Annotated in this window: 47 protein-coding genes and 1 riboswitch (2 of these 48 only partly in view); of the genes, 19 read left to right on the top strand and 28 right to left on the bottom strand. The window is 64.2% G+C overall.

The features are described from left to right. Positions 1-204: the start of an OmpA family protein gene (locus NJH59_RS11525; protein WP_043864368.1), read on the bottom strand. 489 nt of this gene lie to the left of the window's left edge; 204 of the gene's 693 nt are visible here — the first part of the coding sequence; its start codon is at positions 202-204; its stop codon lies beyond the left edge, outside the window. A gap of 377 nt (positions 205-581) precedes the next feature. Between NJH59_RS11525 and NJH59_RS11520 the strand changes: the two genes are divergently transcribed. From NJH59_RS11520 to NJH59_RS25585, 4 genes are all read left to right on the top strand, one after another. Next, positions 582-2,276, top strand: coding sequence for a ShlB/FhaC/HecB family hemolysin secretion/activation protein (locus NJH59_RS11520; RefSeq protein ID WP_078479897.1), 1,695 nt, complete (start codon positions 582-584; stop codon positions 2,274-2,276). Positions 2,277-2,337: 61 nt separating this feature from the next. Continuing rightward, a complete protein-coding gene (locus NJH59_RS25505; RefSeq protein WP_290445887.1) occupies positions 2,338-13,116 on the top strand; it encodes a DUF637 domain-containing protein in 10,779 nt (3,592 codons plus the stop codon). Further along, on the top strand, positions 13,113-13,421 hold the full coding sequence (locus NJH59_RS11505; protein ID WP_253086812.1) for a DUF3630 family protein: 309 nt from the start codon (positions 13,113-13,115) through the stop codon (positions 13,419-13,421). Before NJH59_RS25505 ends, NJH59_RS11505 begins: the two co-directional genes overlap by 4 nt. 354 nt (positions 13,422-13,775) lie before the next feature. After that, complete coding sequence (locus NJH59_RS25585; protein WP_353229557.1) at positions 13,776-14,045, top strand: toxin glutamine deamidase domain-containing protein; 270 nt, start codon at positions 13,776-13,778, stop codon at positions 14,043-14,045. 490 nt (positions 14,046-14,535) lie between these two features. Here NJH59_RS25585 and NJH59_RS11500 read toward each other — a convergent pair whose 3' ends face one another. The 10 genes from NJH59_RS11500 to NJH59_RS11455 form a co-directional block, all read right to left on the bottom strand. Continuing rightward, positions 14,536-15,042, bottom strand: a complete 507-nt coding sequence (locus tag NJH59_RS11500) for a GNAT family N-acetyltransferase (RefSeq protein WP_054916224.1) — start codon at positions 15,040-15,042, stop codon at positions 14,536-14,538. A gap of 52 nt (positions 15,043-15,094) precedes the next feature. Further along, on the bottom strand, positions 15,095-15,544 hold the full coding sequence (locus tag NJH59_RS11495) for a hypothetical protein (protein WP_253086811.1): 450 nt from the start codon (positions 15,542-15,544) through the stop codon (positions 15,095-15,097). 86 nt (positions 15,545-15,630) lie between these two features. After that, complete coding sequence (locus NJH59_RS11490) at positions 15,631-16,938, bottom strand: carbohydrate porin (RefSeq protein WP_253086810.1); 1,308 nt, start codon at positions 16,936-16,938, stop codon at positions 15,631-15,633. A gap of 156 nt (positions 16,939-17,094) precedes the next feature. After that, positions 17,095-17,787 carry a sensor histidine kinase KdpD gene (locus NJH59_RS11485; protein ID WP_054916226.1) on the bottom strand — a complete coding sequence of 231 codons (693 nt, stop codon included), beginning with the start codon at positions 17,785-17,787 and terminating at the stop codon, positions 17,095-17,097. Further along, positions 17,784-19,391 carry a tetratricopeptide repeat-containing response regulator gene (locus NJH59_RS11480; RefSeq protein WP_043864364.1) on the bottom strand — a complete coding sequence of 536 codons (1,608 nt, stop codon included), beginning with the start codon at positions 19,389-19,391 and terminating at the stop codon, positions 17,784-17,786. The genes NJH59_RS11485 and NJH59_RS11480 overlap by 4 nt, the downstream gene beginning before the upstream one ends. 251 nt (positions 19,392-19,642) lie before the next feature. After that, on the bottom strand, positions 19,643-22,363 hold the full coding sequence (locus tag NJH59_RS11475; RefSeq protein WP_253086809.1) for a LuxR C-terminal-related transcriptional regulator: 2,721 nt from the start codon (positions 22,361-22,363) through the stop codon (positions 19,643-19,645). Positions 22,364-22,615: 252 nt separating this feature from the next. Further along, positions 22,616-23,980, bottom strand: a complete 1,365-nt coding sequence (locus tag NJH59_RS11470) for a DUF1329 domain-containing protein (protein ID WP_043864362.1) — start codon at positions 23,978-23,980, stop codon at positions 22,616-22,618. A gap of 25 nt (positions 23,981-24,005) precedes the next feature. After that, entirely contained in the window at positions 24,006-25,889 is a 1,884-nt protein-coding gene (locus NJH59_RS11465) for a DUF1302 domain-containing protein (protein WP_043864361.1), read from the bottom strand. Positions 25,890-26,226: 337 nt separating this feature from the next. After that, complete coding sequence (locus NJH59_RS11460) at positions 26,227-27,909, bottom strand: fatty acid--CoA ligase (protein WP_253086808.1); 1,683 nt, start codon at positions 27,907-27,909, stop codon at positions 26,227-26,229. 132 nt (positions 27,910-28,041) lie between these two features. Continuing rightward, the gene (locus NJH59_RS11455) at positions 28,042-28,671 is read right to left on the bottom strand and encodes a LysE family transporter (protein WP_043864359.1); all 630 of its coding nucleotides are present in this window, start codon (positions 28,669-28,671) and stop codon (positions 28,042-28,044) included. Positions 28,672-28,859: 188 nt separating this feature from the next. Between NJH59_RS11455 and NJH59_RS11450 the strand changes: the two genes are divergently transcribed. The 3 genes from NJH59_RS11450 to NJH59_RS11440 all read left to right on the top strand — a co-directional run bounded on the left by NJH59_RS11450 (position 28,860) and on the right by NJH59_RS11440 (position 31,698). Continuing rightward, positions 28,860-29,822, top strand: coding sequence for a 2-hydroxyacid dehydrogenase (locus tag NJH59_RS11450; protein ID WP_054916229.1), 963 nt, complete (start codon positions 28,860-28,862; stop codon positions 29,820-29,822). 42 nt (positions 29,823-29,864) lie between these two features. Beyond that, positions 29,865-30,863, top strand: a complete 999-nt coding sequence (locus tag NJH59_RS11445; RefSeq protein ID WP_043864357.1) for a class I SAM-dependent methyltransferase — start codon at positions 29,865-29,867, stop codon at positions 30,861-30,863. A 39-nt stretch (positions 30,864-30,902) separates the two neighbouring features. Beyond that, a riboswitch (yybP-ykoY riboswitch) is annotated at positions 30,903-31,022 on the top strand. A gap of 88 nt (positions 31,023-31,110) precedes the next feature. Continuing rightward, entirely contained in the window at positions 31,111-31,698 is a 588-nt protein-coding gene (locus tag NJH59_RS11440) for a TMEM165/GDT1 family protein (RefSeq protein WP_043864356.1), read from the top strand. A gap of 87 nt (positions 31,699-31,785) precedes the next feature. On the opposite strand, the gene NJH59_RS11435 is transcribed toward NJH59_RS11440, so the two are convergent. Further along, complete coding sequence (locus tag NJH59_RS11435) at positions 31,786-32,601, bottom strand: M48 family metallopeptidase (protein ID WP_043864476.1); 816 nt, start codon at positions 32,599-32,601, stop codon at positions 31,786-31,788. Between the two features lie 154 nt (positions 32,602-32,755). Between NJH59_RS11435 and NJH59_RS11430 the strand changes: the two genes are divergently transcribed. Further along, positions 32,756-34,897 (top strand): methyl-accepting chemotaxis protein, encoded by a 2,142-nt coding sequence (locus NJH59_RS11430; protein ID WP_043864355.1) that lies wholly within the window; start codon positions 32,756-32,758, stop codon positions 34,895-34,897. Between the two features lie 85 nt (positions 34,898-34,982). On the opposite strand, the gene NJH59_RS11425 is transcribed toward NJH59_RS11430, so the two are convergent. From NJH59_RS11425 to NJH59_RS11415, 3 genes are read right to left on the bottom strand one after another with little or no spacing between them, the layout of a single operon-like run. Beyond that, a complete protein-coding gene (locus tag NJH59_RS11425) occupies positions 34,983-35,603 on the bottom strand; it encodes an SOS response-associated peptidase (RefSeq protein WP_043864354.1) in 621 nt (206 codons plus the stop codon). Positions 35,604-35,612: 9 nt separating this feature from the next. Continuing rightward, a complete protein-coding gene (locus tag NJH59_RS11420; protein WP_043864353.1) occupies positions 35,613-35,873 on the bottom strand; it encodes a DUF2007 domain-containing protein in 261 nt (86 codons plus the stop codon). Further along, positions 35,873-36,055, bottom strand: a complete 183-nt coding sequence (locus tag NJH59_RS11415) for a CPXCG motif-containing cysteine-rich protein (protein WP_054916232.1) — start codon at positions 36,053-36,055, stop codon at positions 35,873-35,875. Before NJH59_RS11415 ends, NJH59_RS11420 begins: the two co-directional genes overlap by 1 nt. Positions 36,056-36,178: 123 nt before the next feature. Here NJH59_RS11415 and NJH59_RS11410 point away from each other — a divergent pair, with 123 nt between their 5' ends. Continuing rightward, the gene (locus NJH59_RS11410; protein ID WP_043864351.1) at positions 36,179-37,342 is read left to right on the top strand and encodes a 1-acyl-sn-glycerol-3-phosphate acyltransferase; all 1,164 of its coding nucleotides are present in this window, start codon (positions 36,179-36,181) and stop codon (positions 37,340-37,342) included. 107 nt (positions 37,343-37,449) lie between these two features. Here the strand turns inward: NJH59_RS11410 and NJH59_RS11405 are convergent, their stop codons facing one another. Continuing rightward, positions 37,450-37,710 (bottom strand): hypothetical protein, encoded by a 261-nt coding sequence (locus NJH59_RS11405; protein ID WP_054916233.1) that lies wholly within the window; start codon positions 37,708-37,710, stop codon positions 37,450-37,452. 163 nt (positions 37,711-37,873) lie between these two features. Here NJH59_RS11405 and NJH59_RS11400 point away from each other — a divergent pair, with 163 nt between their 5' ends. Then, positions 37,874-38,080, top strand: a complete 207-nt coding sequence (locus NJH59_RS11400) for a hypothetical protein (protein ID WP_043864349.1) — start codon at positions 37,874-37,876, stop codon at positions 38,078-38,080. A gap of 72 nt (positions 38,081-38,152) precedes the next feature. On the opposite strand, the gene NJH59_RS11395 is transcribed toward NJH59_RS11400, so the two are convergent. Continuing rightward, on the bottom strand, positions 38,153-38,737 hold the full coding sequence (locus NJH59_RS11395) for a YajG family lipoprotein (RefSeq protein WP_043864348.1): 585 nt from the start codon (positions 38,735-38,737) through the stop codon (positions 38,153-38,155). A gap of 791 nt (positions 38,738-39,528) precedes the next feature. Here NJH59_RS11395 and mqo point away from each other — a divergent pair. Continuing rightward, entirely contained in the window at positions 39,529-41,034 is a 1,506-nt protein-coding gene (mqo, locus tag NJH59_RS11390) for a malate dehydrogenase (quinone) (protein ID WP_043864347.1), read from the top strand. 54 nt (positions 41,035-41,088) lie between these two features. Here the strand turns inward: mqo and NJH59_RS11385 are convergent, their stop codons facing one another. The 3 genes from NJH59_RS11385 to NJH59_RS11375 all read right to left on the bottom strand — a co-directional run bounded on the left by NJH59_RS11385 (position 41,089) and on the right by NJH59_RS11375 (position 42,627). Beyond that, complete coding sequence (locus tag NJH59_RS11385; RefSeq protein ID WP_054916234.1) at positions 41,089-41,376, bottom strand: PA4642 family protein; 288 nt, start codon at positions 41,374-41,376, stop codon at positions 41,089-41,091. Between the two features lie 71 nt (positions 41,377-41,447). Beyond that, positions 41,448-41,915 (bottom strand): hypothetical protein, encoded by a 468-nt coding sequence (locus NJH59_RS11380; RefSeq protein WP_054916235.1) that lies wholly within the window; start codon positions 41,913-41,915, stop codon positions 41,448-41,450. Between the two features lie 154 nt (positions 41,916-42,069). Continuing rightward, entirely contained in the window at positions 42,070-42,627 is a 558-nt protein-coding gene (locus NJH59_RS11375; protein WP_043864344.1) for a hypoxanthine-guanine phosphoribosyltransferase, read from the bottom strand. A 165-nt stretch (positions 42,628-42,792) separates the two neighbouring features. Here NJH59_RS11375 and upp point away from each other — a divergent pair, with 165 nt between their 5' ends. Further along, positions 42,793-43,431 carry a uracil phosphoribosyltransferase gene (gene upp, locus NJH59_RS11370; RefSeq protein WP_043864343.1) on the top strand — a complete coding sequence of 213 codons (639 nt, stop codon included), beginning with the start codon at positions 42,793-42,795 and terminating at the stop codon, positions 43,429-43,431. Positions 43,432-43,433: 2 nt separating this feature from the next. Continuing rightward, complete coding sequence (locus NJH59_RS11365; protein WP_043864342.1) at positions 43,434-44,708, top strand: uracil-xanthine permease family protein; 1,275 nt, start codon at positions 43,434-43,436, stop codon at positions 44,706-44,708. Between the two features lie 87 nt (positions 44,709-44,795). Here the strand turns inward: NJH59_RS11365 and hemH are convergent, their stop codons facing one another. Together hemH and NJH59_RS11355 are read right to left on the bottom strand one after the other, a co-directional pair. Continuing rightward, positions 44,796-45,812 carry a ferrochelatase gene (hemH, locus tag NJH59_RS11360; protein WP_043864341.1) on the bottom strand — a complete coding sequence of 339 codons (1,017 nt, stop codon included), beginning with the start codon at positions 45,810-45,812 and terminating at the stop codon, positions 44,796-44,798. Between the two features lie 12 nt (positions 45,813-45,824). Continuing rightward, positions 45,825-46,727 (bottom strand): TIGR01777 family oxidoreductase, encoded by a 903-nt coding sequence (locus tag NJH59_RS11355; RefSeq protein WP_116052806.1) that lies wholly within the window; start codon positions 46,725-46,727, stop codon positions 45,825-45,827. Positions 46,728-46,912: 185 nt separating this feature from the next. Between NJH59_RS11355 and NJH59_RS11350 the strand changes: the two genes are divergently transcribed. From NJH59_RS11350 to NJH59_RS11330, 5 genes are all read left to right on the top strand, one after another. Continuing rightward, the gene (locus NJH59_RS11350; protein ID WP_043864339.1) at positions 46,913-47,899 is read left to right on the top strand and encodes an NAD(P)/FAD-dependent oxidoreductase; all 987 of its coding nucleotides are present in this window, start codon (positions 46,913-46,915) and stop codon (positions 47,897-47,899) included. A gap of 112 nt (positions 47,900-48,011) precedes the next feature. Further along, entirely contained in the window at positions 48,012-48,968 is a 957-nt protein-coding gene (locus tag NJH59_RS11345) for a DUF523 and DUF1722 domain-containing protein (protein ID WP_054916238.1), read from the top strand. Next, positions 48,958-49,848, top strand: a complete 891-nt coding sequence (locus NJH59_RS11340; RefSeq protein WP_043864337.1) for a MerR family transcriptional regulator — start codon at positions 48,958-48,960, stop codon at positions 49,846-49,848. Before NJH59_RS11345 ends, NJH59_RS11340 begins: the two co-directional genes overlap by 11 nt. A gap of 28 nt (positions 49,849-49,876) precedes the next feature. Continuing rightward, on the top strand, positions 49,877-51,304 hold the full coding sequence (phrB, locus tag NJH59_RS11335; RefSeq protein ID WP_253086807.1) for a deoxyribodipyrimidine photo-lyase: 1,428 nt from the start codon (positions 49,877-49,879) through the stop codon (positions 51,302-51,304). 10 nt (positions 51,305-51,314) lie between these two features. Continuing rightward, entirely contained in the window at positions 51,315-52,016 is a 702-nt protein-coding gene (locus NJH59_RS11330) for an SDR family oxidoreductase (RefSeq protein ID WP_253086806.1), read from the top strand. Between the two features lie 57 nt (positions 52,017-52,073). On the opposite strand, the gene NJH59_RS11325 is transcribed toward NJH59_RS11330, so the two are convergent. From NJH59_RS11325 to hemA, 6 genes are all read right to left on the bottom strand, one after another. Next, on the bottom strand, positions 52,074-52,592 hold the full coding sequence (locus tag NJH59_RS11325; protein ID WP_043864335.1) for an acyloxyacyl hydrolase: 519 nt from the start codon (positions 52,590-52,592) through the stop codon (positions 52,074-52,076). Between the two features lie 114 nt (positions 52,593-52,706). Further along, positions 52,707-53,498: a glutamate racemase gene (murI, locus tag NJH59_RS11320; protein WP_043864474.1), complete on the bottom strand. Its 792-nt coding sequence runs from the start codon at positions 53,496-53,498 to the stop codon at positions 52,707-52,709. Then, a complete protein-coding gene (locus tag NJH59_RS11315; RefSeq protein ID WP_043864334.1) occupies positions 53,491-54,246 on the bottom strand; it encodes a molybdopterin-synthase adenylyltransferase MoeB in 756 nt (251 codons plus the stop codon). Before NJH59_RS11315 ends, murI begins: the two co-directional genes overlap by 8 nt. After that, positions 54,240-55,070: a peptide chain release factor N(5)-glutamine methyltransferase gene (prmC, locus tag NJH59_RS11310; RefSeq protein ID WP_123752284.1), complete on the bottom strand. Its 831-nt coding sequence runs from the start codon at positions 55,068-55,070 to the stop codon at positions 54,240-54,242. Before prmC ends, NJH59_RS11315 begins: the two co-directional genes overlap by 7 nt. After that, positions 55,071-56,153 (bottom strand): peptide chain release factor 1, encoded by a 1,083-nt coding sequence (gene prfA, locus NJH59_RS11305; protein WP_054916244.1) that lies wholly within the window; start codon positions 56,151-56,153, stop codon positions 55,071-55,073. Next, complete coding sequence (gene hemA / locus NJH59_RS11300) at positions 56,150-57,427, bottom strand: glutamyl-tRNA reductase (RefSeq protein WP_043864331.1); 1,278 nt, start codon at positions 57,425-57,427, stop codon at positions 56,150-56,152. The genes prfA and hemA overlap by 4 nt, the downstream gene beginning before the upstream one ends. Positions 57,428-57,604: 177 nt before the next feature. Here hemA and NJH59_RS11295 point away from each other — a divergent pair, with 177 nt between their 5' ends. Then, a protein-coding gene (locus tag NJH59_RS11295; RefSeq protein WP_054916245.1) for a tetratricopeptide repeat protein crosses the window boundary here: on the top strand, positions 57,605-57,671 show its start. 1,664 nt of this gene lie beyond the right edge of the window; 67 of the gene's 1,731 nt are visible here — the first part of the coding sequence; it begins with the start codon at positions 57,605-57,607; its stop codon lies beyond the right edge, outside the window.

Below are 57,671 nucleotides of genomic sequence, written 5' to 3'. Positions count from 1 at the left end.
CGCACCCTTGCCACGGTTGTTGTGGTCGATGGCGGCACCGGCAACGGCACCGGCCAATGCGCCCAGGCCGCCGTACTTGGCGGTCTTGCTCATCCCGGTGGAGCCTTGCGCCTGGCCCTGGTTGTCATAGGGGTTCTGACTGGCGCAGCCAGTCATCAGGGCAGCAGCAGTAGCGACGATAATCAGACGACGCATGGTGAACATGGACAAGCTCCTACAGAATTCGTGTATGCAGCGGACCGACGGCGGTTCCCTGCCAGGCTTGGAACGCGAGCTGCGATAAAAATTCCCTCGGGACAAACTGTAGTCTACTGGCTGCCACGGTAAACCCGAAAAGTGCGAAGCCGGCGGCCCCCCCAAACAAACAGGATGTTCATCACGCGCACCGGTCAGAACCGAGTGCACGTCTGCGCCCTGCAAATTCGACGCTGTTCACCCCATGCGCTGCAACCGGAAACCTCCTACACCCGTTACAAAAATGACGTCAATTAGCCATCACCTCGACGCTTTTTTGCAGTATCCTGCGCCGCGTTTGTAGGAAACAGACGTTCTTTTTGCATAACGAGTGATGGATCACCCTCATGCTCTACCTCTTCCGTCGCCTGGCTTTCGGCCTGGCGCTGCTGCCGTTTTTCGCCTCGGCCGACCCGCTGCAAACCCCAGGCGACCGCGACCTGATCCGCGACCGCCAGGAGCGGCTGCTGCAAGAACAGCGCAAACGCCTGCAGGAGCTGCAAAGCCTCCCAGGCAGGGCTGCGCCCCAGGTGCCAGCCAGCACACCTGAAGACACCCGTTGCTTTACCATCCGTCACATAGTGCTCGAGGGCGCCGAGCACCTGGGCGAGCGCGAGCAGCGCCGTCTGCTCGAACCCTACGAAGGCCAGTGCCTGGGTGTCGGCCAGCTCAATGCGCTGCTCAAGGTGGTCACCGATCACTACCTCAACCGTGGCTACATCACAACCCGCGCCTACCTGCCCCAGCAGGACCTGTCCTCCGGCACCCTGCAGATCACTGTCGTCGAAGGGCGCCTGGACGGCCTGGACAGCTCCAGCCTGGCCAGCCCGCGCGAGCTGGCCATGGCCTTCCCCGGCACCACCGGCGAGGTACTGAACCTGCGCGAACTGGAGCAACTGGTCGACCAGCTGACCCGCCTGCCCTCGCGCCAGGCGCAACTGGAACTGGTGCCGGGCGACGAGGTGGGCAGCAGCCGGGTGCAGTTGCAGGGGCAGCGCGACAAGCCCTGGCGCGTGTCGGCCACGCGCAACAATGACGGCGACCGCAGCAGCGGTGAACAGCAGATGGGCCTGGGCCTGGACTGGGACAGCCCACTGGGCCTGGCCGATCAGTTCAGCCTGAGGGCCAATCAGGACGCGGTCAGCGACCACTGGCGCCACTCCGACAGCCAGTACCTGAACTACAGCGTGCCATGGGGCTGGTGGACCTTCACCTACAGCTACAACCAGAGCTACTACCGTACCCGCGACGATTCCAGCGGCTTTCCCTTCAAGCTCGATGGCGACAGCCAGATGCACCAACTGCGCGTCGAGCGCGTGATACACCGCGATGCCCTGAGCAAGACGGCGGTCAACCTCGGCATCAGCCACCTGCGTACCAACAACTACCTGGACGACAGCCTGATCGACGTGTCGAGCACGCGCCTGAGCGAAAGCCAGCTGGGCGTGAACCATGGACGGCGCATCGGCACCGCCTTCCTCAACCTCGACGCCGGCTGGCAGCAAGGCATCGGCGCCTTCGACGCCCAGGGCGCGGGCGACCCGCACGGCACCGAACCGGTTGCCCGCTACAACAAATACAGCCTGACCCTGAGCTACCTGCAGCCGTTCACCCTGTGGGGCGAAGCCTTCAGCTTCGACAGCCTGGCCACCGGCCAGCGCAGCGAAGACCCGCTCTACAGCCCGCAGCGCATCAGCGTGGGCGGGCTCAACTCGGTACGCGGGTTCAAGCAGCAGACCCTCACCGGCAACAGCGGCGGCTACTGGCGCAACCAGTTGCGCTGGCGTCGCCCGGTGAGCTGGGCGCCCTTGCAGCCCTTCGTGCAGGAGTACGGCGCGGCACTGGCCTACGACGTGGGCGTGATAAAGGGCGACCACAACAACCCCGACACCCATGGCCGCCTGAGCGGCAACGCCGTGGAACTGAACCTGCGCGGGCAGTACTTCGCCGCCAGCGTCAGTTTTGCCCGCTCGTTGCAGCGGCCCGACAGCCTCGAACGTCGTGAACACCCGATCTACGTGCGCATGGACGCGTTCTTCTGACCGGCCCCCCAGCCGATTAACGTGCCCTGATGGAGGGGCACCGATTTTCCGGAGTTTTGACATGGACGCCCGCAGCCCGTTGAACCAGTACCTGGCCCTGATCGTTGCCGGGGTCATGTTCCTCAACCCGATCGTCGCCACCGCCGCGCAGGTTACCGTGGATGCGGCGGCCAAGGCCGGCACCACGGTGGGCGCAGCCGGCAACGGGGTGCCCATCGTCAACATCGCCCGCCCCAACGGCAGCGGTCTGTCGAGCAACACCTTTCGCGACTACAACGTCGGCAAGCAGGGGCTGATCCTCAACAATGCCACCAACAAGACCCAGAGCACCCAGCTGGGCGGCATCATCGTGGGCAACCCCAACCTCAAGGGCCAGGCGGCCAAGGTCATCCTCAACCAGGTGACCGGGGGCAACCGCAGCACCCTGGCGGGCTACACCGAAGTGGCCGGCTCCGCTGCGCGGGTGATCGTGGCCAACCCCCACGGCATCACCTGCAACGGTTGCGGCTTCATCAATACCCCGCGCGCCACGCTGACCACCGGCAAACCGATCATGGACGGCGAACGCCTGGACCGCTTTCAGGTCGATGGCGGCGACATCGCGCTCGAAGGCGCCGGGCTCAACGCCAGCAATGTCGAACAGTTCGACCTGATCACCCGCAGCGCCAAGCTCAACGCCACGTTGCACGCCCAGCAACTGAACATCGTCACCGGACGCAACGACGTCAAGGCCGACAGCCTGCAGGTCACGCCACGGGCGGACGACGGCAGCGGCAAACCCTTGCTGGCCATCGACAGTTCCGCACTGGGTGGCATGTACGCCGGCGCCATCCGCCTGGTGGGCACCGAAAAGGGCGTGGGGGTGAAACTGGCCGGCAACATGGCCTCCACCGCCAGTGACGTGCAGATCGACGTGAACGGCAAGCTGAGCCTGGGCAATGTCACCGCCGAGCGCGACCTGAAAATCGCCGCCCACCAGGTGGAGCTCGAAGGCAAGACCTACGCAGCGCGCAACGCCGAGATTCGCAGCGCCGAGCAACTGGTCAACCGGCAAAGCCTGGCTGCTCGCGAACGCATCGACGTGGCAGCCAGGCAGATCGACAACCGCGGCGTGATCGAAGCCGGTGTCGAAGCCAACAACACCCGCAACAACCGCGGCGACCTGCACCTGGCCAGCCAGGACCTGCGCAACAGCGCCAGCGTGGTTGCCAGCCGCCAGCTCGAAGTGACCGCCCGCGCCAACCTGGACAACCAGGGTGGCAGCCTGAAGGGCGCTACCACCACGGTGACCGCCGGCAAGCTGGACAACCGCCAGGGCCAGGTACTGGCCAGCCACACCCTCACGCTCAAGGCCGACACGCTGGACAACCGCGACAAGGGCCTGCTGCATAGCCAGCGCAGCACCGTGGTGCAGGCCAACTCCGGCCTGAACAACCAGGGTGGTCGAGTGATCGGCCTCGACAGCCTGGCCATTGACGCACCGCAGCTGGACAACAGCAACGCAGGATTGCTGGCCAGCAACCGGCAGGTGGTGATTCAAAGCCACGCGCTGAACAACCAGGCCGGCGAGGTTTCCGGCGCACGCAACGAAGTGCGCAGCGCCAGCGTGAACAACCAGGGCGGCAAACTGCTTGGAGGCGACGTGCTGCTGATCGCCAGCGCTGCCATCGACAACCGCCTGGGCCTGATCTCGGCCAGTCAGCACCTGGACATCCAGGGCCTTGGCCTGAACAACAGCAACAAGGGCGCCCTGCTCAGTCAGGGCACGCTGAACACCCGCATCAGCGGCCTGCTGGACAACCGCAACCAGGGCAACGTGGTGAGCGAAGGCGCGCTGCAGGTCACGGCCGGCCAATTGAACAACAGTGGCAGCGGCCTGCTGTCGAGCAAGGCCACACTGACGCTTTCGGGTGAGCGGCTGGACAATCGAGGCGGTGTACTGGTTGCCGATCAGGGGCTGACGGTGGTCGGCGACACCCTCGACAACAGTGGCGGCGGCAAAGCCAGCACCCAGGCCGACCTGGTCGTTGACGTGGGCACGCTGCGCAACCATGACGCCGGCAAGCTGCTCGGCCAGGGCCGCGTGACCCTCGACGCCAAGCACATCGACAACCAGCGCGCCGGGCAGATCGTCGGCAACGATGCGGTGACTATCACCACCCACGACCTGCTCAACCAGCAAGGTGTGGTGTCGAGCATCGGCACGGTGGGCATCACAGCTACCGGGCAACTGGACAACACCAGCGGCAAGGTCATCGGCGACAGCGGCCTGACCCTCACCGTGCAGCGTCTGCTCAACCAGAGCAAGGGCCTGCTGGCTGGACGCGATGGGGTAGTACTGCGCGGCGCCGAGTTGCTCAACAGCGATGCCGGCCGGGTCAGCAGCCTGGCTTCGGTCGATATCGAACTCAGCGGCACGCTGGACAACAGCGTGGGCGGCGAGCTGGTCAGCGAGGGCCGCCTGAGCCTGAGTGCAGCTCAGTTGGACAACCACAACAAGGGCCTGGTATCGGCCATCGATACCTTGAATGTGGTCAGCCACGGCGCCCTGAACAACCAGGGCGGGACCCTGGTGACCGACGCCGCGTTGTCGATCCGCAGCGCGAACCTGGACAACCGTCATGGTGGCGCAATCAGCGCGGTGGGCGCACTCGAGCTGCGCAGTGGCGGGCTCGACAACCGCGACAAGGGCCGCATCGGCAGCGACACCGGCATAACCCTGCATGGCGCCCAGTTGTACAACGGCGAACAGGGCCGCATCACCTCCAGGGGCAAGATCGAGGCCACCCTCAGCGGGCTGGACCAGCGCGATGGCGGCTACCTGTTCAGCGCAACCGGCATCAGCCTGGACCTGCAGGGCGGCACACTGATCAACCGCGACAAGGGCGTGATCGCCAGCCCCGGCCAACTACTGCTGCGCCAGATCGGCGCGCTGGACAACAGCGCCGGTGGCGAGATATCCAGTGACCTCGGCTACAGCCTGCACACCGATCGCCTGGACAACCAGGGCGGGCGCCTGATCAGCGTCGATAGCCTCATCCTGCGCATCGCCAACGCCCTGGACAACAGCCGCAACGGCGTACTGTCGGCGGGCGCCGGGCTGGATATCGAAGCCGGCAGCCTGAGCAACACCCATGGCGGCACCCTGGCCAGCCGTGGCGACATCGGGCTGACCCTCGAAGGCCTGCTGGCCAACCAGCATCAGGGCACCCTGTCGGCAGGCGGCAATCTGCGCCTGCACAGCGGCGTTTTCGACAACAGCGACCAGGGGCTGGTATCCGCCAACCTGGGCTTGCACATCGACACCGGCACCCTGGACAACAGCCAGGGCGGCCAGTTGATCAGCCAGGGCGATGCACGCATCGACAGCACTACGCTGGATAACCGCAGCGGCGCCATCACCAGCGCCAAAGCCTTGCTGTTGAACAGCACCGACCTGCGCAACGGCGCCTACGCCAACGCCCTGCCCGGTGGCCGCATCAGCAGTGACGCCAACCTCACGATCACTGCCCGCCACCTGGACAATGGCCCGCGCGGCGAACTCTCGGCCAAGGGCGACCTGCGCCTGAGCGTACAGCGACTGATCCAGCAGCAAGGCCGCCTGATCGGCGAACAGGCCGTGCACCTGAACCTGCAAGGCGGCACGCTGGACAACCAGGGCGGGCTGATTCACGCCCGCGGCCCGCTGACCTTCGAGCGCCTGGGGCTGGTCGACAACAGCAATGGCGGTGAGATATCCAGCGAGCAGGCATTCAGCCTGCTCGCCACGCAACTCGACAACCAGCACAAGGGCCGCCTCATCAGCGCCGGCACATTGCAGGTCGAGGCCACCAGCATCGACAACAGCAACGCGGGGCTTGTCTCGGGCCTGCAGGGCCTTGAGGTCAGGGGCACTACGCTGGACAACCGCGGCGCCGGCACCCTCTCCAGCCAACATGGCCGCCTCGACGTGCACCTTGAAGACACCCTGGACAACCGCGACCAGGGCGCACTGGTCAGCCTTGGCAGGCAGCAGATCACTGCCACGCGCCTGGATAACCGACACGGCATCATCGCCGGCGAAGCCGATGTGACCCTGAGCATCGACGGCCGGCTCGACAACAGCCAGGGTGGCCTGATCGCGGCCACCCAAACCCTGAGCCTGAACCGTACCAGCAGCGTGATCGACAACAGCGGCGGCCAGCTCAATGGCCAGCGCCTGGAAATCGACGGCAAGCAGCTGAACAACCAGAACGGCCAGGTGACCAGCCAGGGCGCACTGCGCGTCACCCTGCTCGGCGCGCTGCTCAACACCCAGGGCGCACGCCTGGCCAGTGGCGGCGACCTGCTGCTAAACAGCGCCAACCTCGACAATCGCGGCGGCAGGCTGGTCAGCCAGGCCTTGCTGCGCATCGACGCCGACAGCCTGAACAACAGCGCTGGCGGCACACTGGCCAGCCAGCAGAACCTGGTATTACGTCTGAAGGGCGACCTGCTCAACCAGCAGGACGGCCTGGTATTCAGCGAACGCGGCAGCCTCGACATCCAGGCCCAGGCCCTCGACAACCAGGCGGCGAGCCTCAAGGCCCAGGGCAATATCCTGCTGCGCCTGGGCGACGACCTGCGCAATCAGGGCGGGCGCGTGGACAGCGTGGCCGGCAACCTCGATATCCACAGCACCCACCTGAACAACAGCGCCGGCGGCATGCTCAATAGCAGCCAGGGCCGGCTCACGCTGGTCAGCGGCCTGCTCGACAACAATGCTGGCACCCTCCAGGCCCAGACGCTGGACCTCGAGGCCCGCGACGGCCTGCACAACCGCAAGGGTTTCATCTCTGCCTTGTCCGGCGACAACCGCATCGCCACCGCCACGTTCGACAACCAGGGCGGCGGGCTGTATGCCGCAGGATGGCTGGGTGTGAACGCCGGGCAGTTCCTCAACCAGGCCGGCAAGGTGGGTGCCGGGCGCATCGACTTCGACCTGTCGGGCCTGCTCGACAACCAACTGGGCCAGCTCGAGAGCGAGGCTGACCTGGCCCTGCGCAGCCAGACGCTGAACAACGCCAATGGCAGCCTGCGCGCGCTGGGGCGCAGCGGCACCACCCTGATCAGCACCCGCGAGACGTTCAACAACAACGCTGGCCTGCTGGAAACCGCCAACCAGCACCTGGACCTGCAAGTCGCCGGCCTGAGCAACAACAGCGGGCAGTTGCTGCACACCGGTAGCGGCAACTTCGGCCTGGCCGCCGACAAGGTGATGCGTGCGGGCGGCCTGCTGTACACCAACGGCCTGCTCGACATCAAGGCCGCCAACTGGACCAACAGCAGCGTATTGCAGGCCGCGCGCCTGAACCTGGATATCGGCCAGTTCACCCAGACCGCGAGCGGCAAGCTGCTGGCGGCGCAGAGTTTCACCGGCAAGGGGGTCAATTGGCGCAACGACGGCCTGCTGGCCAGCGACGGCAGTTTGCGGCTCGACCTCACCGGCACCTACAACGGCACCGGGCGCACCACCAGCCTGGGCAACCTGACCCTGAACGCGGCCAGCATCGACCTTGCCAGCACCAGCACCCTTACCGGGGGCGCCACCAGCGTGGTGAGCGCCACCAACACCTTGACCAACCGCGGGCGGATCACCTCGGCGGGCAATCTGACCGCCACGGCCGGCACGCTCGACAACTACGCCACCCTGGGCAGCGCCACGGCCTTGCGCATCAATGCCGACACCCTGCGCAACGACCGCGGGCTGATCTTCAGCGGCAACGATATGACGCTGCGGGTAGGCACCTTCACCAACACCTATGCCGACCTGTACAGCCTCGGCGGGCTGAGCATCGCCCGTGATGACCGAGGTACCCGTGCCACGCACGTGGAGAACATTTCCGGCAGCCTGGAAAGCGCCGGCAACATGAGCCTGCTGGCCGACACCCTGATCAATCGCAAGGACAAGCTCACGGTCCGGACCGAACGGGTATCGGGGAGCATCAACACCTATGCCGACGACCATTGCAAGGGCAAGGGCTGCGAGTTCCAGTTCACCGCCGTCGAGATCTCCCACGATGTCATCGACCAGGACAGCCAGGCCGCATCGATCACCACAGGTGGCAGCCTGACGTTCAGCGGCAACGAGTTCAGCAACCGCTACAGCAGCGTCTCTGCCGCCCGCAACATCAGCATCGACACTGCCGTACTCAACAACATTGGCGTGAGCGGTGGCGAGCAGCGCAACTTGAACGGCAGTTTCTACAGCCGTAACCGGTCGCACTATTCCGGCTTCATGCAAAAGAAGAACGCGTTCAACCAGTCCGGCGTACCCGGCATGGAAACCCTGGACCAATTCCTGGCCGCCGGCGGCTACCCCGGCAAAGGCGTATACAGGTTGAGCGACAACCGCACGCCCATCGCTGGCGCCGTGGTCTCCCCTGCCGTCATCCAGGCTGCGGGCGCCGTCACCATCAACGCCACCGAGCGCATCGACAACAGTGTGGTGCGCGCCAATGCCAGCGGGGTCGGCAGCATCGGCCAACGCGGTGCCAATGCCGACAAGGCCACCGCGCAAACCTCGGTACGTGCCATTACCTCGCAGTTGCCGCCCGACCTGGCACAGCGCCAGGTCAACCCGGTCACGCTGCCAAGCTTCAGCCTGCCGCAGGGCGAGCATGGCCTGTTCCGCCTTAGCGGGCAGACCGGCCAGACAGCCCAGGCCAGCGGTGCACTGGCCGCAGGTGCCGACCTGACTCAGCACGGGCAAGCCGGCACGCTGGGCAGCCTGGCCAACACTGCCACCGGCAACGCCGGCCAGGGTCACTGGGCAGGCCCTGACGCACAGGCTGCCAGCGTTGCCGGGCAAACCGGTACGGGCCTGGACGGCCTGCCGGCAGGCGTGAAGCTGGTACAGGGCGTGCCAACCCCGGCAACTGCCAGCCAGCCGCACAAGTACCTGGTGGAAACCAACCCGGTGCTCACCGACCTGAAGAAATTCCTCAGTTCCGACTACCTGCTGGGCAGCCTCGACATCGACCCCGACGCCACCAAGAAGCGCCTGGGCGACGGCCTGTACGAACAGCGCCTGATCCGCGAAGCGGTAGTGGAGCGCACCGGGCAGCGCTTGATCGCCGGGCTGGACAGCGACGAGGCGATGTTCCGCTACCTGATGGACAACGCCATTGCCAGCAAGGATGCGCTGAGCCTGAGCGTAGGCGTGTCGCTGAGTGCCGAGCAGGTGGCCGCCCTCACCCACGACATCGTGTGGATGGAAACCATCGAGGTCAACGGCGAGCAGGTGCTGGCCCCGGTGCTCTACCTGGCCCAGTCCGAAGGACGCCTGGCGCCCAACGGCGCGTTGATCCAGGGGCGCGATGTCAGCCTGATCAGCGGCGGCGAGCTGAACAACGTCGGCACCCTGCGCGCCAGCAACAACCTTTCCGTCACCGCCGGCAACATCGACAACAGCGGCCTGATGGAAGCCGGCCAGCGCCTCGACCTGCTGGCCACCGATTCCATCCGCAACAGCGCCGGCGGCATCCTCAAGGGCCGCGACGTGAGCCTGTTGGCCCTGACCGGCGATGTCATCAACGAGCGCAGCGTCACCCGCCTGGACGATCGTGTCGGCGGCGAGCACGTGGTGCAGAACATCGTCAACAATGCGGCGCGCATCGAGGCTGCCAACGACCTGACCCTCTCGGCCGGTCGCGACATCGGCTTTGTCGGTGGCGTGGCCACCGCCGGCGGCAACATTGCGCTGAGCGCCGAGCGCGACCTCTACATCGCCAGCCAGCAAGTCACCGACAGCCACGAGTACCAGCGTCGCCGCGTCAGCGGCTACGACAGCACCACCACCCAGTACGTCAGCCAAGTGCAGGCTGGCGGCAGCTTCAGTGCCTCGGCCGGGCAAGACCTGTCGGTCATCGCCAGCGAGATCGAGGCACGTCGCGACATCGCCCTGGATGCTGGGCGCGACGTGTTCATCGCTGCTGCGGCAGACGAAGACCATGCCTATTCCAAAGGCAGAAAAGGCAACACCAAAACCGAGAAACAGCACGACAGCGTGCGCCAGCAGGCGGCCGAACTGACTGCCGGCGGCTCGCTCAGCATCGAGGCCGGCGACAACCTGCTGATGGTTGCCAGCAAGGCCACGGCGGGCGGCGAGGCCTACATCTCCGCCGGCAATACCCTGCAGCTACTGGCCGCCAACGACAGCGAGTACTCGCTGTACGACATGAACAAGAAAGGCAACTGGGGCAGCAAGAAGACCCAGCGTGACGAAGTCACCGATGTTAAGGCGGTGGGCAGCGTGGTCACCAGCGGGGGTGACCTGACCCTGGTGAGCGGCGGTGACCAGTTGTACCAGGGCGCCGCCCTGGAGTCAGGCCGCGACCTCACAATAGAAAGCGGCGGTGCGGTGACGTTCGAAGCCGTCAAGGACATGCATCAGGAGAGTCACGAAAAGAGTAAGGGCGACCTGGCGTGGACCAGTGCCAAGGGCAAGGGGCAGACGGATGAGACGCTGCGCCAGACGCAGATGGTGGCCAACGGGGAGCTGATGATCAAGGCCGTCGATGGCCTGAAAATCGATATCAGGGATGTCGACCAGAAGACCGTCAGCCAAACCATCGATGCCATGGTGCAGGCCGACCCCAAGATGGCCTGGCTCAAGACGGCCGAACAACAGGGTGACGTGGATTGGCGCAAGGTCAAAGAGCTGCATGACAGCTGGGATTACAAACATTCCGGCATGGGTGTGGCGTCCCAGCTGATCGTCGCAATTCTGGTGACGTACATTACGGCCGGTGCCGCCAGCGGCGCCATTGCTGCCGCCGGCACCGGCACGTCCATGGCCGGTGCCACGGCAGCAGCGACCGCAGGCGCCTCGGCCGGCTGGGCCAACGTCGCGGGCACCGCCATCCTGAGTGGCATGGCCAGCAATGCGGCCATCAGCACCATCAACAACCGCGGCAACCTGGGGCTGGTGTTCAAGGACGTCACCTCTTCCGACGCACTCAAGGGCTACGCAGTCAGCGGCATCACCGCCGGGTTTACCGCAGGCGTGCTGGACGATGCATTCGGGGTGACCGGCGACAACGTCAACAAGGTCACCAAAGGCTTTGACCTCGGTAAGCTGGATGAGTTAGCCAAGTTCGGCACCTACCTGGGTGCGCAAGGCGTGGTGCAGGCCGGCGCACAGACAGCCGTCGGTGGCGGCAGCTTCAGCGACAACCTGAACGGCGCCTTGACCGCCCAGGGCCAGCACCTGTTGCAGGCTGGGGTGTTCAACTGGGTTGGCGACACCTCCAGCCACTTCGGCTGGAAAGACGGCAGCCCGGAAAAGGTCATATTCCACGCCTTGGTCGGAGGCGCGCTGAGCAAAGCCACTGGCGGTGATTTCGCAACCGGTGCGGCGGCGGCCGGTGCCAGTGAAGCGTTGATCGCACAGCTGTCGGAAAGGGTTCGCCAGGACCAGAAGCTGGAACTGATGATTTCCCAGCTCATCGGTGTTGGCGCTGCCGCAGCGGTCAATGGTGACGTGAACAAGGGCGCCGAAATCGCCAAGAACGCGACCGCCTACAACCGCCAACTGCACCCGGAAGAACGCAAGCTCATCTCCGAGCAGGCCAAGGCGCTGGCGCAAGAGCAGAACATCAGCGTGGCCGAAGCCGAGCGGCGCATGGCCGAGGCATTTGCCTACTACACCGACAAGGACTGGCAGACCACGATCAGCGCTGCGGGCGTGAAGTTCGACGACAGCACCCTCGCCCACCTCGGGCAGGCGCTGGCGCCGCTGGGGGCGAACTATGCGACCACGGACAAAGGGGATGTGCCGAGCATCAGCGACCCGCACAAGGTGTATACCGCCTCGGAAACGTTGGCGTTGCTCAAGAACTACGAGATCAACCACGCAAATTTCTATGATCCGAAGGTGAATCAGGAATACCTGATCAACGACAGATTCCTTCAGAACTGGGAACAACTCGCCTATTACGACCGCAACCTCAATTACGGCAAAACCGATCTGCTGGGTGGTGGGATTGGTGTAGGGCAAGGCATTGCGGCGGCAGTGGCAGAGTCAGCCAAAAACATCTACGGCTTGGGTGAAGGGCTGGTCACGGACTTTAGTGGCACCAGTTCTCGTATCACCAACGGACTGATTCAGAAGGCCAGCAATCCATACGAAGTCGCACAAGCCTTTGAGAGCGCCAAGCAGGACGCGAAAGTCCAGGCGTTTGTTTTGCGCCTGCAAGGCCAGGAACAGGCTGCCCTGCGGGTGGAAATGCAGTGGGAGACCGAGTTCGCCCTGAGCTTTGCGGTGATCAACAAAGCAGGGAAGCTGGGGCAGGTTGCGAAATCGCTTGGGGAGCGGGAGACGGCGTGGAAGGCGTCGAGCCTGGCTGACAACGCTGGTGGTAAAAATGGGCCACCTGGAAAGAATCCGAATTCGACAAGTGGTATAACGGATGCGGAGGCAGGGATGCCTTATGCGCATTCGGTGGGGGGTGCAAAAGGTACTCCTGCTTGGGACAACGCTATATCTAAAGCTGACGGAGACTTCGGGTATCTCCCACCTGTCCGACAAAACTATGTTAAAGATGTTTACGACTTGCAAGGTGCTGTGGACAAAATGCGTGCCGGCGGCGCTAGCGCAGAAGAAGTCGCAAAATATGCATATGGCGCAAGAAACGAGTTGAAAGTAAAGTATAGGGAGTATACGCCTCCGGATATGCTTGACGTAATCGATGCAAGAAATTTGGAGCGATATGGTAACAAGATCGGCCCTGCATTTGATGATTTAGTTAAAAAGGGAAAAACTTTTGATCAGATAATTGAGAGCTCTACGCGAGCTGGTGGTGGAGATCTTTTTCAATGAAAAAATTTATTGATGAAAAAGTGTTTTCTCTTGGCCGCATGAGGTCTGGGAGACTGTATGCGGAGCTGACTTCTGATGTGGGCTGGGAAGGCTTCCCTAATTATGCCGAAGAATTCGTTAAGTTATTTTCTGGAAAGATTATTAGCAGAAGTGATTCTGTTGATACTAGAGTGTGGGGGGTGATTATAAAAGACCGGCCCCTGCGATTGGTTTATGAAGACTTTCCTGTGATGATTAGTTTGGAGTCGCAAAGTGAGGAGGGGGATCGACTTATCGAGGAATTAAAAGAAATTTCTATTAAGTAGAAATAGTCCTTCGGTGCAAAAGGCGCAGGTGAGGTTGCCTCTATAGGCGGAAAGGCCTGTGTTTATAACTGCGTTATTGATGGCGTGACTCGTTACGTTGGAAACCGACGACATAGTTAAACGCAGTCAAGCTCACCTCAGACAAAAAGGTATAGTGGTTTCCGAAATCAGAGGGCTTGAGAATATTTCTCGTGCTGACGCTCGGGCAGTTGAGCAAACACTGATCGATTACGATGGCCTTGGTAAAGATGGCGGCACGTTAATCAATACTAACTCTACATAGTCCATCAAAAAACCGACCAAGTATGGTTTGTTTTGCGCCTGCAAGGCCAGGCGAAAGGTGTCCCGCTGAGTGTGTTTCAAAAACAATTTGGCTCTAAATTTGGCCCTATAACGGCGCCTGACAATATTGCGCAGCAAATGGCAAGCTCCGGAAATGGCGCTCGGGGAGTTGTGTTTGGTTCTTATGGGCTGGGTCAGCCAGGGCATGTTTTCAATGTGTTTAATCAGAATGGTGTTGTTAGATTCCTTGATGGGCAGACCGGGAAGCCAGCAAATCTCAGTAATTTCAAAATACTACGCAGTCTGGTGCGCTTCATGTTCTTGGAACAGCAAAGCCCTTAGAAAGTTATTTGGAGGACTACATAAAAGAGAAGGCCGTGAAATCTAGGTGATTTAACGGTGCAAAAGCAACTGGTGGCGCTGCCAGAAAGGTAGATGATCTAGCTACTAGTGGCTTAAGCTCAGCGTCAAACCTTCCAAGTGGAACAGGTCTTGGGCCACGCTTACGCACAGTGGTTTCCTGCTGCTGACCAAACAGCTCTTCGAGTTTGGTCGAAAGCAGTCGGGCCAGCTCTCATCGCTGGAATAATTGTCAATGCACGGCGGTATGGATCTCTGACATTCCGCACAAGGGCGGGTGGGCCGGGTGGCTCGCTCTGGCTGTGGGACGGTGACGAAGAGTATCGACTGGACAGGGCATTCAGCTCGCAAGAGCAGAAGTACCCCACCCGAGGATTAATCAGCGCGCCCTTGCTGGTCTAGCGCATCGAAAAAAACTACAGGGCCCAGCCCCATGAAGTCTGGTGAGGCTTGCCGCTGGTAGCCGGCCCTTTCAATGCATGACCGCCCGCGTAATCAAAAAGCTCAGCAACTCGCCCTCATCATCCAGTTCGATGGCCTGCACCGGCCGGGGCAGGTTGTCGAGCACGCTGCGCCAGAACGCCTGTGAGGTTTCATCCTGGTCATAGAAGCGCACCAGCCAGTCCCCTTCCCCACTCATCAGCACCTGGGTAGCCAATGCCTGGCCGATGCCCTTGCGCCGGTAGCGCTTGAGAATGAACAGGTCGGCCAGCTCCTGTGCGTCCAGCCCTGCCAGTTCGCTGCGCTCGACCAGCAGGAAGCCGGCGATGTAGCCATCGACCAGGATCAGGTTGGCGCTCCACTGCGGCTCCTGCCAGTAGCGGGCCAGGTGTTCGTCGTGGATGTAGAAACGGCCGTCCACCTCGACGTCTTCCTGCTCCCAGTCCGAGGACTCGTAGGCATAGAACTGGTAGAGGTTGCGGATCAGCTCGATGTGTTCAGGGCCGGTCGGGATCAGTTCGACGGTGAGTTCACTCATGGCTACGGCAGGGGCTCGATGAAAAAGAGCGCGCAGTCAGCCACGATTCGCGTCACAACTCAACCCATTCGCCCTGCGAGTAGACGCTGAACCGGTTCGACTCGGAAAGCCGCATGGTGTAGGACGATTGCACGTGGTGGGTCTGCCCGCCGTCGCCGAGCAGGCGTACTTCGGCACCGCAGATGAAGTTCGCATCGCGGTCCGGGCCCATCGATGCGCAAGAGACGGTGGAGACTTCTATGCGGCCCAGCACCTTGATCGGCGACGTCATCCGGCCACTGGCGTGAAGCTTGCGGGTGAAGTCAGCCATGGCGTCTTGCACCTGGCCCTGGGTCGGCATCCAGTCGGGGCAGACATAATCGTCACCGCTGCAACTCTTGTCCGAGGCCGCAGGGGCGGCGTAGGTGAAAACCGGGAAGAAGAACAGAGCGAGGGCAAGCAGTGCAGTGCGAAGCATGAAGGCGAGGCCATCCTGGGCGATCTGGGCGCGGGATGATGTCATGCAGCCCTCTTCGCCAGCAAGGCTGGCTCCTACAGTCCTGTGCAGGGGTCAGCCTCCAGGCGAACAAGCGCATCGCGCTCACTCCATCAGAACTGCACCTTCACCTGTACGCCGGCCAGCAACGCGTCCTGGGTGTCCTTGCCGGAAAATGCACCCGGCTCCATCACGTACTGCACGCTCGGGCGCACCGTCAGCCAGCGGGTTACCTGGGCGGTGTAGCTCAGTTCCAGCAACTGCTCGCCCATGTCCAGGTTGCTGACACTCTGCGCCTGGGCCAGGTCGCCACCGCGCTCCAGGTTGGCGATCTGGACATCGCGGCTGCGCAAGTTGAACACCGCACGGCCGTATGCCAACCCCACGTTGTCATGCTCGCGCGAAGCGAACGGTCGGCTCAGCACCGCTCCGGCCGCGTACCAGTGCGAGAACGGCGAAGTGGCCGTGTCGGTGTCGGTGGCCTGCGCGAACAGGCGTACGCTGCGCCCCCGGGTCGAATCCGAACGCCATACCATCTGGTCGACCAGGACATAGGCACCGTGACGCCCCGCCGCCTTGCTGTCGGGCTGGCCGATGCGCGCAGTGTCGGAGGTGTCGTAATACCAGCCGAACTTGTACTGCCCATCATAGGTAGCCAGGTTGTTGTAAATCAGCTCCACCGGCAGGATGGCCCCGGTGGTGCCGCTGGAGGTCAGGTCGAAGGCCTTGGACGAGGCGCTGTTGGTCTCGGGGTTCACGTTGAACCAGGCGGTCTGCACCGTCCACTCGGGGCTGATGCGGTATTTCAGCTCCATGCCCCAGTGCGCCGTGGGGTAGTTGCCCCAGCCACTGCCACCGGACATGCTCAGCGGGTGCGCGCAGAAACCTGCGTTGACGAAGTTGGTGAGGATGCCCATGCCGCCGAAGTCATTGCCCATGGCCATCCAGCCGAGCTTGACGTTCAGGTCGTCGGTGAACAGGCTGCGCGCATAGCTCAGTTCGCTCAGGCGCGTGTACAGCCCGCCATAGATCTCCTGCACCGGCAGCCGGTTGCCCACCAGGTCTTGCGAGGCGCTGTTGCCGCGCCGGTCATTGATCGTCAGCTGGACCGTGCCTGCATCCGCCTCGTCCAGCAATGTCTCGAGGTCGAAGGTGGCGCCCAGGCGGACCTGCTGCGCATAGCGCGCACCGTGCTTGAGGCCACCGCTGACCAGGCCCATGGTTTCCGACACATACTCGCCGGTGAGCTTGACGCCGCTCGCCTCCAGGCGTGAGCGGCTGCCGCCCCAGTCGCCGGTCAGGGTCGGGCTGTCGACAAGGGTGTCGAATGCATCGGCCTGCACCGCACACGCCAGCAAGCTGGAAGAAAGGCCCACGGCAAACGCGAGGGGGCTGAACGGAAAACGCGAAAAGAGGCTCAAACGGCCCTCCCGAAAGACAATAGATCACCACCCGGTCAGCGACGAAGACGCGAACCGGGACACAAGAAATGCAGGTGGCCTATATTACGGGATTTTATGTACTAACCGTTTAATTTGTAGACTTTGGTGCAACGCCCTGGCCGACCGGCGACTGGCTCAGGGCAGGTACAGCTGGAACAGGCCGCCGCCCAGGGCACCGCCATTGGCGATCTCGATGCGCCCGCGCACACCGTTGCGCTCGTGCAGCGCAGCAATGCGTTCAGCGAAGTACAGGCCCAACCCGGTGCTGCCGGTGTGCAGGTTGATGCCCTGCACGTAGTCGGCCTGACGGTCGATCATGCCCTGTGGATAACCCGGGCCGTCGTCATTGATGCTCAGCACCAGTTGCTCGCCCTGCTCGGCCACCGTGACCAGCAAGGCGTGCCCGGCATAGCGGATGGCGTTGTTGATCACGTTGGAGATCACCGAACCGACCAGCTCGCGGTCGAAGAAGCCCAGCGGGTTGAAGGCATCGATCTCGTAGCGCGCAATGATCTCGCGGCTGTCGATGATCGGCTGATTGGAGGCCAGCAGGCCGCCGATGAAGTCGTCCAGGTCATGGTAGTCGGGGCACATGGGCAACTGATTGACCCCGAGTTTGTACAACCCCAGCAGCTGCACGAGCATGCCGTTGAGGTGCGCGAACTCGTGCTCCACCACCGCCTGCTCCGGGCCTTGCGCCTGGGCGGCCGGCAGGCGCGACAGCCACTGGCTGTGCGCCTGCATCAGCATCGCCAGGGAGTTCTTCATGTCGTGTACGGTGGAGGCGATCACCGTGGAAAAATCCAGCCCCTGGGAATCGTTGCTCATGAGCCCACCGCCCGGATACGCAGTTTTCGATAGCGCTCGTAGCGCGGATCGGTATTGGGAATGCCCGCCACCTTGGCCAGGCACGCGCGGCATTCCTCCAGCGCGGCGCTCGAGGGGTTTTCCCCGGCCATGCGCAGCAGCGCCTGGGCAGTGTTCAGTGCAATGCTGATGTTCTTGGGCTGCAACGCCAGCGCGCGCCGGAACTGCTCCAGCGCCTCGCCGACCTTGCCGGCCTGATAGCTGCGCACGCCCTGGCGGTTGAGGTCGACGGCTTCGTTGCCGGCGCCCAGAATCGTCGGGTCGTCGGTCAGCTTGGCGATGCTCTGCATCACGCTCGCGTCGTCACCGTAGACTTCCACGCAGTTCTTGAGGATGGCCGTGCCCGCCGCCTCCTGACCCAGTTGCTGCAACTGCGCAGCCACTGCCAGGGCGGTTTCGGCCGAGAAGAACTGGTCCATGTTCTCCAGCCGCGCAACCGCCGCCTCGGTGAGCTTGGCGGCCGTCTCGGCATCGCCCGCCTGCGCCAGGCCGGTGGCCTTGATCAAGCGCGCACGTACCTGCAGGCCCTGGTCGTCGGTGTACTCCTTGGCCACATCGCCCAGCACCTGGTTCAGCTCCACCCGTGTGCGTGCATCCAGGCCGTTGCCCACGTTCTTCTGGATCAGCGCCTGAGCCAGGCCCAGGTTGCTTTCAGGGTCTTTGAAACGCGAATTCTGGCCCTGGCTCACGGCCTGGCGATAGGCCCGCGACGAGGTGTCGAAGTCGGCGTTGCCCAGGGCCAGCTTGCCCAGCTGCATCTGCCGGCGGACCGCCAGCGGCGACAGGCGTACGGCCTCTTCGAGCACCGACTGGGCACGGCGGGTTTCACCTGCGGCAGCCAGCACGTCGGCCAAGCCGTCGTACAGGCCGGGCATCATCGAAAACGCCTTGATCGCCTGTTCGTAGATTTCCTTGGCCTGGACGGCCTGGCCGCGCTTGAACAGCAGCTTGCCCAACGCCGCGTATGCCCATGGCGTAGGGCGGTTGGCCAGGATCGCCTTGAGAAAGCGCTCCAGCTCTTCATGCCGGTTGAGGGCGCCCAGGGCGTCGGCACGGTAGCGCAGGCACAGCGGCGCGAAGCGCGGGTCCTGCTTGCACAGGTTGTCGCAGGCCAGCAGCACTTCGGCCGGTCGGCCACGGTCCAGCGCCTGCAAGATAGGCTTGAGCAGGGTCTTGCGCTGTACCAGCTTGTCCAGGCGCTGGGTCAGCCCCAGGCGGTTGAAGGGCTTGGTCAGGTAGGCGTCCGGCTCGTGCTCCAGGGCACTGAGCACCACCGCCTGGCTGCTCTCGGCCGTCACCATGACAAAGATCGCCTCGTGGCTGATCAGCTTGTCGATCATCAGGTCTTCCAGCACCTGCTGGCCGTTCTTCTTGCCGTCGCCCAGGTGGAAGTCGTGCAGGATGAAGTCATAGCGCTTCTGCCCGCACATGCGAATCGCCGTCTCGCCGCTCTCGGCGGTATCGACGTCGCGGATACCCATTTCCCGCAACATCGAACGCACGGACGTGCGGAAGTCGGTGAAGTCATCGACGATCAGAAAACTTTTTTGGCTATACACCAACATCCACAAAACCTGACTTGGAAGAAAGAAGAGCGGCGCCAAGGCGCCTACAGGGACAGGCTCGGCTTCAGGACGCAAGCAGCGCGACGATCATCGCCAGCGCATGCTGCTTGGCAAGCAACGTCAACGGCTGCAGGCCTCGGAAAGGCTATCGGCAGCACGTGCACTTTGCTTGAGGCGCCGCAAGCATGCGGCACGAAGCCAACGCGCCAAGCGTGATGGCGCGATGCCATCATACTTGGCCGACTGCCGTGCTACAACAGGCCCAGCGCCTTGGCCCGGGCGACCGCCTGGGTGCGGCGCTCGACGCCGAGCTTGCTGTTGATGTGGCTGGCGTGGGTCTTGACGGTGTGCAACGAAATGAACAGTTGCTCGCTGATCTGCTGGTTGGAACACCCCAGCGCGATCAGCTTGAGCACCGACATCTCTCGCGCACTCAGGGCCTCGGTGCCCGCCCCGGGGGCCGGCGGGGTATCAACCACCGGCAACAGCGACAGCAGGCGCGCCTGCACCGGCCCCGCCGGCTGGGCCAGCAACTGCTCGCGTGCCCACTCGGGGTGATCTTCCAGCAGCCGCTGGAAGGGTTGCAGCACGCCCCCCTGCGCGGCCTCCAGGGCCTGGGGCAGCAACACCACGGCCGCCTCTGCAGCACCGCTCGCCAGCAACAGGCCGATATGCTGACACACCGCGGTGGTGCCGAGCAGCTGGCCGCCATTGCTGCGCCCGTGCTCGGTCAGCGCCTGCAGGCGTTGTGCGGCCTGTGCGGTACGCCCCTGGGCCTGTTCCAGCAGGGCCTGCTGCAGTTCGATGTGCAAAGGCAGCAGCGGATGGAACTCCGGTGCGGCGGCGGCACGTTCGCCACCGTAGGTCTGGCCCAGACGCAGCAGCCAGGATTCGGCCAGGTCCATGCGCCCCTGGGCCAGCCACAGCTCGCATTTGACCAGGGTGATCATGGCCAGGTAGAACACCGGCGGCACGTCCCAGATATGCATCAGGCGCTCGGCCTCGGCCAGCTCGCAGAAGGCCTCGGTAAAACGCCCCTCGCGTCCGTCCAGGGTGGCCAGCACACAATGCCCGATCAGCACGCTGATGTCGCGACAGGCACGCGCTTCCACCAGCCCGGCGCGCAAGCGCGCACGCCCTTCCTGGGGCTGCAGCCCGGCGACCAGCAGGTAGCCTTCGTACAGCGCCAGGCGCGCACGCGCCGCGTACAGGCGCTGGGCCGACAGCCCTTGCAGGCGTTGCAGGCCGTGGCGCACCTCCTCCATCGAACGCAGGACCTCGCCACGGGCATGCAGCACCCGCGCGCGATCGTAGTGGGCCAGGGCCTCGAACAACGGGTTGCCGACCCGCCGTGCCAGCTCCAGCGCCTCGCGGTTCCAGCCACGGGCGTGCCAGAAATCGCCCTCGGCGATGGCCAGGTTGGACAACGTGGACAGGCACATCAGGCGCTGGCCGTAGCGCTTGGTGGGCAGGCTGCGCAGCGCCTGCTGGCAGTACGAGCGGGTTTTCAGACGGTCGCCGCGACCGCGGGCGATGATTCCGCTCAGGGCCAGCCATTGCGCCAGCATGGACTTCTGCGCCGTGGCCGAAGGCGCCGGCAGGAACCGGCTGAGGTGGCTGACCAGTTCCTCGGCCGCATCCAGCTGGCAGGCCAGCCCCAGCGCCCAGCTGTACAGCACGATCAGGCGCGGGGTGCTGATCAGCAGGCTGTCGGGCAGGTCCATCTTCCAGCGCAGCAGCATGCCGACGTTCTGTTCGGCCAGCAGTTGCTCTTCGGACAGGTTCTGCACCAGGTTGGCCGCCACGTCCAGGTGACCGGCGCGCAGGGCCTGCTCCACCGCCTCGTCGAGCAGGCCCTGGGCGTGGAACCAGCGGCACGCGCGCAGGTGCAGGCTGGCCAGCGGCTGGCTGGCCTGGCGGGTGCGCAGCAGGTCGGAGAACAGGTGGTGATAACGCAGCCATTGACCCTGCTCGTCCAGCGGTACCAGAAACACCTGGTGTGCCTTCAGGTAACGCAGTATCTGCGCGCTGTCGTGGCTTTCGCGCAGGGCATCGCACAGGTCGGCGCAAAAACGCTCCTGGCAGGCGGTGTCGTAGAGAAACGCCTGCACCTCGGGCGGCAGGCAGTCGATGACTTCTTCGAGCAGGTAGTCGCGGATCAGCCCTTCGCCGCCATGCAGGGCGTGGGGCAAGGCGCTGTCGACCCCCGCCTCGGAGGCGGCCAGCAGCCAGAAGCGCAGGCCGGCGACCCAGCCATCGCTGCGTTGAATCAGGTTGTCCAGGGCCTGGCCACGCAGCGTGGTGGGGTGCTGGTCGAGCACGGCCAGGGATTCCTCGGGGCTCAGGCGCAGGTCCTGTTCGGTGAGTTCGAGCAACTGCTGCGACAGGCGCAGGCGCGCCAGGTGCCAGTCGGGACGCTGGCGGCTGGTGACCAGCAGCACCAGGCCAGGCGGCAAATGATTGAGGAAGAACTGCAGGCAGCGGTCGAGCACCGGGCCCTGGGCCAGATGGTAGTCATCGAGCACCAGCAGCAGCGGGTTCTGCGGGTGCAGGTGCAGGGCCAGTTCGTCGAGCAGGCTGTCGAGCCACTCCTCGAAGGCAAAAGGCTGGTGCCGCTGGCGCATCTTGAGCAGGCCCAGGGCCTGGTTGCCCAGGTCCGGGCAGAACTGCTGCAGCCCTTCGAGCAGGCGCTCCAGAAAGCGCCCGGGGTCGCTGTCGCGCTGGCTCAGCCCCAGCCACAGGCTGCCCCACGAGGCCGGCAGGCTCTGGCAGAACTCCACGGCCAGCGAGCTCTTGCCGAAACCGGCGGGCGCCGAAACCAGCAGCAGTCGACCGCTAAGGCCGGCGTGCAGGCGCTGGCATAGCCGCGGGCGCGGCACGTGCCCCTCGGGCAGTGGTGGACGGTAGAAGCGGCCCTCCACAGCGCTGATGGCCTGGCTGGCGAACCCTTGCATACGCGACAGATCAGTCATGGCCGGCTCGTTTTAGTTGGAAGTCTTCGGCAGAACAGACCCGCCGAGACTAGCGCTTTAAACGGCACATTTGAAGATGATTGGCGCAGAGGTCGGAAAAAAGACTACAACAAAAAGCGACAAAAACTCACGAAGCGCAGCATTGCGTGCAATTCATCCCGCATTGCCCCTCACGGCCTGTTGTCGGGCCACACACAGAAACGCCCCGGGCAAGCCGGGGCGTTCTGGGGATCACACGGAGGAGGTTCTAACTCAGCGCACACCATCCTGGCGCAGCGCTGCCGGCTGGAAGTCGGCCTTGCTGGCAGTGAAGTCGAAGTTGTAGGCCTTCTGCTCTTCGTTCTTCATGCCCAGCGCCAGGTAACGGCCCGACTGCAGGTCGTAGATGGCTTCCAGGGTGTACCACGGCACCTGCTTGTTGTAGTAATCCTGGGCATGTGCCTCGGATACCCGCCACAGCTGGCCGCGGCCGTCGTACTGGTCGATCACGGCCGCTTGCCAGGTGTCTTCGTCGATGTAGAAGTCACGCTTGGCATAGATGTGCCGCTGGCCCGGTTTCAGGGTGCCCACCACATGCCACACGCGACGCAGCTCGTAACGGGTCAGGTCCTGGTTGATATGCCCCGGCTTGATGATGTCGGCATACTTGAGGCTCGTCGAATCGAGCTTGTAGCTGTTGGAGGCAATGTACATCTCCTTCTTGCCTTCCAGCTTCCAGTCGTAGCGGTCCGGCGCACCGTTGAACATGTCCAGGTTGTCGGAGGTACGCAGGCCGTCAGCGGCGGTACCCGGGCCGTCATACGACACTTGCGGGGCCTGGCGCACGCGGCGCTGGCCAGCGTTGTACATCCAGGCCTTGCGCGGCTCCTTGACCTGGTCGAGGGTCTCGTGAACCAGCAGCACGGTACCGGCCAGACGCGGCGGGGCGGTCACTTTCTGCTTGAAGTAGAACAGCACGTTGCCAGGGTTGGCCGGATCGAAATCCTTCAGGCGATCGCGGAACATGAACTGTTCCTCGAGCTTCACCATGCTGTAGCTGCCGTTCTGCTGCGGCGTGGCCTGGTTCACCACACGCGTGACGCCACCGCCACGGTAGCGGGTGATGTGGTTCCAGATCACCTCCACACCGCTTTTCGGGATCGGGAACGGAATCGCGATCTGGAAGTTCTCCAGCCCGTTGCCGCCAGCGACCAGGTTGGTGGTGGTGGCGTTCTTCTTGATGGCGGCGAACACCGAGTCCGGCACCGTGGAGCCACGCTGGGTCGGGTACACCGGCAGCTTGAAGGTGTCCGGATAGCGCTTGAACATGGCCAACTGGCCAGGGGACAGCTTGTCCTTGTACTGGTCGACGTTCTGCGCGGTGATGGTGAACTTGGGCTTGTCGTTGCCGTACGGGTCGGACAGGAAGCCCTTGGCATCGACCGAACCGGCCGTGGTGCTCAGGGGCTGCCAGGCGGTGATCGAACCGTCGGCATTGCCGGCCTTCTCGGCGCCCATCGGGGTCAGGCTGGTGCCCAGCTTGGCGGCTTCGTCGGCGGACACCGCCGCCATCACGCCGGTGGCGAGCAGCGACAGGCTCAGCACACCGATTTTCAACAGACTCTTGGTTGCTTTCATGATCTTGGTCTTCCCGGATCAGTGCTTAGAAGTTCACGCCGAAGCTGAGGGCGATGAAGTCGCGGTCATCCACGGTGGTGTACTTGCCATCGAAGAAGTTGGTGTACGACAGGCTCGCGGTGTAGGTGTTCTGGTATTCGGCGTCCAGGCCCAGGCTGACCGCCTTGCGCCCTTCCTCGAAGTTGCCGCCCGGGCCTGGCGAGTAGCCGGACACGTCATGCGACCAGGCCACGCTCGGCTTGAGGTTGACCCCGGCGAACACATCGTTGTAGTCCCAGATCACGCGGCCACGGTAGCCCCACGAGGTGCTGGTGGTGTAGCCGTCCTTTTCGCACTTGCGGCTGCGGTTGGCGGAGGAACCACCGCCAGGCGCGGCGCCACCGATGGTGCCGGCGTTGAGGATGTCCGAGCAGGTGTTGAGGCCGAAGGTATCCGGCAGCGGGCCAGGGCCATACACCGGATCGCGGCCGTAGCGCAGCTTGTCGGCGCTTTCCAGGCCGCCCACGTGGGTCACGCCCACTTCACCTACCACGGTCATGCGGCTGGCGCCCATCACCTGGTCGAAGAAGTGCGTCAGGGTGGTCTGGAACTGGGTGATTTCCTTGCGCTTGTAGCCGTGCAGGTCGGTATCGGCCTGGCCCTTGAGCAGCGAGGCATTGCCGAACGTGCCGCCCAGCTGGGTGACCCCGGCGTACAGGATGTCGGTGGTGTTCAGCTGCACCGGTGCGTTCGGCCGGTAGCTGATTTCACCGCTCCACGCGGTGCCGGTAGGCAGGGTGGTGGAGAAGCTCAGGCCGTACAGGCGGATGTCTTCGGGATACTCGACGAAGTACTTGGAGTTGCCCGCCACGATGGCGGCGCCGGTGCGCGGGTCGACCATGCCGGCAATGGCGTAGGCCTGTGCAGAAGCCCCCGTGGCGCTGAAGATCGGCGCACGGCTGTGGTAGTTCATGGCGTAGGCGCCGAACTCGGTATTGAGCGGTTCGAACATGTAGCGCAGGGCAACACCGAACTGGCCGCTGTCACGGGCATCGCGGTCGGGGCCGCGCGCCACCTTGATGCCTTCCTCGTTCACGTCCACGCCGAAGTTGGCCAGGCCGGCGATCTGTGCCGGGGTCATGGTGCGGCTGCTGGACAATACGCGCAGGTTGTCGGTGCAACCGTCGGCGATGATGTCCGGCTGGGAGAAGAAGGTGCCGCAGTTGTCGACGACGGTCTGGTCCCATTCCAGCTGGTAGAAGGCTTCGGCCGACAGGTTGTCGGTCAGGCTCTGGGAGATGTAGAACATGTTGACCGGGATCAGGCCTTCCTTGATCTCGGCACCCGGGCGGCGGAACGCGGAAACGTCGATGGGGTTGATCGAGTTGATGCCACCACCGATGAAGGTACTTTCACCCCAGCTCACCACCTGCTTGCCGAAACGCACCGAACCCGGCAGTTCGCCAATCGAGTAGTTGTGGTAGACGAAAGCGTCGAGCAGCTCGGCACCGGACGACTTGGCGCCCTCTTTGCGGTTGGAGTCGCTGATGTCCTTGAACTGGCGGTGTTCGTCCTTGAGTTCGAAGTCGTACCAGTACTTGCCACGCACGAACACGCCGGTGTCGCCGTACTTGAGCTCCAGGTCGTGGATGCCCTTGAAGATCTTCGAGAAGGTCTCGCCGCGCTTGAAGTTCAGGTGGCCGTCGTCGGAGGTCTGCGACAGCCCCTTGCCGCCGTTGTTGACGCCGATCAGGTTCTGGTTCGGCTTGGCCGTCGACCAGCTGGCCCCCACGGACAGCGACGAGTCGAACTGACCTTCGATTTCACCGATGTTGAAACTGACGCCGAATGCAGGGCCGGCGAGCGTAGAAGCGAGGCTGACGGCCAATGGCAATTTCGCCCGGCGCCAGAACAGATTTACTGATGTCATCGACGCTACTCCATGTACTTTATTTTTATGGCAGTGAGTCCTTTGAGAAACGCATCGAACGACCGACGTGAATACGCCTGCTGGTCGACCAACGTGGCAGTGCGCAGTCATTTGCGCGGGCCCCCGTCCCTAAAAATCCCCTGACCCGACTATAGCCAGCAGGTACCTGTGCTTGATCCCTCTAAAGTGTGATTTGCACGTTGGTACTACACCCAAAGAGCTGATTCGCTCGCCAACTGCGCGGGCAGCGGCAAGGATGGCCTATTTTTTCGCTTTGACAAGGCGCGCAGGTGTCTGGCGCAAGGGTCGCACCCGCCAGGGCGCGACCGGCCCGCCTTCAGAGGGTGGACAGAAATGCGCTGTTGCTGGCCTGCCAGTGGCTGATGTCGACGCGGATGCGCTTCTTGTCCAGCTTGCCCACGCTGGTCTTGGGAATTTCGGTAACAAGGGCGATCTGGCTGGGGATTGCCCACTTGTTGATCATGCCCAGCTCCACGTAGGGCTTGAGGTGCTCCTTGAGCTCGCGGGCGTCGATGCTGGTGCCGTCACGCACCACCAGCAGGGCAAACGGACGCTCGCCCCACTGCGGATCGGGTACACCCACCACCGCCACTTCGCGCACCGAGGGGTGGCGGCTGACGAGGTCTTCGAGGGCCAGCGACGACACCCACTCCCCGCCGGTCTTGATCACGTCCTTGATGCGATCGCGGATATCGACCACGCCCATGCTGTCGATGGTCGCCACATCCCCGGTGTGCAGCCAGCCGCCCTGCCACAGCTCGGCGCCTTTCTCCGGTTCGCGGAAATACCCCATGCTCAGCCACGGCGCGCGCAGCACCAGTTCGCCCTGGGACTCGCCGTCAGCCGGCAGGAAGCCGCCTTCGGCATCCATCACCGCGGCCTCCACCAGCGGCACCGGCACGCCGGCCTTGATGCGGTAGCTGATGCATTCGTCGTCGCTGCCGGCCAGCAGCTCTTCGTTGAGGTGGGCACAGGCCACCAGCGGGCAGGTTTCCGACATGCCATAGGCCGCCGTGAGCTGGATGCCCTGGGCCTTGGCCGACTCATACAGGGCGCGGTTGAGCGAGCTGCCGCCAATGATGATCTTCCAGCCGCCGAAATCCTGGCCCTGCGCGCCCTTGGCGTTGAGCAGCATCTGCAGGATGGTCGGTACGCAGTGCGAGAAGGTGACCTTTTCGCCCCGCCACAGCTGACACAGCATCTCCGGCTCGTAGCGCCCCGGGTAGACCTGCTTGAGCCCGAGCATGGTGGCCACGTAGGGGATGCCCCAGGCGTGCACGTGGAACATCGGGGTGATGGGCATGTACACATCATCGGTGCCCAGCAGGCGGATGCTGTCGATGCTGCCGGTCACGGTAGCCACGCCCAGGGTGTGCAGCACCAGCTGGCGGTGGGTGAAATACACGCCCTTGGGGTTGCCGGTGGTACCGGTGGTGTAGAAGGTGGTGGCCACCGAGTTCTCGTCGAAGTCGGGGAAGTCGTAGGTGGTGGCCGCGCCGGCCAGCAAGTGCTCGTACTCGCCCACCAGGTTCGGCAGTTCGGCATGCTTGTCGGGGCCGTCGGTGAGCAACAGGGTCTTCTCGACCGTGGTCAGTTGCGGCGCGATGGACTGATACAGCCCGATGAAATCGCTGTTGACCAGCACGAAGCGGTCTTCGGCGTGGTTCATGGTGTAGAGGATCTGCTCGGGCGACAGGCGCACGTTGATGGTGTGGGCCACCGCGCCGATCATCGGGATGGCGAACATGCACTCCAGGTAGCGATGGCTGTCCCAGTCCATCACCGCCACGGTGTCGCCGGCCTTGACCCCGGCTGCGGTGAGCACGTTGGCCAGGCGCGCGATGCGCTCGCTCAGGGTCAGGTAGTTGTAGCGCAGCTGATCGCGGTACACGATCTCGCGGGTTTTCTCGTAGCGGCTGCCCGACATCAGCAGGCGCTTGATCAGCAGCGGGTATTCGTAAGCGCCCGCAGCGGGGGCGATAATCCTGGTTTGCAGCATGGGAGTCCCTTTTTCGAGTACGCAGGCATGGCAATACGGCGCTTACTCTAGAACGGGACGGGGGCGCTCAAATCAGCCAAAGGAATGATTTGCGCGCCCGCAGGGATGACAGGCCAATGGCCATCAACCGCCTCAGTGCATCTCGGTGAAGGCGATCTTGATACCCAGCGCCACCAGCACCGCGCCCATGCCGCGATCGAACCAGTGGCCCATGCGCGCAAACCCGGAGCGCACGCGGGCGTGGCTGAACAGCAGGGCCACCAGGCAGAACCACAGGCCGGTGGCCAGCGCCAGGTAGGCCCCGTAGCCGGCCTGTATCAGCAGCGGAGTGTGCGGGTTGATCACCACCGTGAACAGCGACAGGAAGAACAGCGTGGCCTTGGGGTTCAGGCCGTTGGTCATGAACCCTGCCACAAAGGCGGCACGCGGGGTGCGCGCCACGGTCGAGACCTGCACGCTCTCGCTGCCGGCAGGCGCCGGGCGGGCACGCAGGGCCTTGATGCCGATGTACACCAGGTAGGCCGCAGCCAGCCACTTGAGCACGTTGAACAGCATGATCGACTGCGACACGATCAGGCCGATGCCCAGCAGCGAATAGCCCACATGCAGGAAGATCGCCGTGCCCACGCCGAAGGCGGTCCAGGTACCGGCGCGCCGACCGTGGGTAACACTTTCGCGCACCACCACCGCAAAGTCCGGGCCGGGGCTGGCCACGGCCAGCAGGTGGATCAGCGCAACGGTGAGAAATTCTGCCCAGTACATGGGGTGACGCTCCTGGCAAACGATCGGGTGGCGTACCTTACCCACTGCCTGGCAGTTCTGAAAGATACAGTTACAAGTGAATCGGCACAGTCACCTCCCGTGCAGCCGGATGCCTGGCTTTACGCCCACGGCGATGCAGGCTCTAATGCCCCACTACCTGCCCAAACCACACCCCAGGAGCCTGCCCCATGACCTTGCGCCGCGCTGTATTCCTCGACCACAGCTCCCTGGACCTGGGCGACCTCGACCTGAGCCGCCTGCGCGGCTGCTTCGATGAACTGCAGTTGCACCCGGCCACTGCCCCCCACGAGGTGGCCGAGCGCCTGCAGGGCGCGAGCGTGGCGATCACCAACAAGGTGCACCTGGACGCCGCCGCCCTCGCCGCCTGCCCCGACCTCAGGCTGATCCTGGTGTCGGCCACCGGCACCAACAACGTCGACCTGCAGGCCGCGCGCGCCCAAGGCATCGTGGTCAGCAACTGCCAGGGCTACGGCACGCCCTCGGTGGCGCAGCACACCCTGGCCCTGCTGCTGGCGCTGGCCACTCGCCTGCCCGATTACCAGCAGGCGGTGGCCGACGGCAAATGGGCCCAGGCCAGGCAGTTCTGCCTGCTCGACTTTCCCATCGTCGAACTGGAGGGCAAGACCCTCGGCCTGCTCGGCCACGGCGAACTTGGCGGTGCGGTGGCACGCCTGGCCGAAGCCTTCGGCATGCGCGTGCTGTCCGGCCAGTTGCCCGGCCGCCCGGCCCGCGATGATCGCCTGAGCCTGGCCGAGCTGCTGCCGCAGGTGGATGCGCTGACCCTGCACTGCCCGCTCAACGACAGCACCCGCAACATGATCGGCGCCGCCGAGCTGGCCCTGCTCAAGCCCGGCGCGTTCGTGGTCAACACCGCCCGTGGCGGGCTGATCGACGAGCAGGCGCTGGCCGACGCACTGCGCAGCGGGCACCTGGGTGGCGCCGCCACCGACGTGCTCAGCGTGGAGCCTCCGGTCAATGGCAACCCCCTGCTGGCAGGCGATATCCCGCGCCTTGTGGTCACCCCGCACAGTGCCTGGGGCGCGGTCGAGGCGCGCCAGCGCATCGTCGGCCAACTGGCCGAGAACGCCGAAGCCTTCCTGCAGGGCAACCCGCGCCGAGTGGTCAGCTGAGTTCTGCTAGAATTCGCGACTTTTTGCAGAGGGGCGCCGACCATGGACCCGCGTAGTGAAGTGTTGCTCCGTCAGGCCGAGCTGTTCAAAGGCCCCGTGTTGCTGGCCGGCCTGCCCGCCGACGACCTGCTGGGCAGCCTGCCCGATGCCCGCGCCTGGAGCTGGCACGCCGGCGACCAGGCCGCGCTCGAGGCGCGATTTGCCGGGCGCAGTCACTATGGCGTGGAGGTGCCGCCGGTGGCTTTCGACGGCGCCGTGCTGTTTCTGCCCAAGTCCCGCGATCTGGCCAACTACCTGCTCAATGCCCTGGCCTCGCGCCTGGGTGGGCGCCAGCTGTACCTGGTGGGTGAAAAGCGCGGGGGTATCGAGGGTGCGGCCAAGCAGCTGCACGCCTTCGGCAAGCCGCGCAAGCTCGACAGTGCACGCCATTGCCAGCTGTGGCAGGTCACGGTGGACACCCCGCCAGAGGCGCAGCCGCTGGAAAGCCTGGCGCAACGATTCGAACTGCCACTGGCCGAAGGCCCGCTGCAGATCGTGAGCCTGCCCGGGGTCTTCAGCCATGGCCGGCTGGACCGCGGCAGCGCGCTGCTGCTGGATAACCTCGAGCAACTGCCCGTGGGCCATGTGCTGGACTTTGGCTGCGGCGCGGGCGTACTCGGCGCGGCGATCAAGCGCCGCTACCCACAAAGCCGGGTAACGCTGCTGGACGTGGATGCCTTCGCCGTGGCCAGCAGCCGCCTGACCCTGGCCGCCAATGGCCTGGAGGGGGAGGTCATCGCCGGTGACGGCATCGATGCCGCGCCCCGCGAGCTGAACGTGATCCTGAGCAATCCGCCGTTTCACACCGGGGTTCACACCAATTACCACGCCTCGGAAACCTTGCTGAAAAAATCGGCCGATCATCTGAAAAAAGGCGGCGAACTTCGGCTTGTGGCCAACAGCTTCCTGCGGTACCAACCGCTCATCGAAGGCGCCTTGGGCAACTGCCTGATTCGCGACGAGGGACAAGGCTTTCGGATCTACCAGGCCACACGAACTTAAAAACTTCGCTTGCCCAAACGGTTTTGCCTAGGCAGAATCCGCTCCGTCCTAGGGGAGTAGTCTCCCGCGAGCACCCAGCTCGCCCGGTACGCGTCAACATACTTGGTCCTCAGACCATGGCGCGTACGACCCACGGTCCGCACAGACGGATCCAGGGTTTGACAAGACCTATGACACGCACACCTTACCCGGGGCGGGAAGGCTGTACGTGTCATAGCCGTGTCGACCCGCCCCCGTAGGAATCCTGATGCTGGAATCATTGCTGGTCCCCACCGCCATCGTTGCGCTCGCCGAAATCGGCGACAAGACGCAACTGCTCGCGCTCATCCTCGCTGCACGCTTTCGCAAACCCTGGCCGATCATCGCCGGTATCGTTGCCGCGACCCTGGCCAACCATGCGGCGGCCGGTGCGGTGGGTGCGTGGTTCGGCAGTTTCTTCTCGGAGGCCACGTTGCACTGGATCCTGGCCGCAAGCTTTGCCGCCACGGCCCTGTGGACCCTGGTGCCGGACAAGATGGATGACGATGAAGCCAGTACGGCGCGGCGCTTCGGCCCGTTCCTGACCACGCTGATCGCGTTCTTCATTGCCGAGATCGGCGACAAGACGCAGGTGGCCACGGTGATGCTGGCGGCGCAGTACCCGCACCTGATCATGGTGATCATCGGCACCACCCTGGGCATGCTGATTGCCAACGTACCGGTGGTGCTGGCGGGCAATTTTGCCGCCGAGAAGCTGCCGTTGACCCTGATCCGTCGCCTGGCGGCCACGGCATTCGTGGTGCTGGCGCTGGTGGCGGTGTATTCGGCGATGAAGGTCAGCGGGTGGGTGGGCTGATACCGGCTAGCGCGTGAAGCATTCGCCGGCAAGGCCGGCCCCTACAGGTTCGGGTAGGAGCCGACAGTGCCGGCGAAGGTCACGGCGCTATTTTCTGGCTTGCTCGTACAACGGCATCACCTTGGGAATCGCCGCCTGCAACGACGCGATACGGCTGCTCGAAGCCGGGTGAGTGCTCATGAACTCAGGCTGCGAACCACCCGACGCTTCGGTCATCTTGTTCCACAGGCTGATCGCCGCATTCGGGTTGTAGCCCGCACGCGCCGCCAGCTCCAGGCCGATCAGGTCGGCTTCGTTCTCGTTGCTGCGGCTGTTGGGCAAGGTCATGCTGTACTGCACCACGGTGTCGGCCAGCGCCAGGCTGTCCTGGCCTAGGCCGAACAGGGCACCTGCGCCCTGGCGCGCCATCTCCACACCATAGGCCTTGGACATCGCCTCGCGACCATGCTCGCGCAGGGCGTGGGCGATCTCGTGGCCCATCACCGCCGCGATCTCGTCGTCGGTCAGCTTGAGCTTGTCGATCAGGCCGGTATAGAAAATGATCTTGCCTCCCGGGCCGCAGTTGGCATTGAGCTCGTCGCTCTTGATCAGGTTGACTTCCCATTTCCACTGCGCCGCATCGGGGCGGAACTTCGGCGCCTGCACGATCAGCCGGTCGGCAATGGCCTGCACCCGCTTGGCGGTGGCGCTGGTCTTGTCGAGCATACCCTTGGTGGATGCCTCGCCCAGGGTCTGCTGGTACGACTGCGCGTACATCTGGTTGACCTCATCGGTCGACAGCATGCTGAACATGTACTGCTTGCGCTCCACGCCTACCGCTCCACCACTGGTGGTGTTCACGGCCTGGCAACCGGCCAGCAGCACACTGGCGCTCAGGGCGCCGATAACAACTGATCTACGCATGAAAACACTCCCTTCGAACATGCGGCGTATCCTAGGCCGCGCATCATAAACGCGCTACAGCCGTTCGCGAAGAATTGCATCGCCACACTCATGCTTTGCCCCCGGCGCGCCGATAACGCCCAGACAGGCGACCCTCTTTGCGCTCGGAGCTCCCATGAAGTTCAAGTCGATCCAGTTTTCCGTGGCCGCGCTGGCCGGTGCCATCGTGCTGAGCATCGTTGCAGCACTGGTGCTATACGCAGTGTATTCCGGTGCCCGCACCCAGACGCTGGTGCACAACCGCACCCAGCAACAGTTCGAGGCAGTGATCGAGCAACGCCTGACGGCCCTGGCCCAGACCCAGGTCAGCCAGATCCAGCGCAGCCTCGAGGCGCCGCTGCTGATCGCCCGCGGCCTGGCCACCACCAATGCCCTGATCGGCATGCAGGATGCTGCCGGCAACCCGCAGCTCAAGCTCGAACGCGAACAGATGATCGCCCTGCTCAGGCAGACCGCCCTGGACAACCCGCTGTTGCTGGGCGTTTACGTGGGCTGGGAGCCCAATGCGCTGGACCACGACGATGCCCGCTATGCAGGCAGCACGCTGGCGGGCGTCAACCCGCAGAGCGGGCGCTTTCTGCCGTGGTGGTACCGTAACGACGACGGTAGCCTGACCCTCGACAAACTCCAGGATGTGGACGACCGTACCCTGCTGCCCACAGGCGTGCGCACCAGCGAGTACTACCTGTGTTCCAAGGAGACCGGCAAGGCCTGCGCCATCGACCCGGCCCCGTACCAGGTGGGCAACAAGACCGTGATGCTGGCCTCGTTCGTCGAGCCGATCATGGTCAACGGCCAGTTCCAGGGCATCGCCGCCGCCGACCTGTCGCTGAACTTCATCCAGGATATGCTCAAGGCCGCCGACGCCCAGCTGTATGACGGCGCGGGCGAGATGGCGCTGCTGTCCAACAACGGACGCGTGGTGGCCTACACCAAGGATGCGAGCACGTTCGGCAAAAAAGCCAGCGATGTGCTGCAACCCAATGAAGTGGCGGTGCTCGGCAACCTGTCGGGCAAGGCGCTGCACTACGAAATCGACCATGCCAGCGGACAGATCGAGCTGTTCGTGCCATTTGCCGTGGGCAACACCGCCTCGCGCTGGACCTTGCTGCTGCAACTGCCGGTCAGCGCGGTGATGGCCGACCTCGACGCGCTGCAGCGCGAAATGAGCGCCCAGCGCAGCACCGACCTCACCGGCATGATCGTGGTCGGCCTGGGCATCGCCGGGCTTGGCCTGCTGGTGATCTGGCTGCTGGCCCACGGCATCGCCCGGCCGCTGCGCCAGATGGTCGGCATGCTGGACGACATCGCCCAGGGCGAAGGTGACCTGACCCGGCGCCTGAGCAGTGATCGCGCCGACGAACTGGGCGCCATCGCCCGTGGCTTCAATACATTCCTGAGCAAGCTGCAGGCAATGATCAGCCAGGTGGTGGTGTCGGTGCAGAAGGTCAGCGACTCGTCCGAGCACACCGCCGACATCGCCATTCGCACCAACCAGGGCGTGCACAAGCAGATGGCCGAAATCGACCTGGTGGCCACTGCGGTGCATGAAATGACCGCGACCGCCCAGGACGTGGCGCGCAATGCCACCCATGCGGCGCAAGCGGCCAGCAATGCCGACCAGGCCGCCAACCAGGGCCTGGAGATCGTGCGCAACACCTCCACCTCGATCAGCGCCCTGGCCGAGGAGATCGGCCGTGCGGTGGGTGTGGTACAGGCCCTGGCACGTGACAGCGAGAACATCAACGCGATCCTGGTGGCGATTCGTGCAATTGCCGAACAGACCAACCTGCTGGCGCTCAACGCGGCCATCGAGGCGGCGCGAGCCGGTGAACAGGGGCGCGGGTTTGCCGTGGTGGCCGATGAAGTGCGCAACCTGGCGCAGAAGACCCAGCAGGCTACCGAAGAGATCCAGCAGATGATCCAGCAGCTGCAGCAGGGCACGCGGGATGTGGTGCAGGTAATGGAGGACAGTCAGGGCAAGACCGAAGTCAGCGTGCAACAGGCGGCGCAGGCGGCCCAGGCGCTGGAGAGCATCACCCGGGCGGTGTCGGTGATCAACGACATGAACACCCAGATCGCCAGCGCGGCGGAGGAGCAGAGCGCAGTGGCCGAGGACATCAACCGCAACGTGATCAATATCGGCCAGGTGGCCAATGAAGTGGCTGGCGGGGCGGATGAGTCAAGCACAGCGAGCGCGGAGCTGACCAAGCTGGCGGAGCAGCAGCGGCGGTTGATCAATCAGTTTCGCGTCTGAGCCAGAAGCTTCGCCGGCAAGGCCGGCTCCTACAGGGGCATGCAGTGCCTGTAGGAGCCAGCCTTGCCGGCGAAGGGCTCACCACTTACGCCGGGGTCAGGCACTCCGGCGCATTCAACTTCGGATCATTCACCAGGTTCGCCAGCACCCGCTCGCGCAAGGCGGCCTGCGGGCCAGCGAGCAATTCCTGCAACTTCACCAGCGGCGTCTGCGGGTCCAGCCACGCGGCCTGCCCTGCCGCATCCAGAATCAGCGGCCGGCGCTGGTTGACTGCGGCCTGGGTCACCACCGCCGTGCTCAGCCACACCTGGTCCTGCACCGGGTAGGCCTCCCACACGCCGGCAAAGAACAGCGAAGACCCCTCGCCCGGCGTCAGCCAGTAAGGCCGCTTGCGCGCGGTGCCGCGCCACTCGTAGAAGCCGTTGGCCGGCAGCAGGCAACGGCGCAGGCGAAACGCTTCGCGAAACATCGGTTGCTCGGCCAGGGTCTCGGCGCGCGCCTGGGCCGGGGTGCGCGACAGGTCGGTCAGCCACGCCGGGGTCAGCCCCCAGCGCGCCCGCGCCAGCTCCAGCTGGCCTTCGCGCTGACGCTGGATCAGCACCGAGGCGCCGGGCGAGATGTTCCATTGCGCCTGCTGGTCAGGCGGGAACCCGGGCAGCGCGGCAAACGCCGAAGACCAGCGAAACAGGGCGTAACGTCCACACATGAGCAAAACCTAGCAAATCAGTATTCCCGGAAGGCTCTCCGGCTCGTCGCCAGGAAGCGGCTGGGCGCCATTGTACGCGGCGATCAGCTGGCGTGCGTATTCGGCCTGCGCATCGGGCACCGCCAGGCCCAGCAGCCCCTGCATCGGCAGCTCGCCCACGGCGCCCATCAGGTCGCGCCCACTCAGGTGCGCCTGGATCCCTTCGCTGCGCAGCATGCCGATCAGAAGCTCGGCCTCCAGCAGACTTTCCGGCTCGTAGATACGCTGCATCACTCGTCCTCGCGCTTGACGTCCAGCATCCACTCCTCGCCATGCACCTGCAGCACGAACACGATCGGCCGGCAACAGACCTGGCAGTCCTCGATATAGCTCTGGTCGCCACCGGACAGGTCAACGGTGGTTTCCACTTGCTCACCGCAGTAAGGACAATCATAGAAAGCAGATTCCACCATCGCAGTCTCCCAGGTGACTTGTGCGTATAATTGCCGGTCTATTTACAGGCCTTGCCGGTGTCTGAGCCGTTTTTCAGTCCGCAGCCCTACTATTACCCTAGCCGTTTCCAACAAGAGAGCATGATGGGCGAATTCGATGCCATCCGACCGTACAACGACGCCGAGGTGCCCGCCGTGCTGGCGCGCCTGCTCAGCGACCCGGCATTTCTGGATATCCTCACCCACTTTCGCTTCCCGCGCATGGCCGGGGCTTTCGGATGGCTGCTCAAGCCGCTGATCGCCCGGCGCCTGCGCAAGGAATTTGCCGGGGTCAGTTGCGTATCGACCCTGCAGGACAAGGTCGAATACTACGTCGACCACACCATCGACCGCGCCACCGACGGGGTGACCTACACCGGTGTCGAGCAGTTCAAGTCCGGCAGTGCCTACCTGTTCCTGGCCAACCACCGCGACATCGTGATGGACCCGGCCTTCGTCAACTATGCGGTGTACCACGCCGGCCTGCCGACCCCGCGCATCGCAATCGGCGACAACCTGCTGCAAAAGCCGTTCGTCAGCGACATGATGCGCCTGAACAAGAGCTTCATCGTGCACCGCTCGATCACCGGGCGGCGCGAAAAGCTGGCGGCCTATCAGCTGCTGTCGGCCTACATCAACCACTCGATCCGCAACGACTGCGCCTCGATCTGGATCGCCCAGGCCGAGGGGCGCGCCAAGGATGGTGACGACCGCACCGATTCGGCGATCCTCAAGATGTTCCACATGAGCCGCAAGGACGAACCGTTCGGCGCGGTGATCCAGTCGCTGAACCTGAGCCCGGTGTCGATCAGCTACGAGTACGACCCGTGCGACCAGGCCAAGGCCCGCGAGCTGTACATCCGCGCCACCACCGGCACCTACAGCAAGGCGCCTGGCGAGGATGACGTGAGCATCGCCCAGGGCATCACCGGCTACAAAGGTCGCGTGCACATCAACTTTGCCCCGCCGGTGAGCGAGTACTTCGAAGACACCAAGCAGCTGGCGGCGGAAATCGATCGGCAGATACTGGGTGGCTACCGGTTGTTCCCGGTGCATTACCTGGCGTATGCACAGTGGGCCGATGCCGACCCGCAGTTGCAGGTGCCCAGGGCCGCCGAGGTGTTCCCGGCCGATGAGCTGGCCCGAGCCCAGGCCGAGTGGCAGCGGCGCCTGGATGCCTGCCCGGTGGAACACCAGCCGTACCTGGTGCTGCAGTATGCGATGCCGGTGCGCAACCAGTACCGCGTCAAGGCGGGGTTGGCGCTCTAGAGCGCGTCGCCCGTATCGCGGGTCAAGCCCGCTCCCACAGGGATATCACTGGCCTTGAGTACAGTGCAGAACATGTGGGAGCGGGCTTGACCCGCGATGGCTTCACCTCAGATCCAGGTACTGAACCACGACAGCAGCAGCGCCATCGCCAGGCACGAAAACCCCAGGATGTAGTAGAACCGGTTCACCCGCAGGTTCATCCCCTCCACCATCACCTCATCACGCGCCAGCCCCGCCAGCGCCTGCGCGCCACGACGCCGCGCCGCTTGCAACAGCAACCCGCCAGGGCAGGTAATCAACAAGGCCAGCACATTGATCAGCTTGGCCGGGTGGGCCGCCAGCAGCCCCCACATCACTTGCAACGACATCGCACAACCTCGATAAAAAACCAGACCTCGACACGCCGCGCATTCTACCCAAGCGCCAGCGGCTCTCTCGTACTTTGCGACCGATGACAATTAAATCCGGCCGTCACACGTTCGTCATCCCGACAAGCCACTCTATTGCCCTTCAACACTCAGGGAGCTTGTCATGCTGCACGCCGAAAACCAGGACCGCCTCTATCTGATCGCCCCCAGCGATGAACAACAGGCCTTGATCGACGGCCTGGCGTTCAACGTCCAGGACCGCCAGTGGCTGGTGTACTGCGCACTTGGCGGGCATGCCCACCATGACCTGCCGGAGGTCGACCAGGGCACCGGCATCAGCCTGCTGGACTTCTACGTCGAAGCCGCCTGAGCAGGTCACGCCCACTAAAAAGCCCGATGCCTGCAACGAGGCATCGGGCTTTTTCGTTTGCCGTCAGCGGGTTTACTCGCCCAGTACCTGACCGACCGTCGGGTCCTTGAACAGGCGGGTCAGGGCGTCGCTGAGCACGTCACCCACCAGCTTGGTGTTGGTTTCCTGGTTGGGCGCCATGCCGAAGCGCTGGTCCAGCGAGGCGCCGTAGCGACCGCTGTAGCGGCGGTTGGCATTGGACACGTCGGCACGGAAGGTGGCGCCGATGGTGGCCTCGGTCACGTACAGGCCTTCCTTGGGCGACTGGTACTTCAGCTCGGCCAGGGTCACGGTCAGCTGCGGGGCGTTGTAGGCGTTCGCCGTGGGCGTGAAGCCCAGCAGGCGCACCGCTGCCTCGGCCTGGGCCTGCAGCTTGGGCACGATGTCATTGCCGTTCACGGTGATGGCGCTGGTTTCCGGGTACAGCCCGCCGCGGGTACCCAGGGTTTGCGAAGGACGACCATCGACCACCTTGACCACCACCGGCTGGCCACGACCCACGGGCGCGAGCTGGGCAGTGAGTTTGGGTTGCGGGCTGAGTTGTTGCGGGCTGTGGGCACAACCGACCAGGGTCAGGCTGGTGACAGCGATCAAACCGAACAACAAACGTTGCAACATGCTCATCTCTCCAGGAATAGCAGCAAAGGTCGCCAGTATAACCACCCGGGACCACCCCAGCCATCGGGGCCAGCCACTGTCACAATCGTTTCATCATCGACCGCGTAGACTGCCCACCTGCGCCGGTGAGCGCTCTGTTCAGCCGCCTGCCCCCTGCAGGCCAGCCCGCCACGGCGTGGCCGGCGAAGCAAAGCGCAACAAAAGTCGTTAATAAAGATCGTTTCTGCCCGCGACCTCGTTATAATCTCCCCCCGATTATAAGGACGTCTCCTGATCGGGCCTCGCAGCACCGCCAATGCCATTGCATCGGCATCCCCGAATCGCCCACAGAGAGCCGCCCACACAGGTCTTGCCAAGCTGGTGTGCCCGCGTTCCTTCGGCGCTCTGCTCTGCCTGAACCTGCCGGGTTTGCCATCGTGCACACCCTTTTTGAGGTTCACGACTCCAAAAGAGCGTGAAAAAACGGTTTTCACAACTTCACGAGAGTGTGGCGAGCAATGAACAGTCTGGCATGTGTAAAAGCAGCAACTGCGTCCCTGAAAGCCCCAAACAGCTGGCAACAGCACTCATCTGCGATGGGTGACTAAGGCCGGTCCATAGCGCACGATGGACACCTTGACCATAAGTCGAATTGCCGCACGGGCGGTAAAATGCGTTCATAGGCAACGCAAAGCCCGGTTGGTGGTGTCCGCGGAAGTTGAAAAACCTGCGAAGTAGCGGACATGGAAATCCCGGCCAAGCCTGGGAGCCATGCTGTCAATTTGGTGCTGAAGATTTTTGGAGACGCGTTAATGGCGCAGAACGAAGCAGTCGATGTAGTACTGGTAGGGGCCGGCATCATGAGTGCCACCCTGGCCGTACTGCTCAAGGAACTCGACCCGGCGATGAAGCTGGAAGTCGTCGAGTTGATGGATTCGGGTGCCGCGGAAAGTTCCAACCCGTGGAACAACGCCGGGACCGGCCATGCCGGGCTGTGTGAGCTGAACTACACGCCGCAGGCCGCCGACGGCAGCATCGACATCAAGAAAGCGGTGCACATCAATACCCAGTTCGAGGTATCCCGGCAGTTCTGGGCCTACCTGAGCAAAAAGGGCGCCTTCAAGAACCCGCGTGCCTTCATCAACCCGATCCCGCACCTGAGCTACGTCGAAGGTGACAAGGGCGTCGCGTTCCTGAAAAAGCGGTTTGAATCGCTCAAGCCTCACCACGCCTTCGCCGAGATGGAATACACCGAAGACAAGGCGCTGATGAACGAGTGGATGCCGCTGATGATGCCGGGCCGCCCCGCCGACCAGCACATCGCCGCCACCCGCGTGATGAAAGGCACCGACGTCAACTTCGGCGCCCTGACCAACAAGCTGCTCAAGCACCTGGCCGACACCCCCGAGTCGCAGGTCAAGTACAGCAAGAAGGTCACCGGCCTGCGCCGTAACGGCAGCGGCTGGACCGTCACCATCAAGGACGTCAACAGCGGCAGCAGCCGCGACGTCGATGCCCGCTTCGTGTTCCTCGGCGCCGGTGGCGCGGCCCTGCCGCTGCTGCAGCTGTCGGGCATCGAGGAGAGCAAGGGCTTCGGCGGTTTCCCGGTCAGCGGCCAGTGGCTGCGCTGCGACAACCCCGAGGTGGTCAAGCGCCACCAGGCCAAGGTCTACAGCCAGGCCGCCGTGGGTTCGCCGCCGATGTCGGTACCGCACCTGGATACCCGCGTCGTCGACGGCAAGACCTCGCTGCTGTTCGGCCCGTACGCCGGCTTCACCACCAAGTTCCTCAAGCACGGCTCGTTCCTCGACCTGCCGCTGTCGGTGCGCCTGGGCAATATCGGGCCGATGCTGGCCGTGGCCCGCGACAACTTCGACCTGACCAAGTACCTGGTCAGCGAGGTGATGCAGTCGATGGAACAGCGCCTGGAATCGCTGCGTCGCTTCTACCCTGAAGCCAAGGCCGAAGACTGGCGCCTGGAAGTGGCCGGGCAACGGGTGCAGATCATCAAGAAAGACCCGAAAAAAGGCGGCATCCTGCAGTTCGGTACCGAACTGGTGGCGGCCAAGGACGGCTCGCTGGCCGCCCTGCTGGGCGCCTCGCCGGGTGCTTCGGTCACCGTGTCGATCATGCTGGAACTGATCGAACGCTGCTTCCCCGAGCAGGCCAAGGGCGCCTGGGCGGCCAAGCTCAACGAGATCTTCCCGGCACGGGAGAAGGTCCTGGCGACCGACGCTGCGCTGTACCACAAGATCAGCGCGCAGAACGACGAGGCCCTGGGCCTGGTCGAGAACCAGCCGACGCAAAGCTACGCGTAAGCGTGATGCATGAAAAAACGCCCCTCGGGGCGTTTTTTCATGGCTGCGATGTACTCACTTGCGGGCGCTGTCGATGATCTCGATGTACTCGGGCGCATTGCGCTGGTCGCCGATCACCTGGGCGAAGGTGTTGCCGTGCTCGTCCTTGCCGTCCACATCGTATCCGGCCTCGACGAAGAAGCCGACGAAACGTTCGAAGTCATCGATGCGCAGGCCGCGATAGGCCTTGATCAGTTTGTGGTGCGAGGGCGAGCTGGCATCGGCCGGTTCGAACTGGAGAAACGACTTGATGTAGTCGTCGCTGATCTCATCACCAATCACTTGCTTCTTGTCTTTACGCATTGCCGACTCCAACTGAACCATCACGGACATTTTTCACGGGCCGGCAGTTTACCCCCCGGCAGCGCTGTGGCTCAACGCGCGCGTAGGGTGCCGGTGTGCACATCGGCCCAGATATGACCGTTGGCATAGCTGAGGAACTGCACGTACAGGGTGTCGTTGCGCAGCAGGTCGAGAATCACCCGGTACTGGCTGGCGGGATAGTTGAGGGTCAGGGTGCGGCTCTTGGCGTCGAACGCCGGCTTGCGCAGGCTCTTGCCTTCGCCGTCGAAGCTGATCAGCACCTCGCTGATGGTGGCGCCCTTGTTCAGGGGCTTGCCCTTGAGGCGCATCAGCACCGGTGCCGTGACCGGTATCGGTTGCTGGTTGGACTGTCGCTGGTTGCCGACCACCACCGAATACTGGGTCACCTGCAGCAGTTGCTGGGCTTCGGGGGTTTCCTGGCGCAGGGTAAGGTCGTCGGGCGGCAGGAACTGGCTGTGCAGCGGCGCGGCGGCCAGGGGCAGGCTGGTCAGCAGCAGGAGGGCGAGGATGGCGCGCATGGCAGGCTCCTTGGGGGCGGCCTGGCACTCTAGCATGAGAAATGTACGAAGCTGATGGCCTCTTGTGGGAGCGGGCCTGACCCGCGATGCAGGCACCGCAAATAGCTGATACCGCATCGCCCCTTTCGCGGGCCAAGTCAGCTCCCACCCGGTTTTACATGCCCTTCACGGCATAGATACCCGCCGCATTGCGCCAGTAGCCCTTGTAGTCCATGCCGTAGCCGAACACATAGCGGTCAACGCAGCTCAAACCGCAGTAGTCGGCCTTCAGGTCAGGGCTGGCCTTGCGGTCGTGGTCCTTGTCCACCAGCACCGCGCTGTACACTGCCTTGGCACCGGCATGCTTGCAGAAGTCGATGATGGCGCTGAGGGTGTGCCCTTCGTCGAGGATGTCGTCGATGATCAGCACTTCTCGATCGATGAACGACACTTCGGGCTTGGCCTTCCAGAACAGGTCACCGCCGCTGGTCTGGTTGCGGTAGCGCGTGGCATGCAGGTAGGACGCCTCCAGCGGGAACTGCAAATGGGTCAGCAGCTTGCCGGAGAAGATCAGGCCACCGTTCATCACGCAGAACACCACCGGGTTGCGGTCGGCCAGGTCGGCGGTGATCTGCGCGCCCACACGGGCAATCGCCGCTTCGACTTCGGCTTCGCTGTGCAGGCAGTCTGCTTCACGCATGACTTGACGGATATGCTCGAGATCAGCGGACATGACGCTCTCCAGGGGGCTGCGGTTGAGAAAAGCGGGCAAAGGTACGCACCCTCACGCATCAGATCAAGCATTTATGGACTAACGTGCACAATGCCTATAGGACACCTGCGGCCGAATAGATTACTCTAGCGCGGTTTTTTTGCCCGCCCCCCGGAGCCTTTCCCTATGCCAACCCGTGAGATCCGCCATCCGCTGATCCGTCACAAGCTCGGCCTGATGCGCCGCGCCGATATCAGCACGAAGAATTTTCGCGAACTCGCCCAGGAAGTCGGCGCGCTCCTGACGTACGAGGCAACCAAGGATCTGCCGCTGGAAAGCTACGACATTCAAGGCTGGTGCGGCACCGTACAGGTCGAGAAGATCGCCGGCAAGAAGATCACCGTGGTGCCCATCCTGCGCGCCGGTATCGGCATGCTCGACGGCGTGCTCAGCCTGATCCCGGGCGCCAAGGTCAGCGCCGTGGGCGTTGCCCGCAACGAGGAAACCCTCGAAGCGCACACCTACCTGGAAAAACTGGTACCCGAGATCGACGAGCGCCTGGCCATGATCATCGACCCGATGCTGGCCACCGGCAGCTCCATGATCGCCACCATCGACCTGCTGAAGAAGGCCGGCTGCAAGGACATCCGCGCCATGGTGCTGGTGGCAGCGCCCGAAGGCATCGCGGCGGTCGAGGGTGCACACCCCGACGTGCGTATCTACACCGCCTCGATCGATGAACGCCTGAACGAACACGGCTACATCATTCCCGGCCTGGGCGATGCAGGCGACAAGATCTTCGGCACCAAGCAGAAGGACACCTGAACATGCAGGACGAGTTCAACGACCCGCTCTGGCGCCAGGTCGTCTCCGGCGCGCAGATGCTCTTCGTGGCATTCGGCGCGCTGGTGCTGATGCCGCTGATTACCGGCCTCGACCCCAACGTTGCGCTGTTCACTGCGGGCCTGGGGACTCTGCTGTTCCAGGTGGTCACTGGCCGTCAGGTGCCGGTGTTCCTCGCCTCCAGCTTTGCCTTCATCACCCCCATCATTCTCGCCAAGGGCCAGTTCGGCCTGGCCGAGACCATGGGCGGGGTGATGGCGGCCGGGTTCGTCTACACCTTCCTGGGCCTGGCCGTGAAGATCAAGGGCACCGGCTTCATCGACCGCCTGCTGCCGCCGGTGGTGATCGGCCCGGTGATCATCTCGATCGGCCTGGCGATGGCGCCGATTGCTGCCAACATGGCCATGGGCAAGGCCGGCGACGGCGCCGAACTGCTGCCCTACAGCACCGCGATGATGATCTCGATGCCGGCGCTGCTCACCACCCTCATCGTGGCGGTGTTCGGCAAGGGCATCTTCCGCCTGGTGCCGATCATTGCCGGGGTGCTGGTGGGCTTTGGCCTGTCGTTCTACTTCGGCGTGGTCGACACCGCCAAGATCGCCGCCGCCCCCTGGCTGGCCCTGCCGCACTTCACCGCGCCGGCCTTCAACTGGCAGGCGATCCTGTTCATCGTACCGGTGGCCCTGGCCCCGGCGATCGAGCATATCGGCGGCGTGATTGCAGTGGGCAGCGTGACCGGTCGCGACTATCTGAAAAAGCCTGGCCTGCACCGCACCCTGCTGGGTGACGGCATCGCCACCACCACCGCCGGCCTGTTCGGCGGCCCGCCCAACACCACCTACGCCGAAGTGACCGGCGCGGTGATGCTGACCAAGAACTACAACCCCAAGATCATGACCTGGGCGGCCGTGTTCGCCATCAGCCTGGCCTTCGTCGGCAAGTTCGGCGCGTTGCTGCAGAGCATTCCGGTGCCGGTGATGGGCGGCATCCTGTGCCTGCTGTTCGGCTCGATTGCGGCAGTGGGCATGAACACCATGATCCGCCACAAGATCGACCTGAGCGAAGCGCGCAACCTGGTGATCGTCTCGGTGACCCTGGTGTTCGGGATTGGCGGTGTGCTGGTCGGCACCGGTACCGGCCCGGACGACTGGGGCCTGAAGGGTATCGCTTTGTGCGCCGTGGTGGCCATTGCGCTCAACCTGCTGCTGCCGGGCAATGACGGCTGGAAGAACAAGGTGCTGGACGACCATTTGCCTTGATCTGAAACGCTTCGCCGGCAAGGCCGGCTCCTACAGGGGTTCGCGCAAACCTGTAGGAGCCGGCCTTGCCGGCGAACGCTGCACTACCTAACCCGCCTGCTCACACAACTGCGTAAGCGCCTCCACCCACTGCGGGTGATCATTCAGGCACGGCACCAGCACCAGCTCTTGCCCGCCCGCCTCGACAAACTGCTCGCGCCCGCGATCGCCGATTTCTTCCAGCGTCTCGATGCAGTCGGCCACGAACGCCGGGCACATCACCAGCAGCTTCTTGACGCCTGCCTTGCCCAGCTCGTCCAGGCGCGCCTCGGTGTAGGGTTCGATCCACTTGGCCCGGCCCAGCCGCGACTGGAACGACACCGACCATTGGCCCTCGGCCAGGCCCATCTTCTGCGCGAACAACTGTGCTGAACGCAGGCACTGCGCGCGATAACACACCGCCAGCACCTCGGGCGAAGCGTTGCGACAGCAGTCGGCATTCTGGAAACAATGCGAACCGGTAGGGTCGAGTTTCTTCAGGTGCCGCTCGGGCAAACCGTGAAAGCTCAGCAGCAGGTGATCGAAGCCCTGCTCCAGGTACGGCCTGGCACTGGCCACCAGCGCGTCGATGTACAGCGGCTGATCATAGAACGGACGCAGCACCGGCATCTGCAATGCCAGCTTGTGCTCGGCCACCACGGCCTTGGCCTGCTCGATCACGGTGGTCACGGTGCTGTCGGCAAACTGCGGGTACAACGGCGCCAGGGTCACCTTGGTGACGCCCTGGCCGGCCAGACGCTGCAACACCGTGGACAGCGAAGGCTCGCCATAGCGCATGGCGATTTCCACAGGCCCGTGGGCCCAGTGCGCGCCCATGGCCTGCTGCAGGCGCCGGGTCAGCACCACCAGCGGCGAGCCTTCCTCCCACCAGATGGAGGCATAGGCGTGGGCCGACTGCTCCGGACGCTTGATCAGGATCAGCGAGACCAGCAGGCGACGCACCGGCCACGGCAGGTCGATCACATACGGGTCCATCAGAAACTGGTTGAGGTAACGACGCACGTCGGCGACGGAAGTGGAAGCCGGTGAACCCAGGTTGACCAGCAGCAGAGCATGATCGGTCATGCAACATCCTTTTCAGAGGCGCGCGGACAAGTCATCCAGCGCCGATTGCACATCGTTGTAACGGAACGTGAAGCCTGCCGCCAGCAAGCGCACCGGGCGCGCCCGCTGGCCACCCAGCAGCAATACCGACAGTTCGCCGAGCCCGGCGCGCAGCACCAGCGCCGGCAACGGCATGAACGCCGGGCGGTGCAGCGCGCGCCCCAGGCGTCGGGCAAATTCGCGGTTGCGCACCGGCTCCGGCGCGCAGGCATTATAAGGACCGCTGGCATCCTCGCGCTGCAACAGAAAATCAATCAGGGCGATTTGGTCGTCCAGATGGACCCACGGCATCCACTGGCGACCACTGCCAATCGGCCCGCCCAGCCCGAGCTTGAACGGCAGGCGCAGGCGCGACAAAAAGCCGCCCTCGGCCGCCAGCACCAGCCCGGTACGCACCAGCACCACCCGCATGCCCAGGGCCTCGGCGCGCAGCGCGGTTTCTTCCCAGGCAATGCACAGCTGGCTGGCAAAGTCCTCCTTGACCGGCTGCGACAGCTCGGTCAGCTCGCGCTCACCACCATCGCCATACCACCCTACCGCCGACCCCGAGATCAGCACCGCAGGGCGCTGCTGCCGGCCTTGCAGCCAGGCAATCAACTGCTCGGTGAGGGTGATGCGGCTAGCCCATAGCAGCGCGCGTCGGTGCGACGTCCAGGGGCGATCGGCAATCGGCGCACCGGCCAGGTTGACCACGGCGTCCACCGGCTCGTCGCCCAGTTCGTCGAGCCGGGCAATGCCGCGCACCCCTGCCCCGCACACCTGAGCGACCTGCGCCGGACGCCGGCTCCACACCGTCAGGCGATAACCCCTGTCCAGCCAGAAGCGGCAAAGGTGTCTGCCGATCAGGCCCGTACCACCGGTCAGCAATATATGCATGGCTGTGTCCTCACATGGCGCGCGCTGGTCTATTTTTAAGTTCAAGGCACTTTTTTGACCGAACGCTCTCGGATAAACATAGGCCAACCTGCAACGTCGAGCGGAATCATCTTATACAAGCTGGAGATATTGTACAGGCTTGTCGGGCAGCGTAGGCTGTTTCCAAAAGGTTCGAAGAGGCCATCATGACTGTTCCTATCGCAATCATCGGTGCCGGCATCGCCGGCCTGTCCGCCGCCCAGGCCCTGCAGAAGGCCGGGCACACCGTGCACCTGTTCGACAAGGGCCACGGCAGTGGCGGACGCATGGCCAGCAAACGCAGCGAAGCCGGCGCCCTGGACCTGGGCGCGCAGTACTTCACGGCCCGCGACCGACGTTTCGTCGAACAGGTCCAGGCCTGGCAGGCCAAGGGCTGGGCGGCCGAATGGAAGCCGCAACTGTACAACTACCGCGAAGGTCAGCTGACCCCCTCGCCGGACGAGCAGATCCGCTGGGTGGGTGTACCGCGCATGAGCGCCATCACCCGCGGCCTGCTCAAGGATGTCACCGTCAACTTCAATTGCCGCATTGCCGAGGTGTTCCGCGGCAAGCAGTACTGGCACCTGCAGGACACCGAGGGCGGCAGCCACGGGCCGTTCAGCCGCGTCATCATTGCGGTGCCGGCGCCCCAGGCCACGCAGCTGCTCAGCGCCACCACCAAGCTGGCCGGCATGGCCGCCAGCGTGCAGATGGAGCCCACCTGGGCCATTGCGCTGGGCTTCGATACGCCCCTGGACACCCCCATGCAGGGCTGCTTCGTGCAGGGCTGCGACCTCGACTGGCTGGCGCGCAACCGCAGCAAGCCCGGGCGTGACGAAAAACTCGACACCTGGGTTCTGCACGCCACGGCCAGCTGGAGCAAGCAACACATCGACCTGTCGCGCGAGGCCGTGATCGAGCACCTGCTGGGCAACTTCGCCGAACTGGTGGGCTGCGCCGTGCCGGCCCCCACCTTCACCCTGGCCCATCGCTGGTTGTATGCCCGCCCGAGCAGCAGCCATGAATGGGGCGCCCTGGCCGATGCCGACCTGGGCCTGTACGCCTGCGGCGACTGGTGCATGTCGGGGCGCGTCGAGGGCGCATGGCTCAGCGGCCAGGAAGCGGCGCGGCGCCTGCTCGAACACCTGGAATGACCCCTGCACCAGCTGAAGCTGTACAGAACATTTGACTTGTACAACGCGTTATCTATGATGAGCGAAGCTGTACATAATTTTGTTTCTGTACAAATTTCAGTCGAGAGCGACCATGGCGGCCACCAGACCAAAGATTGCCATCAGTGCATGCCTGACCGGCGAAGAGGTCCGCTACAACGGCGGGCACAAGGCCTCGCGCCTGTGCAATGAAGTGCTGGCCGAACACTTCGACTTCATCGGCATCTGCCCCGAGGTCGCCATCGGCCTGGGCACACCTCGCCAGGCCATCCGCCTGACCGGTGACCCGGCCAACCCCAGGGCCGTGGGCAGCCGCGATGCCAGCCTGGACGTCAGCCAGGCACTGGATGCCTACGGCGCAGAAATGGCCGGGCAACTGACCGACATCTGCGGCTACATCTTCATGCAGAAATCGCCATCCTGCGGCCTGGAACGGGTCAAGGTGTACCAGGCCAACGGCTACCCGGCCACCGAAGGCGGTCGCGGCCTGTACGCCGCACGGTTCTGCGCCCAGCGCCCCGACCTGCCGGTCGAAGAGGATGGCCGGCTGTGCGATCCGGTACTGCGGGAAAACTTCATCACCCGCGTGTATGCCTACGCCGACTGGCAGCAACTGCTGGCAGGCGGGCTCAGTCGGCATGCCCTCATCGCCTTCCACTCGCGCTACAAGTACCAGTTGATGGCGCACAACCCCCAGCAGTACAAGGTGCTGGGCAAGTTGCTGGGCAGCATGCAGCGCCAGGACGACCCCACCCAGATCGGCCCACGGTATTTCAGCCAGCTGATGAGCGCCCTGAGCCGCTGCGCCAGTCGCGGCACCCACGGCAACGTGCTGATGCACCTGAGCGGCTACCTGCGCCGGTTTCTAGACCCCCGCGACAAACAGGAAATCCGCGCCCTGATCGAGCAGTACCAGGCCGGCATCGTCCCGCTGGTGGTGCCGCTGACCCTGCTCAAGCACCACCTGCGCCGCCACCCCGACCCCTACCTCATGCAGCAGGTCTATCTGCAACCGCACCCGGAAAACCTGAGCCTGCGCAATGCCATCTGAAGACGACCTGCTGCCCATTCGTGAAGTCACCCGCCTGACCGGGGTCAACCCCGTGACCCTGCGCGCGTGGGAGCGTCGCTACGGGCTGATCGTGCCGCAGCGCACCGGCAAGGGTCACCGGCTCTACAGCGCCGCACACGTGCAGCGCATCCAGCAGATTCTGCAATGGCTCAACCGCGGAATCGCGGTGGGCCAGGTCAAGCCGCTGCTCGACACCTCCCCAGCAGTGCAACCCGCACCCGGCAACGACGACTGGCACACCCTGCGCCTGCAACTGGTCGACTGCATCGCGCAACTGGCCGAACGCCGACTCGACCAGCTGTTCAACCAGGCCATGGCCCTCTACCCCGCCGCCACCCTGTGCGAGCAACTGTTGCTGCCGTTGCTGCAAGAACTCGACACCCGCTGGCACGGGCACTTTGCAGCCCGCATGGAGCAGGTGTTCTTCCATACCTGGCTGCGCAGCAAACTTGGCGTGCGGGTGTATCACAACAACCGTCAGCTGAACGCCGCGCCCGCCCTGCTGGTCAACGCCTCGGCCCTGCCATTCGACCCGCAGCTGTGGCTGTGCGCCTGGCTGCTCAGTGATGCCGGCTGCGCGGTCGAGGTATTCGACTGGCCGCTGCCACCTCGAGAGCTGGCGTTTGCCGTGCAGCAGCTCAAACCCTGTGCGTTGGTGATGTGCCTGAACGCGGCGCTCGATCCGCGTGAACTGCAGCGCAGCCTCAATGCGATCGATCTGCCGACCCTGCTGCTGGGCAGCATGGCCGCGCTCTACAAGGAGCATGCCGAGGCGGCGGGCCTGCAGGCAGGCAACGTGCATCTGCCGTCCTCTGTGGTGGCGCTGCCCGCCCTGTTGCTGGGCCTGCTGGCCACCTGACGTCTCCCCCACATTCACAGGATTTCGTATGCAACTGATCTGGCTGCGCAACGACTTGCGCGTTCACGACAACACTGCGCTGGCCGCTGCCTGCTCGCGCGGCCCCACCCTGGCGGTGTGGCTGGTAAGCCCCGGGCAGTGGCTCGCCCACGACGACGCCCCGTGCAAGGTGGACTTCTGGCTGCGCAACCTGCACAGCCTGCGCCAGTCACTGGACGCCCTGAACATCCCCCTGCTGATTGTGCCTGCCGACCAGTGGGCCGATGCGCCTCGGGTGCTGCTCGCGCTGTGCAGGCAACATGCGGTCAGTGCCGTGCACCTGAACGAGGAATACGGGGTACACGAACAACGTCGCGATCAGGCCGTGCAGCAGGCATTGCGCCAGGCCGACATCCAGGTGCACAGCTACCTGGACCAGTTGCTGTTCAAGCCCGGCAGCATCCTGACCCGCAGCGGCGGTTACTTCCAGGTGTTCAGCCAGTTTCGCAAGGTGTGCTACGAACGCCTTCACCTGGGGCTTCCCTCACGGGTATCGGCGCCGGCAGCCCAGGCCCGGCTGGCCATTGCCAGCGACACCGTCCCCACCCAGGTGGCCGGCTTCGAGACGCCGCCCGACGCGTTGCGCACGCTGTGGCCGGCAGGCGAGGATGAAGCCGCGCGCCGCCTGGCGCACTTTGTCGACGAGGCCATCGAGGATTATCCGGTACAGCGCGACCTTCCTGCCGTACCTGGCACCAGCCAGCTGTCGGCCTACCTCGCCGCCGGGGTGATCTCCCCCCGCCAGTGCCTGCATGCCGCCCTGGCCTGCAACTTCGGCGAATTCGACAGCGGGAATGCCGGCGCCATCACCTGGATCAACGAACTGCTGTGGCGCGAGTTCTACAAGCACATCCTGGTGGGCTACCCGCAGGTTTCCCGCCACCGTGCCTTCAGGTCACATACCGAAGCCCTGCCCTGGCGCAATGCGCCACAGGACCTGCTGGCCTGGCAACAGGGCCGCACCGGCATCCCTATCGTGGATGCGGCCATGCGCCAGTTGCTCGCCACAGGCTGGATGCACAATCGCCTGCGCATGGTCACGGCCATGTTTCTGACCAAGAACCTGCTGATCGACTGGCGTGAAGGCGAACGCTTCTTCATGCGCCACCTGATCGACGGCGACCTGGCCGCCAACAACGGCGGCTGGCAGTGGAGCGCCTCGACCGGTACCGACGCCGTGCCCTACTTTCGGATCTTCAATCCGGTGAGCCAGTCGCAACGCTTCGACCCTGCAGGGCGATTTCTGAAGCACTGGCTGCCTGAACGCGGCAACCTGGACCACAAGGCCGTCCATTTACCCAATGTCCAGAACGATTTGTTTGCAATAGATGTCTATCCTCATGCAATTGTAGACTTAAGTTCTAGTCGCCAACGCGCACTGGATGCGTTCAAACACTTACCTAAACGCAACGATTGAGGAAAGGATCTTGAGCAGTGATCGACCTCGGCGCATCTGGATTACCGGTGCCAGCAACGGACTTGGGCATGCCTTGGCAGAGGCGCTGCTTGAACAGGGCTGCAAGGTGGCGCTCAGTGTTCGCAATCGCGACGATGCACACCCCCTTGAGACCGACTATCCCGGTCGGGTCCTTGTGCTTGACGGCGACCTGCACCAGTTGCCGCAGGCCAGGCGCGCCTGCGCCACCCTGACCGAACAATGGCAGGCCATCGACGGCCTGATCGTCAACGCCGGCACCTGCGACTACCTGCCGTTGCCGATTACCCAGACACTGCTGCAGGACGTGGTGCGAAGCAACCTGGCCGCCGCCTCGCACTGCCTCGATGGCGCGCTCCCCCTTCTGGACAAGGGGCGCGCCCCGCAGGTGGTGGGGATTCTCAGTGCGTACTCTGCCCTGCAGCTGGGCGAGCCCGGCCAGCCGCGGCGCCCTGCCAACAGCATCGCGTCACTGTTCGAAGACGCCCGCCCCCTGCTGGTCGCACACGGCATCGACCTGACCATCGTGGCCCCTCAGACACCTGCACAGGCCATGAACACACCCACTGCCATCCCGGATGAGTGGGACGCCAGTTCGGCTGCCAGCGCCATCCTGCAACGCCTGGGCGAACGCCCGCAGCAGTTGACCCTGCAGGCGCTGGCGGTCAATGAGCTGTGGCCGCTGCCAAAATGAAAAAAGGCCCTGACGCAAGTCAGGGCCTTTTTCGTGGTGCAGGGTACCGGCCGACCGTCAGAGCGGCATGCGGTAGTGCAGCGAATAGCTTTCCACGCCATCGTTGGGGCTTTGCAGGCCCGCGTTCGAATAGTGGATGGCGCGCACGCCTACCTCGTGTCCGCCCGCGAAGCGCAAGCCGAACCCGATGCGGTCTTCGAACTGGAACGACGAGCCGAGCTTGTTGGTTTCAAGCTTGGTGCTGGAGAAGGCCGCTACACCGATACCCGCCTCGATGTAGGGTTTGACCGACTCACCGGCGAACTCGTAGACGAACACGGGCGCGAACGAGAGGCTGTGGTTGCTGGAAGTCTTGTCGCCGTCCCAGTAGGTGTAGGCACCGTCCCAGTAGCCGGTCACGCGGCCGACGCTGGTCTGCCACCAGCTGGCGTCCCAGTTGGACTGCAGCCCAAGGCGATAGACCATGGTCGAGTCACCGGTCTGCCCTACGGAAAACGAGGCGTCAGCGGCGTTTGCGGTGAAAGAGTGCCCCAGGGTAACGGCTGCAATCGCAGCCAAGCAAAGCAGTTTCTTCATGAGAAACGTCCCTTTTCCTAAATGCTGTTGTGGTTTTGTGTCTCATCAGACGATTGAATAGAAATCGGCAGTAGTACGATAGTTCAGGAAAAAAATGCATTTTTCACAGTTTTTTTACAAGTCGAAGCTTCGCACACTGTCAGATTTATTCCACAACATCGGCAGAATCTTTACCAAATGTGCCGGACTGCCGCTGGTCCAGAACTGCGCAGGCTGCGCCGGGCCGTGGGCCAGCAGGTCCCGTTCACCCAGCAAACGCTGGAGTTGCCGGGCCACGGCAGCGCCGGTATCGATGATGGCCACGGCCGGCGGCACCATGTGCGCCAGCAGCGGTTTCAGGAAGGGGTAATGGGTGCAGCCCAGGATCAGGGTGTCGCAGCCGGCGGCCAGCAGCGGCTCGACATAGCCCTGCAGCAACTGGCGCAGTGCGGGGCTGTCCAGGTCGCCCGCCTCGATCAGTTCCACCAGCCCCGGACACGGCTGGGTAACTACACGAACGTCGCTGGCAAAGCGATCCAGCAACGCGGCGAACTTGGCGCTCTGCAGGGTGCCAGTGGTTGCCAGCACCCCTACCACGCCACTGCGGGTGGCCGCTGCCGCCGGCTTTACCGCCGGCTCCATGCCCACCAGCGGCCAGTGCGGGTAGCGCTCGCGCAGATCGGCCACCGCCGCCACGGTGGCGGTGTTGCAGGCCAGCACCATGGCCTTGGCGCCCTGTTGCTGAAAGAACTCGGCTACCAGGCGGCAGCGCTGGCGGATGAACTCGGGCGACTTCTCGCCATAGGGAATATGCCCGCAGTCCGCCACATACAGCAGCGACTCGTCGGGCAGCAGGCGGCTGATTTCCGCCAGCACCGACAGCCCGCCCACGCCCGAATCGAACACCCCGACCGGCGCTTCACGCATGGCCGGCGCCACACACGCTGCAGGCCGGGTCGCGCTTGACCCGCAGCTCGCGAAACCGCGTTCCCAGGGCATCGACGAGCAGCAGGCGACCCACCAGCGGCTCGCCAAACCCGGCCAGCAGCTTCAAGGCCTCCAGCGCCTGCAGGCTGCCCACCAGGCCTACCAGCGGGCCGAGCACACCGGCTTCGCTGCAGGTCAGCTCGGCTTCGCTGCCATGCCCGTACAGGCAGTGGTAGCAGGGGCTGAGCGGGTTGCGCGGATCGAACACCGACAGCTGGCCTTCCAGGCGAATGGCCGCACCGCTGACCAGCGGCTTGCCGGCCGCGACGCAGGCTGCGTTCACCGCCTCGCGGGTGGCAAAGTTGTCACAGCAGTCCAGTACCAGGTCGACCGCCCCCACCGCCTGGGCCAGGGAGTCTTCATCCAGGGCCTGGCGATGGGCAACCAGGGCGACCTGCGGGTTGATCGCCTGCAGCCGGGCCATGGCCGAATCGACCTTGCTCAGGCCCACGGCGGCCGTGTCGTGCATCACCTGGCGTTGCAGGTTGGTCAGGTCGACCGTGTCGAAGTCGGCCAGGTGCAGCTCGCCGACCCCGGCCGCCGCCAGGTACAGCGCCACCGGCGAACCCAGGCCGCCCAGGCCGACGATCAGTACCCGGCTGCCCTTGAGGCGCAACTGCCCGTCGATATCCACCTGGGCCAACAGGATCTGCCGGCTGTAGCGCAACAGCTCCTCGTCGTTCAGCATGCCAGGCGCCCGAGGCTGATGCGCTCATGGCCGCCAAGGTCGGTGCGGCTCTGGATCTGCTCGAACCCGTGTCGCGCCAGCAGTTCGCGCACCGCTGCAGCCTGGTCATAGCCATGTTCCAGCAGCAGCCAGCCGCCGGGCAGCAGGTGCTGCGGGGCCTGTGTGATGATCTGGCGCAGGTCGTCGAGCCCGTCGCTGCCGGCCACCAGCGCACTGCTGGGCTCGAAGCGCACGTCGCCGGCCGCCAGGTGCGGGTCCTGCTCGGCGATGTAGGGCGGATTGCTGACGATCAGCGCAAAGCGCTGCCCTGGCAGGGCGTCGAACCAGTGGCTGGCAAGCACCTTGGCGTTGTCCAGCTGCAAACGCTGGCGGTTGCGCTCGGCCAGGGCCACGGCTTCGGGCACCCGGTCGACGGCCGTCACCTGCCAGCCGCCGCGCTCGCTGGCCAGGGCCAGGGCAATGGCGCCGCTGCCGGTGCCCAGGTCGAGCACCTGCAATGGCGTTGCCGGCAGCAGCTCAAGGGCGACCTCCACCAGCAGCTCGGTGTCCGGCCGCGGGATCAGCGTGTGCGGGGCCACTTCCAGGTCAAGCTTCCAGAAGCCCTGCTGGCCGAGGATATAGGCCACCGGCTCGCCTTCGCTGCGTCGCTGCAGGTAGGTGGCGAAGGTTGCGGCCGCTTCGCTGCTGACGATGCGCTCGGGCCAGGTGTGCAGGTAGCTGCGCGATTTGCCGATGGCCGCAGCCAGCAGCAGCTCGATATCCAGGCGCGCGGTGGGCGAGTCGGGTAGCTGCGCCCCGCGCAGCAGGCTGGCAATGATGGTCATTTACTCACCCAGTGCGGCCAGTTGATCGGCCTGGTATTCGGACAGCAGCGGCTCGATGATCGCATCGACGCCGCCCGCCAGTACTTCATCCAGCGAGTACAGGGTCAGGTTGATGCGGTGATCGGTCACCCGGCCCTGTGGATAGTTGTAGGTACGGATACGCTCGGAGCGATCACCCGAGCCCACCAGCAGCTTGCGCTCGCTGGCGATCGCGTTCTGCGCGGCACTGGTCTGCATGTCGTTGAGCCTGGCCGACAGCCAGGACATCGCACGGGCGCGGTTCTTGTGCTGCGAGCGCTCTTCCTGGCATTCGACCACGATGCCGGTGGGCAAGTGGGTGATGCGGATGGCCGAGTCGGTCTTGTTCACGTGCTGGCCGCCCGCGCCGGAGGAGCGGTAGGTGTCCACCCGCAGGTCGGCCGGGTTGATCTCGATGGCCACCTGCTCGTCAGGCTCGGGCAGCACCGCCACGGTGCACGCGGAGGTGTGGATGCGGCCCTGGGACTCGGTTTCCGGCACCCGCTGCACGCGGTGTGCGCCAGACTCGAACTTGAGCTTGCCGTACACGCTGTCGCCCTCGACGCGGGCGATGATTTCCTTGTAGCCGCCGTGCTCGCCCTCGTTCTCGGAGAGGATTTCCAGGCGCCAGCCGCGACGCTCGGCATAACGCGAGTACATGCGGAACAGGTCGCCGGAGAAGATCGCCGCCTCGTCGCCACCCGTGCCGGCACGGATCTCGAGGAACACGTTGCGCCCGTCGTTGGGGTCCTTGGGCAGCAGCATGCGTTGCAGTTGCCCTTCGATAGCGGCCAGTTGCTCCTTGGCCTCGCGTACTTCCTCGACCGCCATTTCGCGCAGGTCCGGGTCGCTGTCCTTGAGCAAGGCCTGGGCACCCTCCAGGTCAGCCTGCACCTTGCGCCACTGCGCGTAGGTCTGTGCCACGGGCTCGACCTCGGCATATTCGCGCGAGTAGGCACGGAAGCGCGTCTGGTCCGAAATCACTTCGGCGTCACCCAGCAGGGCGGTCAATTCCTCGAAACGGTCCTGGAGCGTGTCCAGTTTATTCAGCAGCGACGCTTTCATTGCGGGGTTTTATCCGTGGAGCCCTCGTTGAGGGCAAAGAGTTCCTGGGCCATGGCCAGCGCATCGAGGCGGCCTTCGGCAGACAGCTTTTTCAGTTGCACGCTCGGCGCGTGCAGCAATTTGTTGGTCAGGCCGCGGGCCAGCTGCGCCAGCACCTCTTCGGCGTTGCTGCCGTTGGCCAGCAGGCGCTGGGCCTTTTGCAGCTCTTCGTCGCGCAGGCGCTCGCTCTGCTGGCGGTAGGCCTTGAGCACATCCACCGCAGCCAGCTCGCGCAGGCGCAGCATGAAGTCCTCGGCGCCCACGGTGACCAGCTCTTCGGCGGCCTGGGCGGCGCCCTGGCGGCTCTTGAGGTTTTCGGCCACCACATCGTGCAGGTCGTCGACGGTGTACAGGTACACGTCGTCCAGCTCGCCCACCTGCGCCTCGATGTCGCGGGGCACGGCGATGTCGACCATGAAGATCGGCTTGTGCCGACGCTGCTTGAGCGCACTCTCGACCGCGCCCTTGCCCAGGATCGGCAACTGGCTGGCGGTGGAACTGATCACGATATCGCTGTTGACCAGCTCCTGCGGGATGTCCGACAGCAGCACCGCATGGGCACCGAACTGCTCGGCCAGGGTGCTGGCGCGCTCCAGCGTGCGGTTGGCCACCACGATGCGGCGCACGCCCTGCTCGTGCAGGTGTCGCGCCACCAGCGTGATGGTTTCGCCGGCACCGATCAGCAGGGCCTGGCTGCGGCCCAGGTCGCTGAAGATCTGCTTGGCCAGGCTCACGGCGGCAAATGCCACCGACACCGGGTTTTCACCGATGGCGGTATCGGTACGCACCTGCTTGGCGGCGCTGAAGGTCGCCTGGAACAGGCGCCCCAGCAGCGGGCCGATGGTGCCGGCCTCGCGCGCCACGGCATAGGCCGATTTCATCTGGCCGAGGATCTGCGGCTCGCCCAGCACCAGCGAGTCGAGCCCGGAGGCCACCCGCATCATGTGCCGCACGGCGCCATCATCTTCATGGATATAGGCGCAGGCGCGCAGTTCATCCAGGCTCAGCTTGTGATAATCGGCCAGCCAGCGCAGTACGCTGTCCGCCGCCAGGTGATCCTGTTCGATGTACAGTTCGCTGCGATTGCAGGTCGAAAGGATCGCAGCTTCGCGGCTGGCGGTCAGTCGACACAGCTGCTGCAAGGCTTCGACCAGCTGCTCGGGCGTAAACGCCACGCGCTCGCGTACGTCTACCGAGGCAGTCTTATGGTTGATACCGAGGGCAAGAAAGGCCATTCAAGGTCGCTGATTGTGACGAGAAGCCGATAATTGTCCTACTTCGCCGGATAGAGAACAACCACCGCTCGTTATTGTCTCTTATAGTCTGTATCCAAAAGCCCCATCGACGATGGGTTTGCCATGATCCTTGTGTCATGATGATCCGACCGCAGGTAAGCCGCCCAAATCCTCCCTATGAATAGATCTTCCGCGTTATTCCTCGCCTTTGCCTTGCTCCAGGGTTGCCAGACGCTGACCCCGG

It is taken from the genome of Pseudomonas sp. VE 267-6A (assembly GCF_024126555.1).
GTDB classification, from domain to species: Bacteria; Pseudomonadota; Gammaproteobacteria; order Pseudomonadales; family Pseudomonadaceae; genus Aquipseudomonas; species Aquipseudomonas palmensis.
Note: the sequence above shows the minus strand (reverse complement) of the source record. Positions and strands in the feature narration are given on the sequence as shown.

Coding starts and splice junctions, on each gene's coding strand:
- NJH59_RS11520 (WP_078479897.1), top strand. CDS start 582: ATGCTCTACCTCTTCCGTCGCCTGGCTTTCGGCCTGGCGCTGCTGCCG.
- NJH59_RS25505 (WP_290445887.1), top strand. CDS start 2,338: ATGGACGCCCGCAGCCCGTTGAACCAGTACCTGGCCCTGATCGTTGCC.
- NJH59_RS11505 (WP_253086812.1), top strand. CDS start 13,113: ATGAAAAAATTTATTGATGAAAAAGTGTTTTCTCTTGGCCGCATGAGG.
- NJH59_RS11500 (WP_054916224.1), bottom strand. CDS start 15,042: ATGAGTGAACTCACCGTCGAACTGATCCCGACCGGCCCTGAACACATC.
- NJH59_RS11495 (WP_253086811.1), bottom strand. CDS start 15,544: ATGACATCATCCCGCGCCCAGATCGCCCAGGATGGCCTCGCCTTCATG.
- NJH59_RS11485 (WP_054916226.1), bottom strand. CDS start 17,787: ATGAGCAACGATTCCCAGGGGCTGGATTTTTCCACGGTGATCGCCTCC.
- NJH59_RS11480 (WP_043864364.1), bottom strand. CDS start 19,391: ATGTTGGTGTATAGCCAAAAAAGTTTTCTGATCGTCGATGACTTCACC.
- NJH59_RS11475 (WP_253086809.1), bottom strand. CDS start 22,363: ATGACTGATCTGTCGCGTATGCAAGGGTTCGCCAGCCAGGCCATCAGC.
- NJH59_RS11470 (WP_043864362.1), bottom strand. CDS start 23,980: ATGAAAGCAACCAAGAGTCTGTTGAAAATCGGTGTGCTGAGCCTGTCG.
- NJH59_RS11465 (WP_043864361.1), bottom strand. CDS start 25,889: ATGACATCAGTAAATCTGTTCTGGCGCCGGGCGAAATTGCCATTGGCC.
- NJH59_RS11460 (WP_253086808.1), bottom strand. CDS start 27,909: ATGCTGCAAACCAGGATTATCGCCCCCGCTGCGGGCGCTTACGAATAC.
- NJH59_RS11455 (WP_043864359.1), bottom strand. CDS start 28,671: ATGTACTGGGCAGAATTTCTCACCGTTGCGCTGATCCACCTGCTGGCC.
- NJH59_RS11450 (WP_054916229.1), top strand. CDS start 28,860: ATGACCTTGCGCCGCGCTGTATTCCTCGACCACAGCTCCCTGGACCTG.
- NJH59_RS11445 (WP_043864357.1), top strand. CDS start 29,865: ATGGACCCGCGTAGTGAAGTGTTGCTCCGTCAGGCCGAGCTGTTCAAA.
- NJH59_RS11440 (WP_043864356.1), top strand. CDS start 31,111: ATGCTGGAATCATTGCTGGTCCCCACCGCCATCGTTGCGCTCGCCGAA.
- NJH59_RS11435 (WP_043864476.1), bottom strand. CDS start 32,601: ATGCGTAGATCAGTTGTTATCGGCGCCCTGAGCGCCAGTGTGCTGCTG.
- NJH59_RS11430 (WP_043864355.1), top strand. CDS start 32,756: ATGAAGTTCAAGTCGATCCAGTTTTCCGTGGCCGCGCTGGCCGGTGCC.
- NJH59_RS11425 (WP_043864354.1), bottom strand. CDS start 35,603: ATGTGTGGACGTTACGCCCTGTTTCGCTGGTCTTCGGCGTTTGCCGCG.
- NJH59_RS11420 (WP_043864353.1), bottom strand. CDS start 35,873: ATGCAGCGTATCTACGAGCCGGAAAGTCTGCTGGAGGCCGAGCTTCTG.
- NJH59_RS11415 (WP_054916232.1), bottom strand. CDS start 36,055: ATGGTGGAATCTGCTTTCTATGATTGTCCTTACTGCGGTGAGCAAGTG.
- NJH59_RS11410 (WP_043864351.1), top strand. CDS start 36,179: ATGGGCGAATTCGATGCCATCCGACCGTACAACGACGCCGAGGTGCCC.
- NJH59_RS11405 (WP_054916233.1), bottom strand. CDS start 37,710: ATGTCGTTGCAAGTGATGTGGGGGCTGCTGGCGGCCCACCCGGCCAAG.
- NJH59_RS11400 (WP_043864349.1), top strand. CDS start 37,874: ATGCTGCACGCCGAAAACCAGGACCGCCTCTATCTGATCGCCCCCAGC.
- NJH59_RS11395 (WP_043864348.1), bottom strand. CDS start 38,737: ATGTTGCAACGTTTGTTGTTCGGTTTGATCGCTGTCACCAGCCTGACC.
- mqo (WP_043864347.1), top strand. CDS start 39,529: ATGGCGCAGAACGAAGCAGTCGATGTAGTACTGGTAGGGGCCGGCATC.
- NJH59_RS11385 (WP_054916234.1), bottom strand. CDS start 41,376: ATGCGTAAAGACAAGAAGCAAGTGATTGGTGATGAGATCAGCGACGAC.
- NJH59_RS11380 (WP_054916235.1), bottom strand. CDS start 41,915: ATGCGCGCCATCCTCGCCCTCCTGCTGCTGACCAGCCTGCCCCTGGCC.
- NJH59_RS11375 (WP_043864344.1), bottom strand. CDS start 42,627: ATGTCCGCTGATCTCGAGCATATCCGTCAAGTCATGCGTGAAGCAGAC.
- upp (WP_043864343.1), top strand. CDS start 42,793: ATGCCAACCCGTGAGATCCGCCATCCGCTGATCCGTCACAAGCTCGGC.
- NJH59_RS11365 (WP_043864342.1), top strand. CDS start 43,434: ATGCAGGACGAGTTCAACGACCCGCTCTGGCGCCAGGTCGTCTCCGGC.
- hemH (WP_043864341.1), bottom strand. CDS start 45,812: ATGACCGATCATGCTCTGCTGCTGGTCAACCTGGGTTCACCGGCTTCC.
- NJH59_RS11355 (WP_116052806.1), bottom strand. CDS start 46,727: ATGCATATATTGCTGACCGGTGGTACGGGCCTGATCGGCAGACACCTT.
- NJH59_RS11350 (WP_043864339.1), top strand. CDS start 46,913: ATGACTGTTCCTATCGCAATCATCGGTGCCGGCATCGCCGGCCTGTCC.
- NJH59_RS11345 (WP_054916238.1), top strand. CDS start 48,012: ATGGCGGCCACCAGACCAAAGATTGCCATCAGTGCATGCCTGACCGGC.
- NJH59_RS11340 (WP_043864337.1), top strand. CDS start 48,958: ATGCCATCTGAAGACGACCTGCTGCCCATTCGTGAAGTCACCCGCCTG.
- phrB (WP_253086807.1), top strand. CDS start 49,877: ATGCAACTGATCTGGCTGCGCAACGACTTGCGCGTTCACGACAACACT.
- NJH59_RS11325 (WP_043864335.1), bottom strand. CDS start 52,592: ATGAAGAAACTGCTTTGCTTGGCTGCGATTGCAGCCGTTACCCTGGGG.
- murI (WP_043864474.1), bottom strand. CDS start 53,498: ATGCGTGAAGCGCCGGTCGGGGTGTTCGATTCGGGCGTGGGCGGGCTG.
- NJH59_RS11315 (WP_043864334.1), bottom strand. CDS start 54,246: ATGCTGAACGACGAGGAGCTGTTGCGCTACAGCCGGCAGATCCTGTTG.
- prmC (WP_123752284.1), bottom strand. CDS start 55,070: ATGACCATCATTGCCAGCCTGCTGCGCGGGGCGCAGCTACCCGACTCG.
- prfA (WP_054916244.1), bottom strand. CDS start 56,153: ATGAAAGCGTCGCTGCTGAATAAACTGGACACGCTCCAGGACCGTTTC.
- hemA (WP_043864331.1), bottom strand. CDS start 57,427: ATGGCCTTTCTTGCCCTCGGTATCAACCATAAGACTGCCTCGGTAGAC.